Genomic DNA, 57,671 nt, shown 5'->3' with positions numbered 1-57,671 from the left:
TCTCGGGGTGGCTCAGGGATGGCCGGCAACAATGGTGGAATGGCGACCGCATCTGTGAGAGTCCCGCTTCACGCCTGGCCGGCGCTGCTGCCGTTCGGTGGCGCCGTTGTCGCCGTCGCCCTCGTCGGCGCCCGCGCGGCGAGCTCCTCGGCGGCCGTCTACGGCTCGCTCGACCTACCCGGGTTTGCCCCGCCGTCCTGGGTGTTCGGGCCGGTATGGGTCGTCCTCTACGTCGCCATCGCACTCGCAGGTTGGCTCGCCTGGCGCGCCGGTGCGGGCTTGCTCGGCGTCGCCGTGTGGTTGATCCAGCTCGCGCTCAACCTTGCCTGGACGCCACTCTTCTTCGCCGGTGGCCGCTATGGCTGGGCGCTCGTCGACATCGTCGCCCTGCTGGTCGCCATCGCCGTGACCATCGCCGTCTTCGCGCGCTTCTCACGTCCGGCCGCCTGGCTCCTGGTGCCCTATCTGGCGTGGGTCGGGTTCGCCACGGCGCTCAACGCCGCCATCGTGTTGGCCAACTGAGCGACGAGTGGGCCCTGGCGGGGGGCTCGTGCGGGAAGCCCCGGTCGGCGGTTGCGAATACGATGAGGCAGCGGGCGCGCGAGCCGCGAGAAGGGGTTCGGTCAGGCTCGTGCTACCCAGAGCCGCCGCTCCCAGCCCAGGTCACGCCCGCCCGGGGTGCTGATCAGGGAGAAGCCGGCGTCGTCGAGCAGCTGCTCGATCTGTGCCGCCGAACGTAGGCCGCCGCCAAACGCCGCCCGCAGCTGCAGGTCCAGCTCGGCATCGTGATCGTGGACGCCGTCGTCCTCGAGCACTCGCTCGACTAGCACCAAGGTGGCGCCGCTGCGCTCCAGTTGTTCGCGCATCCGACGCATCGCTGCCTCCACCGCCGGGTCGTCCAGGGTTTCCAGCCACTGCATGGCGGCGGTCGCCGCGCGTGCATCGGCGTCGGAGGCATCCGCCTCACCTACCGTGACGGGAAGGCCGGGGTGGGTGTCTCGCAGTGCGGTGGCCAGCGCGTCTGCCCCCAGGCCGCGCACGGTGACCGAAGAGTGCTCGTCCCAGGCGTGGTGGGAGAGCACCGACGAAGCCGGCCAGGCCGCGTCGAAGGTGACGAAGTCTCGCGCAGCCTGGCCGAGCGGAGAGTCCGCGGCCAGCACCTGCACCATCTGCTCCCCGGTGGCGGATGGGGCCGGCGCTCCGGTGCGCAGCGTCGTCAGGAGGCGATCCGGCGTCAGCGCCCACAGTGCGAGCGCCGGGTCGTCGTACTCGTCGTCCTCGGAGACCACGAACTCGCCGATCCCGCCCAGCCTCAGTACGCCGGCGCCGGTCACTGACGGATCGGTGGGATCGGCTGCGAGCACGTCCACGGAGACCAGATAACGACAGAGTGCTCGCAGGGTGGGCTCATCCAACCCCAGCTCCCGGGCCAAGACGGCGGGGGAGCACGGCTGACGCTCCAGGTGACCGAGGACACCGGACGCCACCGCGGTCCAGACGACCGAGGGAGCGGTCAGATCCGTGAGCTGCTCCCATCGCTGGCGCAGCGCGTCGACCGCCTCCTCGCCGGGATCGGCTAGCGGCTTGCCGTCCTCGGTGGCCGGGGCCGCCGAGTAGCGCCAGTAGCCGGTCACCTCGTAGCAGTCCGGCGGCACCTGGCGCTCGTTCTTGAGCCAGTTGCGGATGGGCTTGAGACTGATCGCCTCGCCGGCGAACCAGCAGTAGGCCTCCCCCGGCCACCACGGCGCCGCCGTGACCGCGTCGAACAAGGCGGTGCTCGCTCCCGCCGCGACGGCACCGCGATGCACCCAGGTCAACTCCACCCCGTCGGGGACCGCCAGGGGTAGTTCGTCAGCCGGACCGCCCACCTCGACGAAGAGTTGCCCACGCACGCCGGTAGGCCATTCCTCCAACAGCCGTGCCATCGCAGGGAGAGCGGTCTCGTCCCCACCCAGCAGCAGCCAGTCGACTCCGGTCGGAAGCAGTGCCGAGATCTTCGGGCCAGCGATATGCGCCAGGTCGCCCGCCTGCACCCGCTCGACCCACGAGGACGCGAACCCGGTGCCGTGTCGCACGAAGTCCAGGTCCATCTCGCCAGCCACCGGATCCCAGCGCCGCGGGGTGAAATCCTTGGCGGGCGAGGCTCCCGACCAGTCCAGGAGTCCGTCCACCTGCCGGGGCGGCACCGCCGCGGATTCGCCGTGACCGGGGACGACCAGCTTGACGTGGTCGTCGAATCCCAGACTCTGCAACTCGCCGACCTTGATCCCGTCCGAGGTGGTGAACGGTCGGAGTTGCCCACCGGTCAAGGTGATCCTCCGGAAGCCCGGAGACAGATCCTCGACTCGACTGACGGTGAGGGTGCGGATGTTGATCTCGAAGACCTTGTTCTCGCGTCGGCTGCGAGGCATGAACGCTCCTTGACTGGGAGGTGACCGGCGATCACGGTAGGGGTGCGCTGGCCCGACCTGCCACGCCCCAGGTCGGGGATGGGCGCGTGCTTCGACCGGACGCTCCCGGGCTTGGACCGAGACCCGGGTCGGGCCCCTAGGTTGAGGGCGCCATGTCGACTGCCCCTCTCTCCACCGCCGCGGCGGTGCTGGGCTGGTGCCTGCGGCAGGCTCGGCGCACGCTGGCCGCCTCGATGGCCTCCGCGCTCGTCCGACAGGTCGCCTTCCTGGCGATTCCGTGGTGCCTCGGGCGAGCGGTGCAGGCTCTGGCCGAGGGTGACGCAACGATGATGTACGGCGCATTGGGACTGCTCTCCCTCTGCGTGCTCATCGACTTCGCCGGGCTCTGCGGGTGGATGTGGTGGGCCCATCTGGCCGAGGCGCGGCTGGCGAACGACCTTCGCTGCCGGCTCCTCGAGGTGACTCTGCGGCAGGACGCCGGCCGGCTGGAGTCGATCGGGTCCAATCAGGGCGACCTGCTGTCTCGCGCGATCGACGACGTCGACGCCGTCCTGACCTGGATCCACGGACTGGCACACTGGGTGGTGATCTCGGTGACCGTGATCGTGCTCGTGCCGGCGATTGGTGCGATGGATCCACTCCTGCTCGTGGTCGCACTTGGCTGTGGGTCCCTGTTGGCGGTCACAAACATGATCGCGCCGCGGCTCTTCGGCCCCCGGATCGCCGCAGTCGCGGCCGAACAAGGCGCGCGCAGCCAGTCCGTGCAGCACCTGGTCGCCGCGGCCCCCTCCTTGCGGGGCGTCGGCGCAGAGCAGGCTCTGGTCCGGCGGCATGCCGTGCGCAGCGCGGCCGTGCGGGAACGAATCATGGCCGTCGCGCGGGTGGGCGCGGGATGGCAGGCGATCGGCACCGGTCTCCCGGGCGTCGCCGTCGGCATCGGCATCCTCGTCGGAGGCCTGGCCGCCCTCGACGCGCGGGTCGACATCGGCGACCTGACCACCTTCGCTCTCTGGATGGGCACGGTGCAGCTCGCTGCCGCGGCGATTGTGGCCCGACTCGGTGAGCGGAGTGCCGCACTGGCCAGCGCCCAGCGGATTGCCGAGGTGCTCAGCCTGGCCCCGGTCGGCAGCACGATGCCGGTGACCGTGGGCTCTGGTCGAACGGCGGCGACAGCCGGATCCCGAGCGAAGCCCGCATCGACACGTCGGAAATCGGCGTCTCGCTGCGGTTGCAGTCGCTGGCGCCCGACCTGCCGACTGCCGAGGTGATGCCGATCGACCTGGAGGTCTGGCCAGGCCAGTGGGCCCTGGTCACCGGCCCGACCGGCTCGGGCAAGTCCACGCTGTTGCGGAGCATCGCCGGAGCCGCAGCCGCCGAGGGCCGCGTCCTGGTCGGCCACCACGACGTTGCCGCCAGCGACCCGGACGACCGCGCCGACCTGCTCACTCTGGTGCCCCAGGGCCCGACTCTCTTCCACGGCACCATCCGCGACAACCTCCGGATGGCCGCACCCCACGCCGGTGATGACGCGCTGCTCGCTGCCTGCCACGCCGCGGGGTTCGACCCGGTCGTCACTCAGTTGCCGCAGGGCCTCGATACGCTGGTAGGAGAGCGCGGTGCGACCCTCTCCGGCGGCCAGCGTCAGCGGCTTGCGCTTGCTCGAGCCCTGCTTCGGCCGGTGCCGGTGCTCCTGCTCGACGACGTGACCTCAGGTCTGGATGTCGAGACCGAGCAGATCACCCTTGCTCGCCTGCGAAGAGCTACTGCGGATCGGGTCGTGGTGTGGGCCGGGCACCGCCCCGCCCTGCGCGGATGCGCGGACCTGACGGTCGAGCTCTCGGTTCGTCCGAACGGCTGCGCCGATGGCTGAGGTGCGCCGGCTCGCCGCGCATCCGGACGAGCACGCCGTCCTGCGGCGAACCGCTCCGCTGTTGCACGGACATCGTGGGTGGCTGGCCCTGGCGGTCCTGTTGAACCTGGCCGGAGCGGGCGGCGTGGTCGCCATCAGCGTGCTGTTCGGGATGGTCACCGATGCGGTGCTGGATCGTGACCGGGGTGCGGTCGTGGTCACTGCGGTGGCTGTGATCGTGGTCGCGGGCCTCGCCCTCGTGCTGGAGTGGATCGGCCACCTCGCCGTCGTACGCCTCGGCGAGAGCGTGGTGCAACAGCTTCGTGACCTCGCGGTGGCGCGGATCGCCGCGGCGCCGCTCCGGTTCATCGAGGCGCACCGGCGCGGCGACCTGGTGCGACGTACCACCGGGGAGATGACCGAGCTCTCCGGGTTCGTCGGCCGCACGCTGCCCGATCTGGTCAGCCAGTCGCTGCTCGTCGCGGTCACGGTCATCGTCCTCGCGAGCTATTCCTGGGTGCTGACCGGCGTGGTGGTCGCGATGCTCGCCGCGGCCGTCGTCGTGCTGGGTCGGCGATACCTTGCGCGCGCGGGGCCAGCGCTCGCCAACCTGGCGGATGCCGAGGCGGGGGTGAGCGCGAGCTTCGCGGAGTCGCTGTCGGCGCACGAGCAGATCGGCTTGCTCGGCGCTCGTTCGGTCCGTGGTCGACAGCTCCGAGAGGAAGGAGAGGGGTTGCTGGCTGCGCGGATCGGTTTCCTGCACAGCTATCGCTGGCTGGTGGCCCTCGGCCCGGCGGGTGGCCTCACCCTGGTCGTCCTGGTGGCCTTGTCCGCCTGGGGCCTCGACCAGGGCTGGCTCGGTGTCGGCGGCGCGGTCACGTTCATCTTCGCCGCCCGGGGCGCCTTCGGCGATGTCGAGGACCTCGTCGACGGTCTCGGTGAACTCCGGGCCGCCCGGACGGTCCTCGCACGACTGCTCGACCTCCTCGACGCCACCGAGATCGAGTTGCCGGCAGGTGCCGTGCCCCCCGCACCCGGTGACCTGGTGCTCGACTCGGTTGGCTACCGCTACGACGCGGACGGTCGGCCGGCGTTGGTGGACGTGTCGATGCGACTGGCACCGGGCGACCATGTCGCCGTGGTGGGGGAGACCGGATCGGGCAAGACCACGCTGGGCAAGGTGCTGGCCGGCTTCTACCCCGCTGACGAGGGATCGGTGTGCTGGCGTGGGGTAGCGATCGACAGCATCGCCCCGAGCGCTCTGCGACGGGCGGTGGCCTGTGTGCCGCAGGAGGTGGTCCTGGCCGAGGGCTCGATCGCGGACAACCTCGCCATGTTGCCGGGTGTGCTGGACACTCCAGCCTGGCGCGGACAGGTCCTGCGCACCGCCGCGGAGCTGGGGCTCGGAGCCTGGTTGGCTCGGCTGCCGACCGGCCTGGACACCGAGGTCGGTGAGCACGGGTCGCGGATCTCGGCGGGGGAACGACAGGTTGTCGCGCTGCTGCGGGCCGCCCTAGCCGATCCCGCGATCTTGGTGCTGGACGAGGCGACTGCCGATGTGGACGCCGAGATCGCTGCCGTGGTCGAGGGTGCCGTCGCTCGGCTGGGTCAGGGGCGGATCACGGTGGTGATCGCACATCGGCCCGACACCATCGGTCGGGCCGCCCGAGTGATCCGCCTGGCCGAGGCCAGGCGGGTTGGCTGACCACCTGGTCGGCCGCGCGGCCGAGGTCCACGGGCGGCGTACGGACGGAGCCAACGAGGCGATTAGGTTAGGCTAACCTTTGTGATAGACGATCCCTGGAAGCTTCACACCTGGGGGCACGCCCCACACGTTCACGACTTCCACCAGTTCCTGCACGTCGCCATCGGTCACGCTGCCATCGGCGTGGAGGGAATGGCGCTCCGGCTCTCGTCGTCGGTCGGGCTGATGGTGCCCGCAGGCACGTGGCACTCCGCGCGGTTCTCCGACGACTGTCTGATCACACCCTTCGCGTTCCCGGCCGACGACGTCTTGCCGTACGACGGTCCGACCCCGGTCGCGATCACCTCGGCACGCCGACGCCTGCTCTTGGCCGAGGGTCGCCGACTTCTCGATGGTGAGGGCCACGGTTCGCGGGAGCTCTTCGAGGCATTGGTCGATGATCTCGCCGAGCTCACTGTCCCCGCACCCGCCAGGGAGCCGGCGCGCACCGTCGCCGAGGCGATCCTGGCTGATCCGGCCGATCCCAGCACGGTCACGGACTGGGCGGCGCGGTCCTTCGTCAGCCCTAGCAGTCTGCGTCGGGCCTTCCGTTCCGAGACCGGTCTCTCGTTCACCGAGTGGCGCACCCGAGCTCGGATCAATGCCTCGATTCCCATGCTCGAGCGAGGCGAGATGGTTTCCCTGGTCGCCCAGCGGGTGGGCTTCGCCAGTGCCAACGGCTACATCCTTGCCTTCCGGCGCTACTTCGGGCAGACCCCTGGGGTCTTCATCAACAGCCAGCGAGAGCTCGTCTCCTAAGGGCCTGGCAAGGAATGAGGTGGCGACACGCCGAATAACTCCTCGCCAGGCCCTAACGTTTCGATCCTGCAGGAGAGGACTATCCCCGCGGGTCGAGCGCGACGACGTTCGGCGTGCCAGTGATCGGGTCGGGCACGACCAGGCAGGGCAATCCGAAGACATCGGCGACCAAGTCGGCATCGATCACCTCGCGCGGCGCTCCCGTCGCGACGACGCGCCCCTCCTTCATCACGATCAGGTCGCTGGCATACCGGAAGGCCTGGTTGAGGTCGTGCAGCACGGCGACGACCGTGCGCCCCTCGTCGTGGAGGGAGCGAAGCAGCTCCAGAAGGTCGAACTGGTGCGCGACGTCGAGGAAAGTCGTCGGCTCGTCGAGGAGCAGCACCGGGGTCTCCTGCGCCAGCAGCATCGCCAGCCAGACCCGCTGACGCTGACCGCCGGAGAGCTCGTCGACGAGGCGAGCCGCCAGCGGCGTACAACCGGTCGCCGCCAGCGCCGCGGCGACCGCCTGTTCGTCGCTCGTGCGCCACTGCTGGAAGATGCCCTGGTGCGGGTGTCGGCCGCGGGCGACCAGGTCGGCGACGGTGATGCCGTCGGGAGCGATCGCGCTCTGCGGCAGGAGCGAGATGCGTCGGGCGACCTGCTTGCTGCGCAGCGAGCGGATGTCGTGACCGTCGAGGCGAATCTCCCCGCTCTCCGGCGGCAGCACCCGCGCGAGTGCCTTGAGCAGGGTGGACTTGCCACAGGCATTCGGGCCGACGATCACCGTGAAGGTGCCAGGCCGGATCCCGACACTCAACGCCGAGGACACCTGCATGCCGGGATAGCCCAGGGTCACCTCGTCGGCCTCGAGTACGAAGCCACTCGTGGGCGGGCTGGCAGTCGGATCGACGGACGGTCCGGGAGATGGGATGGCCGTGGAATCGCGCATGATGCTCTCGCTCTCAACTCGATGCCGCGAGGGCGGCGCGCCACCGGCCCTCGTGGATCAGCAGCCAGATCAGGTAGAGGCCACCCAGCGACACAGTGACCAACCCGGTAGGAAAGCCGATGGCGTGAACGCCGAGGACCAGCGACACCAGGTCGGCCAAGGTGAGCAGCAGCGCACCGACCAGCGCGGCAGGCAGCAGCGCCACCGAGCCGGAGCGCACTAGCCGCCGCGCGAGCTGGGGGGCTGCCAGTGCGACGAAGCTGATCGGTCCGCAGGTCGCGGTGACGACCGCGACACAGGCGGTGCCAGCCAAGAGGCAGATCAGGCGCGTCCTGCCCGTGGCGACGCCGTGGGCGATCGCCACTTCGTCACCGAGCTCGAGCTCGCGGAGGCTGTGCGCCTGAGAGCCGATCAACAGCCCAGCTGCGGCGATGCCGATGGCCGCCGGCACGACCTGAGACCAGCCGATGTCGACCAGGGAGCCGGCCGCCCAGAGGCCGATCTGCAGCGCGGTGGTGTCATCGGCCCGGACCAGCAGATAGCTGTTGATCGAACCGAGCATTGCGCCGACGCCGATCCCGACGATGATCAGCCGGAATCCCTGGACGCCACGTCGGTACGCCAGCAGATAGACGACCATCGCAACCGCGATCCCGCCAATCAGGGCGCAGGCCGACCGTTGCGAGGTCCCGCTGATCTCGAGCATGAGCACACCGACCAGCACTCCGGTGAATGCTCCGGTGTCGAATCCGATGATGTCGGGTGAGCCGAGGGGGTTGCGGGTGAGGGACTGGAAGACGCCACCGGACAGACCCAGCGCGGCGCCGAAAAGGATCGCGGCGACCGCGCGCGGCAGGCGCCACTCGACCACCACCATCCGGAACAGCCCGCTGTCGTCGACCAGCAGCGCTCGGACAACGTCGACGAACGAGATGCGGATCTCGCCGACGCCGATCGCGATCGTCGCCGTGACAAGCGTGAGGAGCGCCAGCACCAGACAGACCGTGAGAAAGCGAACGCTGACTCGTCCCGAGGCGGGGCGGGTGCGAACGACGATCTCGGAGCGACCGAAGTCGACGGTGCCGATCGCGTCGATGCCGTCCAGCGACCCGGTCACAGGCCGCTCGCATTCGGTCTCCGGACCATCACGATCAGGACGGGGGCACCGACCAGCGCGACGACTACGCCCACCGCCAGCTCGTTGGGCCACACCACCACCCGCCCGCACACGTCGGCGATCAGCACGAGCGCGGGAGCGAGCAGCAGCGTGTAGCCCACGATGCGGGGTTGGCTGGGGCCGGTCAGCCAGCGAGCCACGTGCGGCACCATCAGGCCGACGAAGCCGATCCCGCCCGTGATGGCAGTGGCCGATCCCGCGAGCAGGCTGACCCCGAGCACGCCCAGAGTGCGGACCACGCCGACGCGCACGCCGAGCGACGTGGCCAGGTCGTCGCCGAGCGCGAGAGCGTCGAGCGGGCCGGTCAAGACCAGGGTGAGGAGGACGCCGGTGGCGAAGAACGGTGCCGTGGCGAGGAGTTCCGGGCCGTGGATGCCGCGCAGGGTGCCCAGCCCCCAACGCATGATGGCCTCGTAGGTCTCGGGCGAGAGCAGCACCATGGCGTCACCGATGCCACCGAGCACTGCGCTCAAGGCCACCCCGGCCAGGATGAGATGCATCGGCGAGACTTGGCCGCCAGCCACCACGCCGATGGCGTAGACGAGGGTGGTCGTGATCGCTGCTCCGAGGATCGCTAGCCACATGGTGGTGCCCAGCGAGCTCACCCCGAACAGCACGACGCCGACCGTGACCGCGAATCCGGCTCCCGCGTCGACGCCGAGCAGGCCCGGGTCGGCGAGGGGATTGCGGGTGATCGCCTGGATCAGCGCGCCGGCCAGACCGAAGCTGATGCCCGCGACGACCCCGGCCACGGTGCGGGGCAGCCGGACCTCCCACAAGATCAACTGATGCTGGAGGTCACCTTGGTGCCGCAGCGCGTCGAGCACGGCACCGGGGCCGAGCGAGTTCGCGCCGACGAAGATGCTGAGCAAGACGCTCGCCACGAAGAGGATCACCGCGCATGGCAACGCCCAGCCACGGCGTACGAAGGAAGCTGGGCCTTGCTGCTCGTGCCGGGCCGGAGCGGCAGTGGCGGTCACGTGGTCCGCGCTCGTCAGTCAGCCAGCGCCTTGGCCGCCGGCTCGGCCAGCGCATCCACCAGCCAGGGCAGGTTCAGCGCCGATGCACTGCGCAACCCCCACGGCACCCAGTTGGTGTCGTCCTCGAACGCGAAGGGGATGTACCCGCCGTCCTGGTAGACCTGTAGCGAGGTGAACAGCTTGTTGTGGGAGAGAGCCTCGGACTCCTCGCCGTTCTCCCCGGCGAACACGATGTCGGTGTCGACCAGCGGCAGCAGCTCGTCACTGATGCTGTCGGCCTTCGCCAACTTGGCCGCGTTGGGGTTGGGTTGGAAGCCGAGCTCGGAGAGCACCTTCGCGGTGTTCGAACCCGGGCCGGAGTAGAACGCGATGCCGTACTGCTTGCCGTAGTTGACGACGAAGGAGGCAGTGGCGTCGGCGAACTCGGGGTGGGCTGCGGCGGTGTCCGTGATGGTCTTCTCGACCGTGGTGACCAGCTCCGCTGCGGCCTGCTGCCGGTCGACGGCCTCGCCGATGACGGTCAGGGTGTCTTGCCACGGGATCCCATAGGTTTCCACGGTGCCGTCGTAGGCGAGCACGGGGGCGATTTGCGCCAGCCTGTCGTACACCTTCTGGTCGACCTCGTCGTTGAGCGCGTTGACCGCGACGATCAGGTCGGGGGCCGCGGCCGCGACGTCCTCGGCCTTGAGCTCGAAATCAGGTGCGGTCGCGACGGTCTTCATCGCGGCGCTCTGCTCGGAGGTCAACCAGGGGGCGGACGACATCGCGTCGTTGACGTAGACCGGGGTGATGCCGAGAGCCAGGAGGGCGTCCATGTCCTCCGACGTCAGGCTGATCGCGGCAATGCGCTCGGGTGCCTTGTCCAAGGTGGTCTCGCCCCACTTGGTCTTCAGGGTCATCGGGTAGGTGGTGACCCCCTCGGGCCCACCGCTCGCGTCGCTGGCGGGGCTGCTCGTCACCGTGACGTCGGTGCTGCTGCACGCCGTCAGGGCGGCAAGGGTCAGCAGGCAGGCAACCAGTGCTCCCCGGAAGCGACGGGCCCCCAGGACACGACGGGCGGTGGAAGGCATGCGCACTCCTCGGTGGACATCGATCAGCGGCGGAATTGGCTCGGTGATGGCTCTGCGGCGCGTCGCCTCGTCACGCGCGACGCTCGCCGACGGGAAGTTAGCCTTGCCTTACCGGGCCTCTCCAGAGCGGGCGGCGAGATTGGCCATCGGCTTGGATCATCGCGGCGCCTGGTAGGACGCGGGCACGGTGGCTACTTCTCGGCCCCCCGAGAGTGCGCCGGTGGCCTACCGCGGGAGCAGTGAGTCGGCCATCGCCTCGCCGAGCCAGCGCTCGTACTTGACCAGTGACCAGCGGCGGTTGCGAATGAGGCGGTGCGACGCGTCGGGTGCGGTGAGCACCCACAAGATGTCGGCGGCCTCACGGGTCGACAGGCCGTCGCGCAGCCCGTGCCGCTCGGCAACCAGTTGGGCAACACCGCGGGTGCCGATGGCGCGCTCGCGGTCGATGGTCGTGAGGAATTCGCGCACGGCAGGGTCGTGGCCGGCGCCCTCGCCGTAGACCGAGCCGAGCAGGGCGCCGATCCGTTCGTAGATCTCTCGTGCCATCCGCGCATAGAGCATCAAGCAGGTGTGACCGTCCGGGGCGCCCTGCATCGCGAGCCCGGTCGGCTGGTTGATCATCGGCACCGGATCGTCGTTGCCGGCGAGCATCGTGTCCCAGACCGCCTTGAGCAGGTCCGCCTTGCCCCCCACGACGTTGTAGATGCTCTGCACACTGACCCGAGCGTGGCCGGCCACGGCCTCCACGGTGGTGCCGAGGTAGCCGCGCTCCAAGAACAGTTCCTGGGCGGCAGCCAGGATGCGCCGGCGGGTGGTCCGCACCTGCTCCTCACGGGTCGTGCCGGAGCGGCGCGGGCCACCTGCCGTGGTGCTCACGTCGCGGGTGTCCCGGCAGCGTCGATGAACGCCGATGGCCGCGGTGCCTCGAGCGCGCCCACCTGCCACAGCATCGCCAGCTCGTCGCGGACGCCCCAATGCTCGGCCAGCACGCCGTCTTGTGCGCGATAGATGTGCATCGTCTCTATCGTGTAGGGCTTCCCGGTCGGTGGGAAGCCCATGTACTCCGTGTCGTGCACTCCATGAGCGGTCGCACGGATCGCGACCTTGTCACCCGCGGCGACCGTGTCGTGAACGACATACTTGATCCGCAAGGTGTCGTGCAGCCACCGCAGGGTCGCAGCATAGGTCGCCCGTCCGGGTGGCAGCCACGGCGGAGCACCGTGGTCGACGAAGTCCTCACTCACCAACTCGTCCAGCTTCTCGACGTTGCCATTGTGCAAAACGTCCAGCACTTCCTCGGCCAGCCTCGCCGCAGTGTTCATGTCGAATGCCCTCTCTGTTGGAGTCCGGTTCCGTTGGTTGGAATCAGAGTCCAGGTAAGGCGCGGCCGAGCCAAAGCTCGTTGGAGAAGAAGGAGGGGCTGTTCCATTCTCAGGGCGGGAGGTCCGCGACATGATGTGCCCGTGACCAACCAGCCCGTGCGCGTGCTGCTCGTCCTCACCGAGCGCGGCCGGATCCTGGACGAGCAGCTCGAGCTGCCGGCGGTGGGCAGCGTGCTGCCACTGGTGCACTTCCACATCGATACAGCCCTGGCCCAGCTCGCCTCTGTCTTGGTCCTGGTCGACGGTGAGTTGACGCGTCAGCCGGTCGAGGTCCGGCACCGCGTCCGCCGACCGCGACCAGGCGTTCGCGTCCACTACTCTTCTGTCCGCGCCGGGTTGGCGACGGAGTAGGCGGGTGGGTGCGATGCAGCGGTGGACCAGGTTCTGGATGCTGGCTGCCATGGTGCTCGGACTGCTGACGGTCACCGGCGCGCCGTCGCAGGCGGACACCAGCGCCGAGGCGGAACTGGCGGAGAAGTTCGCGCCGGTGATGATGCTGGTCACCCAGAAGACCGCCTGCGGGCCGGGTGAGCCCTATCGCCCGAGCAACGTCGACGTCCTCTTCGACAACCCGACGGTCGCCCTGCGGGGGCCGTGGAAGCCGCAACGCGACCTGGTCAAGGTCGGTCCGTCGATGGAGGACGTCAGCAAGGGGTTGCCGGGATACGCCCTGGACCTGCCGGGCGATCCACTCAACCCTGGATGCGAGTACGAGAAGTGGGCGCGCTCGGAATGGGGCAACTCGGCCGAGCCCACGGCATACGCCCATGTCGCCACCCAGACCGGCGTGAGCAACCGGATCGCGCTGCAGTACTACTTCTTCTATCCCTTCAACGACTACAACAACAAGCACGAGACCGACTGGGAGCGCATCCAGCTCGAGTTCGAGGCACCCGATGCTGCCACCGCGTTGAGCAACGGCCTGACCCCTGACCTGGTGGTCTACTCGCAGCACTACGGCTCGGAGCGGTCCGGGTGGGACGACGACAAGCTTCGAGATCGTCGATGACACCCACCCGGTCGTCTACGTATCGGCGGGCTCGCACGCCAACCAGTTCTCCGCGGGCGTCTTCCTCGGCAACTCCGCCGCCACCGGCTTCGGGTGCGACATCACCGCGGGCGACCACACCGAGGTGCGCCCGGTCATCGAGACCATCCCCTCGAACGCCGAAGAAGCGCGGGAGGCGTTCCCCTGGGTCTCCTACCGAGGGCACTGGGGTGAGGTGGGTCCGGTGCGGTTCTACGAGGGACCCACCGGCCCGAACCGCAAGACCGCCTGGACCAGGCCGTTCGTCTGGTCGGCCGACGCGCGGTCGTCCAGCATCGTGGTGCCGGGTTCGGCAGCCAGCAATACCGGGGTCTCGCAGTTCTACTGCAGCGCCCTCGGCAAGGGCAGCGACCTGTTCCGCAGCTACGTCGACAATGCGCCGGCCGTCTTGGCGGTGCTCGCCATCCTGATCGGCCTCCTGGTGTGGCTGCTGCGGCGCACCGACTGGGACTCCAGCCCCACCCCGTTGGCGCAGTATCGCCGAAGCGGCCAGATCGTGAACTCGTCGTGGCAGATGCTCAGGCAGCACCCCCTCACCTTCTTCTTGATCGTGCTGCCCATGGTCGTGCTCAACGTGACAGCAGCAGGCTTCCAGACGGCCGCGTTGGTCAGCAACGTGCCGCGCTGGCTGGTGGCCGGCGTCGACGCGCTGGCCGTGCTGAGCCTGCTGCTCTCCGCCGGGGCGGTGACCGTGGCGATGAGCAGACTCGGAAAGGGGCAGTCGGCCCGCGTCGGTGAGGTGTACGTCGAGGGTGCGCGACGCCTGGCCGTCGGCGCCCCGGCGATCGCGGTGGCGGTGGTCTCCCTGCTGTTGTTGACCACCTCGATCTTCCTCGCGCCGGTGGCACTGGTGTTGTTGGGCGCGTGGAGTCTGCTGGTCTCGGTCATCGTCCTCGAACGGCGAAGCGGGTTCGGCAGTCTGAGGCGGAGCCTGTCTTTGGTCTGGCGGTCCCTGGGCACGACGCTTCCGGTGCTGCTGCTGATGCTGTTGCTCATCACCGCTGCGGGAGCCCTGCTCGCGACACTGCTGTTCGTCATCACGGCGCTGCCGTTCATCGTGCTGAACATGGTGCCGCCACTGACTCTGGTCCTGGTCTGGCCGTTCACGTGCGTGATGGCGACCTACAACTATTTCTCGGCTGCAGAGGAGGTCGAAGAGCATCGGGCCGCCAAGGCAGCGGCCCAACCGGCGACCCAAGCTTGCGATTGAGCCTGGGCGACGAGGGCGTGCAGCATAATCGCCCCGTGACCATTGAGCGGCCTGAGGCCGAGCAGCGCGACCCCGGCTCGGGCCGGACCCTTCGGGTGCTGATCGGCACCGCGGCCCTGCTGATCATCGCGCTGACCGTCCGCGAGACCGCTGGGTTCTTCGGCCCGGTCGTGTTGGCGGCGACGATCGCGATGTGCGCGCACCCGCTGATCGGACGACTCCATGCCCGCGGGATGCCTCGTCCCGTCGCTCTGATCCTCACCTTGCTCGTCGTCGTCGTGGTGACCGTGGTGACGATCTATGCCTTGTTCTGGGCGCTGACGAACTTCGCCTCGATGCTGCCGCGCTATCACGTCCAGTTCGGCGAGCTGATCGTCGACATCCGCGACTGGGCGCTGGATGCCGGCTTCGGGCCTAGCCAGGTGCAGCAACTGATCAACCAGATCGACTACGGCAAGGTCGTCGGCTGGGTCGCCGGCCTCGCCTCCTCGCTCGCCGGCCTGACCTTCACCGCCTTCGTGATGGTCTTCCTGGTCGGCTTCATGATCGTCGACTCCGGGCCCTTTACCCGGGGTTTGGAGCGGGCCCGTGAGTCGCACCGCGATGTGGTGGAGGCGCTCGAGCAGGCTGCGGCCGATACCCGGGTCAACCTGATCATCACCGCGGTCTTCGGGCTCGGCCTGGCGGCGGTGGTCACCGCGGCGCTGTGGCTGCTGGACATCCCGGAGCCAGGGGTGTGGGGCGTGCTGACCTTCGTCACCAACTTCATCCCCAACATCGGCTTCGTGATCCGGCTGATCCCACCGACCCTGATCGGTCTGCTCGAGGGTGGCTTCGGACTGGCGTTCGCGGTGGCGGCGGCGATCAGTCTCGCCAACGTGCTGTCGGAGAACATCCTCCAACCCCGCATCGCCGGACGCTCGGCGGGCCTGTCGGCCTCGGTGGCGCTGCTCTCGGTGCTGTTCTGGGCATGGGTATTGGGTCCGATCGGCGCGATCCTGGCGCTCCCGCTGACCATCTTCGCCAAGGCCCTTCTCGTCGATGCCCACCCCGAATCGCGCTGGGTCGGCGCCCTACTCGGCGGCGAGCATGCCGACGAGCAACCCGTGGAGCAGAGCGAAGAGACGCCAGAAGCGGCAAGCTGAGCCGGTTCGCGGAGCGCGGCCTGCTATGGCAGGGTGAGCTGGCATGCACCGCCGAATTCTCACCGTGCTCGCCTCCGCCACCGCTGTCTCGCTGGTCGCCCTCGCGCCGTCGTACGCCGAGGAGAGCGATCCCGCAGCGTCAGCCAAGGGTGCGCGACCGGTCAAGGTCCCCGCTGCAGGCGCGGCGGTCAACACCGCCCACCCGGATCGATGGGTCGGTGACGGGACGCCCGGCAGCTGCACCTCGAAAGCCGTGGTGCGTGCGGTGAAGCGCGGTGGGATCATCCGGTTCCGCTGCGGCCCGGATCCCATCACAATCGAGATGACGCGGACCGCCAAGGTGGTCAACACCAGCAAGCGGGTCGTGATCGACGGTGGCGGACTGGTGACCCTGAGCGGGCAGGGCAAGCGGCGGATCCTCTACCAGAACACCTGCGACCCCAAGCAGATCTGGACCACCGATCACTGCAACGACCAGGCCAGCCCGCGACTGGTGGTCCAGCACCTGCGCATGGTGAAGGGCAAGAACACCAAGACCTTGGAGCACAACGGCGGCGGCGGCGCGATCTTCGCCCGGGGTGGACAGCTCAAGATCGTCGACGTCACCTTCGACAAGAACCGCTGCCGACGCACCGGGCCGGACGTCGGCGGCGCTGCCGTCCGTGCGCTCGACCAGTTCCACGACCGCCCGGTCTACGTCGTCGCGAGCACCTTCCGGCGCGGCGTGTGCAGCAACGGCTCGGGTCTGTCCAGCATCGGCGTCTCCTGGTCGGTCTACAACAGCTCGTTCGTCAACAACAGGGCCGTCGGGCACGGCGCCAACCCGCCACGCGCCGGCACACCCGGTGGCGGGTCCGGCGCCGCGATCTACAACGACGGCAACAAGATGCGGCTGCTGGTGGCGGGCACCACCATGACGGGCAACCACGCCAACGAGGGTGGCGGTGCGATCTTCTACGTCAGCAACGATCGCTCCGGCACCGTGCGGATCCGCTCCTCCACGTTGAAGAACAATCCCAGCGACGGCTTCGAGACCAAGCCAGGGATCTTCTTCCTCGGCAAGTCGATGTCGATCCGGAAGTCCATCGTGCGCTGACCTGTGTGTTTGCTGTGTGAAATCTGGGTCGCCACCACCACGTCGTACGCCGTTGACGTGCGCGGGTCGGTACGGTCAGGGTGTGGTCGACCACCAACCTCGCAGACGGGGTCGGCCGCCGAGACACAACCGGGCCGCCCTGTTGGAGATCGCCGCGAACGTCGTGGTCGATCGAGGCTATGAAGGGCTGCGCTACGCAGACGTCAGCGAAGCGTCCGGGGTCGCGGTGGCCAGCCTGCGGCACTACTTCCCCACCATCGACGGGCTGCGTCGCGAGGCGCTGCGCCACCAGGTGCGCGCCGAGCTTCGCCACCTCGAGGTCCAGGTCGGGAGGCTCGAGGGCCCGTGGGAGCAGCTGAGCGGATTCATCAGGCATGCCATCGGCATCGACGAGCACGCACGTCGGACGAGCTGGCTGGTGTGGTTGGAGTACTGGCGGATCGCCGCCCGCGACGCCGGCATGGCCGAGGACTGGGACTCTCTCGACGCCGAATGGACCACCATGATCCAACAGGTGATCGAGGCCGGCGTCTCGGACGGCCGGTTTGCCCTGGATCAGTCGTCCTACGACGCCGCCTTGGAGGTGACCGCCCTCGTCGACGGGTTCGGCCCCGCGGTGGCTATCGCTGCCGCCGACAACGCCGTGACCGAGCACCTGGTGGCGATCATCGAGCGGGCCGCCCGGCGGATGGTCGGCCTGCCTCCGGTGGGCTAGTGCGACGCCACCACCTTCTCGCGCTCGGTCAGCTGACGTCTTGGCGCACGGTCCGCCAGATGCCGAAGCCGGCGAGCACGGCGGCCCAAGCAGCGAGCGCGAGCGCACCCTGCCACCAGTCCAAGCGCACCTCGTTGGCCGAGCTCTGGACGCTGTCGACGATCGCTGTGGTCGCCTGCGACGGGAGGTACGGCGCGATGTGACCACGGCCGAAGTCCCAGAACTGCAGGCCGAAGGCGATCAGCGGCTCGACGATCCACGCGACGCCCACCCCGATCAGCAGCGCGGCCACCTGGTTGGGGATGAGGATGCCGATGCCCAGACCGATCAGCGCCCACAGGCCGAGCACGAGCAGGCTCAGTGCCAGGGTGCGGAAGACGGAGTCGGAGGGGAACGCCTCGCGGTCGCGCAGCTGCAGCACCAATGCACCCAGAGTCACCGAGCCGAGTAGGGAGACGACGCCGTAGCCCGCGCCGAGGATCAGCAGCGCGATCACCTTCGCCAGCATCACCCGGGCCCGATGGGGGATCGCCAAGAACGTGGCGGTGATGGTCTTGTGGCGATACTCCGAGCCCACCTGGATCACGCCGATGGTGAGCAGCAACAGGTAGCCCACGGAGAGCCCTGCGGTGTAGACGGAGTTGGCCAGCTGGATGGGGGTGAACTCGACCGGTTGCCCGGCGCTGGCCTGGTCGAGGAAGCCCTGGGAGGTGTAGAGGAAGCCGAACAGGGTGGAGAACGCAGCGCCGCTCAGGAGCACCGCGATGCCCATCCCCCACCACATCCGCGTGGTGAAGAACTTGCGCAGCTCCGAGCGCACCGCACGGCCCAACCCGCTGAGCAGGCTCGGCTTCGTGGCCAGGTCCACTGTGCTCATCAGGCTGCGCCTCCCTCGATCGCGCCGACCTGTGGCGCAGTGCCCAGGTTGCGGTTGGTGCCCTCGGTGAGCCGGAAGAACAGCTGCTCGAGGTCGGCTTCCTTCTCACGCAGCTCCCACACGGGGAGTCCGCTCTGCAGCGCGACCTCGCCGACCCGACGCAGGTCGTGGGTGTTGACGGCCAGGGCGCCGTCCTCGCCGGGGGAGACGGTCAACCCCGAGGCCTCCAAGGCGCGGGCCAGCGTCGCCGGATCCGAGGTGCGGACCAGGCAGCCGTCACCGCCGCCCAGCTCGGCCATGGTGCCCTGCTGCACCAACTTCCCGTTGGCGATGATGAGCACGTCGTCCACGGTCTGCTGGACCTCTTGGAGGAGGTGGCTCGAGACCAGGATCGTCTTGCCCTCGTCGCACAGGTGGCGCAGAAAGCCGCGCAGCCAGCGGATGCCCTCCGGATCGAGGCCGTTGGCAGGCTCGTCGAGGAGCAGCACCTTCGGGTCGCCGAGCAGCGCTCCCGCGAGCGCCAGGCGCTGTCGCATGCCCATCGAGTAGGCGCCGGCTCGACGTCGGGCGAAGGCCGGGATCCCGGTCAGCTCGAGCAGTTCGTCGACCCGGCGGTCCTCGATCCCCGCGGCGCTGGCCAGCACCCGCAGGTGGTCTCGCCCCGATCGGCCCGGGTGGAAGTTGGTGGCCTCGAGGGCCGCTCCGACCGTGTGAAGGGGATCCGGGAGATCGCGGTAGCGCACGCCGCCGATGGTGGCGCTCCCGGAGGTCGGCCGGATCAGGTCCAGCGCCATCCGGAGGGTGGTGGTCTTTCCCGCCCCGTTGGGGCCCAGGAAGCCGGTGATCCGCCCCGGCTCGACCGAGAAGGTCAAGTCGTCGACCGCCGTGAAGGTGCCGAACCGCTTGGTGAGGTTGCGCACCTCGATCCAGGCCCCCGATGCCGTCATGCTCGTCCCCGCGCTAGGTCCATGCTTCGATCCTGACATTTCGCCCCGCACCGTGGGGGCCTCGCCCCGCGGGCTGGTCGGCGGCGACCCGCTGCTTCCTAGGTCAGGCTCCACCCGTGCGGGCGTAGAGCGCAGCACCGACGATCCCGGCCCGGTTCCGCAGCACGGCCGGGATGATCGGGGTGTTGATGTCCAGTAGAGGCAGGAACTCCGCGGAGTGCTTGCTCACACCGCCACCGACGACGAACAGGTCGGGGGAGAAGAGCTTCTCGACGGTGCGGTAGTAGGCGGTGAGACGCTGCGCCCACTGGTGCCAGGACAGCTCTTCGCGCTCGCGGGCGCTGTTGGCCGCCCGTGACTCGGCGTCGTGCCCGTCCACCTCGAGGTGGCCGAGCTCGGAGTTCGGCACCAGCGCGCCCCGATGGACGATGGCCGAGCCGATCCCGGTGCCCAGCGTGGTCACGATCACTACGCCCTGGTGTCCCTTTGCCGCGCCGTACGTCACCTCGGCGAGCCCGGCGGCATCGGCGTCGTTGACCACGTGGACCTCCCGCCCGGTGGCTTGGGTGAAGAGCTGGTCGGCGTCGGTGCCGATCCAGGACTTGTCGATGTTGGCGGCCGACTCGACCACCCCATGGCGGACCACGCCGGGCACCGTGACGCCGACCGCACCCGTGGAGTCGGGGAATCGGGAGAGCAGTTCGGCGAACACCGCGGCGACCGCCCGGGGCGTCGATGGCTGGGGGGTCTCGATGCGGTGTCGCTCGCCGGCGAAGTCACCCGCCTGGACGTCCACGGGTGCGCCTTTGATGCCCGAGCCGCCGAAATCGATGCCGAACGGGTGCGAGGAGACCATGGTTCACCTTGGCGGGCACGACGCCGCAGCGGGAACGCGTCTCGACAGTTGGCCGGGCCAGTCGGTCCCGGCAACCGATGTGTCGGTGCGGCGGTCCAGACTGGTAGGTGGAACCGCCGGGGTCTTGGCCCGCGTCTTTACCCGGCGAGGTAACCTACGATTCCGTTGGTTAGGAGAACGGCCTACGGGCATCGACGTACCCAGGGGGAGTTCGTCATGGCATCACGCTCGCGAGATCGGATCGTCGCGGCCGCTGCCCGGTGGGCAGCAGAAGAGGACTGGTCGAGGTTGACCATGTCCGGGCTGGCGCGCAGCGCAGGCGTCAGCCGTCAGACCCTGTACAACGAGGTCGGTTCGAAGGCGGGTCTGACCGAGGTGCTCGCGCTGCACGAGCTCGAGCTCTTCCTCGAGCTCGTCGAGAAGGCCGTCGGTGATCACCCGGAGAGCGTGGTGGCGGCGGCCCGCGCTGCGGCGTACGCCGTGTTGAGTAGGGCGCCCGACGCCAGCGTCCTGCAGCAGATCCTGGCCAAGTCGCAGGTCGACGGTGCCCACGGTCGATCGGGACCGACGTCCAACGCGTTCTTGCTGGTGGAGGCTGCCACCGCGGTGGTCGCCCGTCAGTTGGCCCGCTATCCCGTCGCCCTGACCGGGGGTGAGCTGAGCGTGGCGGCCGAGACCCTAGTGCGCCTAGTGCTGTCGCAGGCGTCCCATCCGACCGCCTCCCCGATGCAGGCGGCCGATGACGTCGCCTGGGTGGCCGCGCGGCTGCTTGCCACGGTGCCGTCGCGGGCTTCCCGCGCGGCGCGCTGATCGGCCTCCCGAGCGGAGGACGGCGGGCCACTATTCTCGGCTCGTGGACGCCCCGGTGGTCGTGGAGCTGAGCGCGATGCGCAAGGCGGCCGTGCTCCAGGACGAGGGCACCGCGTTCTACTCCAGCGCCTCGTGGCACAGCCGCTCCGTCGCGACGGAGACCACCAGCCATAACGCGCACGGGGTCCGCGCGGTGGTGGAGACCTTCTTCTTCTCGACCGGCCAGACTCCGCGGGCTCTGCTGGGTGGGAAGTTCCGCCCCGGTCCCGGCGCCCGGTTGACCGCAGAGGCGGGCACCAGCCGCGATCCCTGGAACGCCCCGAAGACCTGCGCCAGCCGACTCTGGCTGCCGTTCCGGGTCGGACTCCCTGACGAGTACGTCGATGCCGTGCTCGACGGCCTCGCCGACCCGGAGCTGCCCCCCGGCACGGTCACCGTCGACCGCGCCGGACACGACGAGGCCAACTCCTCCTCCCGTGCCTTCTACGACGCCGCCCGCCTGCTCGGTCTGGTCCTGCAGACGCAGATGCGCGGTGGCGATGTGGAGGCAGGCGTCCGGGGTGCCCTCGCCGAGTGGGCCTGACCTGGTTCGGTCGGCCCCCCAGGGTTTGGTCACCGTGCTACCGCAATGGGGACCGACCTCTTCCCCCGGAGCGCCGGTAGTGGCTACGCTGTGGCCCGACGCACCAGTGCGTATCACGAAACGAGCGTGCATCATGCGCAACAAAGACGGCGACACGATCGTGCGGCTGCTGGAGCATGCCCGCTATGAGGTGCTGCCCACGCCGACCATCGAGGAGAAGCTGGTCGCCAGCGTGCCGACGGACGTCCAGGTCACTGTCACAGCCTCGCCGAACAAGGGTCTAGAGCAGACTTTCGAGCTCGCCGAGCGGCTGATCGGTCATGGGTACGACGTCGTGCCCCACCTGGCTGCCCGGATGATCAGCGGGAAGGCCGAGCTGGCCGAGATCGTCGAGCGACTGACCGGTGTGGGCGTGAGCACCGTCTTCGTCCCGGGCGGCGATGCCGATCCGGTCGGCGACTACCACGACTCGGTGGCCCTGCTGGAGGATCTGGCGGCGCTGGGCTCGCCGTTTCGACAGGTCGGCATCGCGGGCTATCCGGAATCGCACCCGGCCATCGCCGACGACGTGACGATCCAGGCCATGTGGGACAAGCGCCGCCATGCCACCCAGGTGGTCTCCAACTTGACCTTCGACCCCAAGGCCATCACCGACTGGTTGAAGAGGATGCGCACGCGCGGAATCAGCATGCCACTCCTGGTCGGCCTGCCGGGGCCCGTCGACCGCGCCAAGTTGCTCTCGATGGCCACCAAGATCGGCGTCGGCGACTCCACCCGCTTCCTGGCCAAGCACAAGGGCTTCATGGCGCGGTTGGCTGCTCCCGGTGGCTTCACCGGGGAGCGCTTCCTGGTCAAGTGCGCGCCTTCGTTCGGTGCGCCAGGCGCCCTGGTGGAGGGCCTGCACCTGTACACCTTCAACCAGGTTGCCGAGACCGAGCAGTGGCGCCAGGAGTTTCTCGATCGCCTGCGCGACTGAGCCGCTCGGGGTTCGCGGTTCGGGGTTCGCGGTCGGGCTCCGAGGCGGTCAGGCGGGCGGTGGTCCGGGTTGTCGGCCGGGTTGCTGGTCCGCTGTGGTGCTGACCGACAGGGCAACTACACGGAGAGGCGGCCGGCGGTTCGGGGCCGCTCGCCGGGTTGCTGGTCACCGGTGGTCACTCCCGTTGCTGCAACATCAAGGTATCTCGGTGGGCCTGCACTTCTCATTGCGTGTGCGCCGTGAGAGGTGACGCTTCATCCACTGACCTTGATGAAGCAGCGGCGCGTGTGACTGCTGTGACCCGGGGTGTGGATCCGGGTCGGACAGGGTCATCGATTGGGCACAAACGACACGCCAGAGGGCGTTTCCGATGTCGTTTGCGTCCCATCGGTGAGGCATTGGGCCCAGGTCGGGCGAAGACCCGTCGATTGTTCCGAAACGGCACATCGATTGGCCGCAAACTGCATCCCGCATCGTCCCGGATTGCGGTTTGGGCCCAAACGGCAACCCCTCGACCCGCCGCAGCCGTCTCCCGCGCCGTTGTGGGGCCTGGCGCCCATCTGCTGCGGTGCTGTGGTGGCCCTGACCCATCTCCCGCGGTGCTGTAGTGGGTTGGGACCCGGTATACGAGGCACTTTGCCACTACAAGACCGCAGGAGACGCAAGAACACCGCGGCAGACGCCGACCCGGGCAGGCCAGGCGACCACCAGCGACCCGGCCAGCGACCTCGGCTACCGGTCGCCTCTCCGGTCGCTGCGTCTGTCGGTCGTCACCACCGACCACCAGCAACCCGGTGAGCGACCCCGACCAAGAGCGGCGCTCATCCGTCCTCGGTGCCCTGCCGGTGGTGACCACAGACCGCTAGCGACCGACTGCTAGGTGACGAGGTCGGCCAGGGCGCGTTCGAGCCCGGCGTGGCCGGTGTCGACCACGGTGAGCGGGAGGCCGAGCCGTGCTGCTGCGGCCTCGGCGAGCGCGTGCAGTTCCTCGTCGGGTTGCTGGGCCAGCCAGACCACCCGCGTGTAGGAGCCGAAGTAGTCGTCGCGCAGCTCCGGCCACCGGTCCAGGCCGAGCTCGCGGATCACGGTCCGCTCGAACGAGCGGACCAAGAAGTCGGTGAAGACGTAGGTGCCCGGCTGCTCCCGGAAGTACGCCGCCAGCCGCTCGGCACCGCCGTACACGTCATAGCAGTGCAACCCCGGCAGCCGCTCGACTCCGAGGTCGGTGCAGACCTCGTCCAGCGCACCGTAGGTGCCGCAGTCGGCGTAGCCCACGACGACCCGCCCGTAGTCGTCCTGCAGGCGGGCGGCCAGCGCGCGCACCTCGCCCGCGATCAGCTGCGGCTGGTTGTGCAGCAGGGGCGGGAGCGGGTGCACGTCGACCGGCCAGCCACGCCGCTCCGCGATCTCCGCGGCCGGCTGGGCGACGGCACCGCAGGCCACCAAGGCGACCCGGGTGGCGTGGTCCTCAGAAGGAGAGCTGCTCGACGAAGCGGTCGTTGAAGTCGGGTCGATCAGAGAGCTCGACATAGCTCACCTCCTCCAACAGCGCTGCCGCCCCGGCCCGTTCGCGCTGGGACAACAAGACCATCTTCGCTCCCTCGCCGGCGACGTTGCCGGCCGAGACGATGCGGAGGGTGGGCAGGGTCGGCACCAGCCCGATGCGTACGGCGGCCGCGGGCGACAGATAGGACCCGAACGAGCCGGCCAGGAGCACCTGCTGGACGTCGGAGTGACCCAGGCCGAGCTCCTCGAGGAGCAGCGTCCAGCCGGTGGAGATCGCGGCCTTGGCGAACTGCAGCTCGCGCACGTCGCGCTGGGAGAGGTAGACGGTCTCGGCGACGGGGGTGTCCGGGGCGGGCCGGTGCAGCACGAACACCCGCTCCTCGCCGACCTTGGTCAGCCGGTCCGCCAGCGCGGGTGCGAGGTCGGCGGCGGCCTCGTCGGTCACGAAGCGTCCCGAGGAGTCCAGCAGTCCGACCCGAACCAGCTCGGCGACGGCATCTACCAGTCCCGAGCCGCACAGGCCTTTGGGCTCGACGTCGCCGATCACGCCCAGCTCGACCGGCTCCTGGCGAGCGAGCCGGATCACCTCGATCGCGCCGTCGGCGGCGCGCATGCCGCAGCGGATGGCTCCGCCTTCGAAGGCCGGTCCGGCGGGGGCGGCGGTGGACAGGATCCGGTCGCCGTCGGAGAGGACGATCTCGCAGTTGGTGCCGACGTCGATGAACAACCGGGTCCGCTTGTCGCGGTCCATCCCGGTGGCGAGCATGCCGGCGACGATGTCTCCGCCGACGTAGGCGCCGAGCGAGGGGAAGACGACGGCGGGGGCACGCGGATGCACCGTGAGGCCGAGGTCGCTCGCCGTGACCGAGGGGAACGACGCCGACGACATCACGAACGGCGCCACACCCAGCGGCTCCGGATCGATGCCCAGGGCGAGCGCGACCATGGTCGCGTTGCCGGCGAGGGCCACCTCGTAGACCGAGCGGGGGTCGGCGCCGGCTTCCTGGCACACCTCGGCAGCGAGCTCGGCGAGCGTGTGGGCAGCGGCCGTGCGCAACCGTTCCAGCGCCTCCGGGTCCAGCATGGTCGCACTGATCCGGCTGATCACGTCCGCCCCGAACGGCTGTTGCTTGTTGAGCATCGACGCCACCGCCATCGGCGTGCCGGTCTCGAGGTCCAACAAGGTGGCGACCACGGTGGTGGTGCCGAGGTCGAAGGCGATCGCGCGACGCACGCCGGAGGTGTCGCCGGCCTCGACGTCGATCAGCTCCTCGTCGACGACGACTGCGGTCACTTTGAAGTCGCTGCCGCGCAGCACGCCCGGTAGCCGGCGCAACACGTCCAGGCCACAACGCAGCTCGAGGTCGTCGACCGCGTCTTGGAGTCGGACCAGGTCGGTGCGCTGGTCGGCGAGGCTGGGCTCGGCGAGCTCGACGTATCGCTTCTGCACGGCAGGCCGCAGGATCACCTGACGCCCGACGCCGACGGTGGCGGCCTTCGGGCGGGTGGTCAGGGGAGGTACGGCGACCTCGAGGTCGTGCACCGCGGAGACCAGGCAGGCCAGCCGCCAACCCTGGGCCAACTGATCGGCGGAGAAGGTCCGCTCGTCGTGGCGGGTGATCGGTGGGGGCGGGCCGTCGATCTTGACCCGACACTTGTGGCAGGTGCCGTGCCCGCCGCACGTGGAGTCGATGGCGATGCCGTTCCAGGACGCGGCGTCGAAGACGCTGACGCCCGGCGGCACCCGGACCGGACGGAGCGAGGGCTCGGCGCCGGGGCTCTGCTCGACGGAGAAGAGCAGGTCGACCCGACCGGTGCCGTCGTGAGCGACCGGGGCGGGCGCGGCGGGGGCGAGAAGGCCCTCGCGGCGTACCTCGTCGAGGGTGAAGTCCGGGGGGTCCTGCTCGGGAGGGCTCACGCCGACGCTTCGGCCGCCTTCTTGGCCCGGGCGGCCCCGATCCAGGCCATCCCCCACTCGTCGTGGTCCAAGAACAGGTCGGCTGCCTTCACCGCCTGCACGATCTCCGGCGTGCGGACGTCCATGATCGCGCTGGTCAGCCCGACGGTCATCGCCATCGGCAGCCAGGTGGCGTTGAGCGCGTGCCGCTCCGGCATGCCGAAGGAGACGTTCGAGGCACCACAGGTCATGTTGAGCCCGAACTCGTCACGCACCCGCCGCATGGTCTCGAAGCCTGCCACCCCCGACGAGGTGTCGGCACCGATCGGCATGGCCAGTGGGTCGAGGACGATGTCCTCGATGGCGATGCCGTACTCCTTGGTGGCCACGTCGACGATCTTCTTGACCAGGTCGAGCCGCTTCTCCGGCTCCATCGGAATCTCGTCGACGTCGTTGGGCAGCGCGATCACGGCGGCGTCGTACTTCTTCACCAGCGGCAGCACCGCCTCCATCCGCTCGTCCTCGGCGGTGATGGAGTTGACCAGGGCGCGGCCCTGGTAGACCGACAGTCCGGCCTCGAGTGCCTCGACCACCGAGGAGTCGATGCAGATGGGCTTGTCGCTGAGCTGCTGGATCAGGGTGATCGCCTTGGCGAGCAGCTCGGCCTCGTCGGTCAGCGGCACGCCCATGTTGACGTCGAGCACGTCGGCGCCACCGGCCACCTGGGCGGCGACATCGCGCTCGATCGCGGACAGGTCGCCGGCCCGGAGCTGCTCTTGGAAGATGCGGCGACCGGTCGGGTTGATCCGCTCGCCGATCAGGCAGAAGCGGTGGCCGCGACCGATGACGACCTCCTGGGTGGCCGACCGGAGCCGGGTCTCGAACGGGGTCACTTCGGCGCTCACGGTGGTCCTCCTAGGTCTGGCGGGTCGGGTGGGACGTCATCGGCTCCGGTCGCCGGGGCGACCGATCGTTATGACGTCGACGAGGTGCGGCGGCGCGACGGTCAGGCGGGGACCATCGACCGGCGCTGGTCGAGGAGCTCCTTGGCCCGCTTGACGGTGGCCGAGGCATCGGCGGCGTATCCGTCGGCGCCGACGGCGTCGGCGTACTCCTGGGTCACCGGGGCTCCGCCGACCATGACGATCACGTCGTTGCGGATGCCGGCCTTCTCCAAGGCGTTCAGGTTGGCCTTGAACATCGGCATGGTGGTGGTGAGGAACGCCGAGAAGCCGACGATGTCGGGCCGGTGCTCCTCGATGGCCGACACGAACTTCTCCGGTGCCACCTGCACGCCGAGGTCGATCACCTCGAAGCCGGCGCCCTCGAGCATGATGTTGACGAGGTTCTTGCCGATGTCGTGGACGTCGCCCTTGACCGTGCCCATCACGAACTTGCCGATCGTCTCCACACCGGTGTCGGCCAGCAGCGGGCGGAGCACCTCCATCGACCCCGCCATCGCCTTGCCGGCGATAAGCATCTCGGGCACGAAGAAGTCCCCGCGCTCGAACCGCGCGCCGACCTCCTCGAGGGACGGGATGAGGGCCTCGAACAGCAGCGTCTGCGGCTCCATGCCCATGCCGAGCGCCTCGTTGGTCAGCTCGAGCACTCGCGGGCCGTTGCCAACCAGGGTCTCGTCGTAGAGGCCGCGCAGGATCTCTTCGGGGGTCATGCGACACCTTCCTTGGGGGAGTGGCCCAGCACGGCGGTGAGCTGGGCGGCTTGGTCGGTCAGCAGTTGGGCCAGCGCCTCGTGTCGGCCGGCCAGGCGTGGGGTGGGTCCCGAGATGCCGAGGGCGCCGACCACCTCACCGTGTCCGTTGCAGACCGGGACGGCGACGCCGGCGAGGCCGACCTCGAGCTCGTCGGCAGTCGCGGCCCAGCCCTGACGGCGTACGTCGTCCAGCGCCGCCGCGAGCTCGGCTCGATCGGTGATGGTCCGGTCGGTGAGTGCGATCAGGGAGCCCGTCATCCGGATCACTCCGGAGGCGAGCAGCACCTTGCCCAGTGCCGAGGCATGGTTGGGCACCTCCACGCCGGTCCAGTCCCGGGTGCCCAACAAGAACGTCGAGTCCACCTGGGCGACGTGGAGCACGGTGTCCCCGCGAGGGATGCCGAGGTTGACCGTCTCGCCGGTGATGTCGCCGAGCGCACGCAGCACGGGCTGGGCGACGCGGGCCAGCTCCACCGACTCGTAGCGTGAGGCGAACCGGGCGAACAACCCGCCCGCGACGTACTCCCCGCCTTCGGTGCGCTCGACCAGCTGGGTGCGCTCCAAGGCGGTGAGCAGTCGACTGACGGTGGACTTGGGCAGTCCGGATTCCTCGGCCAGCTCGGCGAAGGCCACCGGTTCGTCGGACTCGACCACGGTGGACACCAGCAGCGCGGCGCGATCGACGGCTTGGGTGCCGGTGGCGGCGGTCATGCGGGGCTCCGGTTCCATGATGTGGAATGCTGGTTCCATATCATGGGGGATGTGGACGGCTTGAGTCAACCGGTGGCGAGAGATTGGGTCGGGGGCTGGCGGGAGAGCGCTCGGGTGTGCAATCGTCGGGCGAACCGTTCCATGATGTGGAATCGCCATTCCGCATCATGGGGCTAGACTCCGCTTCACGCGCCGTACCCCTGCCGCACACCCGCCGTCCCCCGGGAGAGCCCATGTTCGTCAACAAGATGCCCCGCTACGAGATTCTGTCCGAGGACGCCGTCGCCACCTTGGACAGCGGCTGGCGCCGGTTGATCACCGAGATCGGTGTGGAGTTCATGGACCAACGGGCCCTGGACCTGTTCGCGCAGGCGGGCCAGAAGGTCGAGGACAACACGGTCTTCCTCGACCCCGACTTCGTGCTCGAACAGGTGGCGAAGGCCCCCCGAGAGTTCGACATCCAGGCCCGCAACCCCGAGCACTCGGTGCACATCGGCGGCGACTCGATGGCCTTCGGCGCCGTCTACGGTCCGCCCTTCGTCCGTGAGGGAGAGGTGCGCCGCGATGCGACGATGGCCGACTTCCGCAACTTCACCAAGCTGGCCCAGTCCTTCGACGCACTCGACTCCGCCGGGGGTGTGATCTGCGAGCCGAACGACACCCCCCTGGACTCCCGCCACCTCGACATGATCTACGCGCTGCAGACGCTGACCGACAAGATCTACATGGGCAACGTCGTCTCCGGCACCAACGCCGCCGACACCGTCAAGATGACCGAGATCCTGTTCGGCTCCCGAGAGTCCATCGAGCAGACCCCGGCCACGATCTCGCTGATCAACTGCAACAGCCCGCTGCGCTGGGACGACCGGATGCTCGAGGCGCAGTTCGAGTACTCCGCCGCCAACCAGCCCGTCGTCCTCACCCCGTTCCTGCTGATGGGCGCGATGTCGCCGGTCACCATTCCCGCCGCCCTGGTCCAGCAGATCACCGAGGCTCTCTCGGGCATCGCGCTCTCGCAGTTGATCCGGCCGGGTGCGCCGGTCGTGTTCGGCTCCTTCTTGTCCAACATCAACATGCAGTCGGGCTCACCCACCTTCGGCACCCCCGAGTCCGGCATCGGTCTGCTCTGCACCGGCCAGATCGCCCGGCACTTCGGGCTGCCGTTCCGCACCGGTGGTGGGCTGACCTCCTCGCAGGTGGCCGACGCGCAGGCCGGCTACGAGGCCCTGATGACGATGCTGCCGACCTTCCTCGCCGGCGCCAACTGGGTGATGCACTCGGCCGGCTGGCTCGAGGGCGGCCTGGTCGCCGGCTACGAGAAGTTCATCGTCGACGCCGAGATCCTGCAGATGCTCCAGCACGAGTTCACCCCGCTGGAGATCGACGAGGCTTCGATGGCCTTCGACGCCCACCAAGAGGTCGGCCACGGCGGCCACTTCCTCGGCGCCATGCACACCATGGAGCGCTTCCGCACCTGCTTCTACCGGCCCTTCTTGTCCTCTTCGGACAACTACGAGCGCTGGATGCGCAACGGCAGCGCGGACACCAACGCCCGGGCGGGGGCGATCTGGAAGCAGCGGCTGGAGGACTACGAGCAGCCACCGCTGGACGACGCCGTCCGCGCCGAGCTGGAGGAGTACGTCGTCCGTCGGCGCGCCGAGCTCGGCGACTGATCCTTCGAGGGCGCCCGACGCGGAGATTGGTTTCCGGAGCGACCGGAGCCGATGGCGTCATCCGCCCAAGGCCGGCCAACCGGCTAACGTTGCGCCATGGGCAACGCGAGCGCGGAGGGTGCAACCGTCCAGTCGGTTGACCGCGCACTGACGATCTTGGCCGCACTGGCCCGCTCGGGAGAAGCGGGGGTCACCGAACTGGCCGCAGACCTGGGAGTGCACAAGAGCACCGCCTTCCGGCTGGTTGCGACCCTCGAGAGCCACGGGCTGGTCGAACAGACGGAGGACCGCGGCAAGTATCGCCTCGGGATCGGCCTGCTCCGCCTCGCCGGGGCGACGACCGCGCGGCTTGACGTCGTACAGGAAGCGCGGCCGGTCTGCCGCAAGCTCGCTGCCGACACCGGCGAGACGGTGAACGTCGCCGTGCTCGCCGACCGGGCGGCCCTCTACTTGGACCAGGCGTCCGGGTCGAGTGCCCTGCAGATGCACAACTGGGTGGGTCAGCACATCCCGTTGCACGCAACCGCCAACGGCAAGGTTCTGCTCAGCGGCCTCGATCCCGATCGACTCGAGCAGGTGTTGGGGTCGCTGCCGGCCTTCACCGACATGACGATCACCAAGAGGGGCGAGCTCCGCGCCGAGCTCGACGGCGTGCTGGAGCAGGGCTATGCGATCGCCGTCGACGAGCTCGAGGTGGGCCTCACCGCCACAGCCGCTCCGCTCCGCAACAACCACGGCGACGTGATCGCCTCGATGAGCGTCTCGGGACCCACCTTCCGACTCGGCGAGGAGCGCATCTCCCAAGTCGTCAAGCTCCTGGTCGCCGCCGCCGACGAGGTCTCTCACCGGCTCGGTTACGGCCACTACTGATCCTGGATCCACGGCCTTTCGCCTGCGCGCCACTCCGCAGTCGTCCGAGCAGCAGGCCGGACCCGGACGGGGCGCCCGCATGGCCAGGTGAACAATGGGTGAACAGCGGCCCCCCGACTTGGCAACGGGCCCGTGAACAACCCAAGGTGTGACCCGTGACTGCAGCGCTCCTGATCTTGCTGTTCGTGATCGCGACCGCGTTGTTCTTCGACTTCACCAACGGCTTCCATGACACCGGGAACGCCGTGGCCGCCTCGATCGCCACGGGGGCGCTCAAGCCGAAGGTGGCCGTCGCTCTGTCGGCGGTGATGAACCTGGTCGGTGCGTTCTTGTCGGTGGCCGTGGCGCTGACGGTGACCAACGCGGTCGTCAGGATCCAGGGCGACGACGGCGCTCCGATGCCCGAGTTGGTCGGCAACCATGGACAGGCGCTGCTGGTGATCTTGCTGGCCGGACTGGTCGGCGGGATCTTGTGGAACATGTTCACCTGGTTGCTCGGGCTGCCGTCCAGCTCCTCGCACGCGCTCTTCGGCGGGATCATCGGCGCCACCATCGCGGCCCAGGGCTGGGACGGGGTGAAGTGGTTCGGGGACGGCACCAAGATCGACGGCGTGGTCGGCAAGATCGTGATGCCGGCGGTGCTGTCGCCGGCGATCGCCGGGGTGATCGCGCTGACCGGCACCTTCTTGGTCCATCGGCTCGCCGGCAAGGGTGACCCGGAGCGCACCGGCAACGGCTTCCGGTGGGGCCAGATCGGCGCCGCATCCCTGATGTCGCTGGCCCACGGCACCAATGACGCCCAGAAGACGATGGGTGTCATCACGCTGGCTCTGATCGCCTACGGCTCCTGGGACGACACCACCTCGATCCCGTTCTGGGTCAAGGTGATCTGCGCGTTGGCGATCGCGATGGGCACCTACCTCGGTGGTTGGCGGATCATCCGGACCCTGAGCAAGGGCCTGGTCGACATAACCCGCCCTCAGGGGATGGCCGCAGACGGCGCCTCCTCGGCGGTCATCTTGACCTCCAGCCACCTGGGCTTCGCGCTGTCCACCACGCAGGTCGCCAGCGGCTCCATCCTGGGCAGCGGAGTGGGCCGCCCCGGCGCACACGTCCGCTGGAGTGTCGCGGGCCGGATGGTGCTCGCCTGGCTGCTCACCTTGCCGTCCGCGGGAGTGGTCGGCGCGGCCATGTGGGCGGTGGGACATCAGATTCCGGGTGTGTGGGGACCCCTCGCGGTGATGGCGCTGCTGCTCGTCGGCGCCGGATCGATGTACCTCCGCTCGCGCCAGCACGTGATCAGCCACCACAACGTCGGCGAGGCCTGGGACGGCGGCCCGCAGGTCCGCAAGTCCTCGAGCCGGGTCGGCTGAGAGCCGAGGAGGAGACGAGATGGAGACACTGCGCCTGGTCTTCAGCGCCGCGTGGGAGATCTTGTGGGTCGGCCTTCTGCTGGGCGCGGGCCTGCCCGCGGTCTTCGCTGCCGGTGTGCGACTTCTAGCGGGGCCGGCTGCCCCGGTCGCCGAGGACGGCACCGAGGTGGTCCCCCGGCCCGGGCTGCCTCAGCGGGTGCTGGCCGGCGTCTGCTTCGCCGTAGTGTTGTACGGCGTCGCGGTCGGCATCTTGATCGTCGTCGGCGGCGGGATGGGCAAGGAGGTCACCTTCGACCACCTGATCCCCGCGTTGGTGCCGAAGTCATGAACCGCGAGCAGGAGATGGCAAGGGAGCGACCCGATGAATAGAGCGGCCGCCTTGAGCCGTGCGCTGGCCTGGGTCCACCAGGCCTACCCCGACGGCGTACCGGCCGAGGATCACGCCGGGCTCCTGTCCCTGCTGGACACCTATCTGTCCGGGGACCAGGTCGCCGCGGTCGCCACCCTCCTCGGCACCAAGCCAGGTCCGGCCGCCACCGAGGAGGTGGCTCGGGTCTCCAGCCGGCTGGTCGCCGGAGGATGGCCGTTGGCCAATCCGGCCGACGACGACGATGGCGGCGAGGACGGCACCGTGCTCGGCCGCGCGCTCGGCGGTGTAGTCACCTGGCTCCGCGCGGGCTATCCCGAGGGGGTGCCGGTCAACGACTACATCCCTTTGGTGGCGATCCTCGAGCGCCGACTCACCAAGCGCGAGGTCAAGGCCGTCACCAAGGAGCTCAAGGCCAACGGGTTGCTGTCCCCGGACGCCGACGACATCGGCGACGCGATCAGCAACCTGATCCACGAGGAGCCCTCGGCCGAGGACATCGCCCGGGTCACCGCTCATCTGCGCAAGAAGGGCTGGCCGGTCGAGCTGGACTGAGGACTGTCGGGACCGAGTCAAACCAGGTCCGCACGTCACTAGCCAAGTCGCCGGCCAGATCACCAGTCGGCAACGGTCCGGGCCCAAACCTTGACTCGGTGACCCAGCCCACACCATTCTTCTGAGGGCACAGTTTGTTGCGGCTTGAGCAACGTGTTGCTCATGGCGCAACAATGCACGATGCGGACGCTCTTGGGAATGATCGAGAGGACGGTGGGTGCGGGCGTGAGTGGTCGACACGAGAGCTACGACTACGTGATAGTCGGCGGTGGCTCGGCAGGATCGGCGCTGGCCAACCGACTCTCGGCCGACCCCGGCACGACGGTGCTGGTGCTCGAGGCGGGCCGCAGCGACTTCAAGATCGACCCCTTCATCCACATGCCGGCGGCGCTGCCGTTCCCCATCGGCAACCCGCTCTACGACTGGCGTTACGAGACCGAGCCCGAGCCACACATGAACGGGCGGAAGGTCTATCACGCCCGCGGCAAGGTGCTCGGCGGCAGCAGTTCGATCAACGGGATGATCTTCCAGCGCGGCAACCCGATGGACTACAACCGCTGGGCCGCCGATCCGGGCATGGAGACCTGGGACTACCTGCACTGCCTGCCCTACTTCAAGCGGATGGAGGCCCTGCTCCTCGCGGACGGCAGCAACGGCGCGAACACCTGGCGCGGCGGCTCCGGACCGCTGATCTTGGAGCGCGGCCCGGCGGTCAACCCTCTCTTCGGCGCCTTCTTCCAGGCCGCCCGGCAGGCGGGCTATCCGCTGACCGACGACGTCAACGGCTACCGGCAGGAGGGCTTCGCGCCCTTCGATCGCAACATCTCCCAGGGTCGCCGGCTCTCCGCGGCGCGCGCCTACCTCCACCCGGCGATGAAGACTCGCAAGAACCTCCGCGTGGAGACACTGGCCCACGTCACCGCCGTACGGTTCTCCGGCAAGCGCGCGGTCGGCGTGGACTACCTCCGAGCGGGTCGCGCGCACCGCTCCGTCGGCGCAGGCGAGGTGATCCTGTGTGGCGGCGCCATCAACAGCCCCCAGTTGCTCCAGCTCTCCGGTGTCGGCAACCCCGAACATCTGCAGCCGCTCGGCGTCCCCGTGGTGCACGAGCTCCCCGGCGTCGGGGAGAACCTGCAGGACCACCTCGAGGTCTACATCCAGTACGCCTCCAAGCTGCCGGTCTCGATCGCGCCCGGTCTGAAGTGGAGCAAGCGCCCCAAGATCGGCGTCGACTGGCTGTTCTTCCGCAAGGGCCTCGGTGCCACCAACCACTTCGAGGGTGGTGGCTTCGCCCGCTCGAACGACGAGGTGGCCTGGCCCAACCTGATGTTCCACTTCCTACCGATCGCGATCCGCTACGACGGCAGCGCGCCCACCGAGGGCCACGGCTACCAGGTGCACATCGGTCCGATGTACGCCGACACTCGAGGCTGGGTGCGGATCGCCAGCAAGGATCCCCGACACAAGCCCAAGATGCTGTTCAACTACCTCTCCACCCCGACCGACCGCAAGGAGTGGGTCGAGGCGATCCGGGTGGCCCGCGACATCTTGAACCAGGACGCCTTCGCGCCCTACAACGACGGTGAGCTCTCCCCGGGTCCGAGCGTGGAGACCGACGAGGAGATCTTGGACTGGGTCCGCAAGGACGCCGAGACCGCCCTACACCCGAGCTGCACGGCCAAGATGGGTGTCGGCGACGATGCGGTCACCGATCCGCTCTCACTGCGGGTGCACGGGGTCGAGGGCCTTCGCGTGGTCGACGCGAGCGTCTTCCCCTATGTCACGAACGGCAACATCTACGCCCCGGTGATGATGGTCGCCGAGAAGGCCGCCGACCTGATCTTGGGCAACACGCCACTTCCCGCCGAGGACGTGCCGTACTACCGTCACGGCACCGACATGCCGCTGTATCCGCCGGGCGATCCGCGCAACGAGGACGCCCCCACCGCCCAGGAGATGGAATGAGCGTGGCAACCCCCAGTGTGGACGGGAGGGCCGAGCTGAGCGCGGAGGCCAACACGGAGGCCGCGCTCTCGGTTCGTGACCTGTGGAAGATCTTCGGTCCCCGAGCCGATCAGATCATCGGCACCCCCGATGCCGACCTTGGCCGGGCCGAGTTGAAGGCCAAGACCGGCTGTGTGGTCGGCGTCAAGGACGTAGCCTTCGACGTCGCCCCCGGCGAGGTCTTCGTGGTGATGGGCCTGTCCGGGTCCGGCAAGTCCACCCTGGTCAGGCTCCTCACTCGGCTGATCGAGCCGACCGCCGGCACCGTGGTGATGAACGGTGAGAACATCACCGCCGCCTCGGAGAGCCAACTGCGAGACCTCCGGCGCAAGCATGTCTCGATGGTCTTCCAGCACTTCGGGCTGCTGCCGCACCGGCGGGTGGTGGACAACGTCGGCTACGGCCTGGAGATCCGCGGTGTCAACAAGCGCGAGCGGCGGGCGCGCGCCTTCCAGATGGTCGAGCTGGTCGGCTTGGCCGGCTACGAGAACTCCTACCCCGACCAGCTCTCCGGCGGAATGCAGCAGCGAGTCGGCCTGGCCCGGGCGCTGGCCAACGAGCCCGAGTTGCTGATGTTCGACGAGCCGTTCTCGGCGCTCGATCCGCTGATCCGACGGGACATGCAGAACGAGGTCATCCGGCTGCACCACGAGCTCGGCAAGACGATGGTCTTCATCACCCACGACCTGGCCGAGGCGCTCAAGTTGGGCGACCGGATCCTGATCATGCGCGACGGCGAGATCGTCCAGGTCGGCCGCCCCGATCAGGTGGTCGGCGCCCCCGCCGACGACTACGTCAAGGAGTTCGTCTCCGATGTGCCCAAGTCGCACGTGCTCACCCTGCGGTGGGTGATGCGCCCGGTCGACGGCACGGTGTCGTCCGACGCGCCGGTGCTGCAGCAGGACGTGGTGGTCCGCGAGGCTGCCCGCGCGGTGCTGGCCAACCAGGGCGCGGTGCGGGTCGCCGACGGTGACCAGATCGTCGGGATGGTCGACGACGAGGACATCCTCAAGGTCGTCGTGGCCGAGGACGAAGAGTGAGCATGGCACGGGCGAGGGGCTCGCGGTGAGTGCGGCGACCGAGGAGCGCCGGCCGGTCGAGCCTGGCGCCGCTCCACCACCGCCGGAGGAGAAGCGGAGTTTCCCGAGGTGGGCGCTCGCGCTGCTGGTGCTCGTGGTCTGGATCGTCGTGTGGAGTTTCACGCGCGGTCACAACACGCTCTACCTTGCGGGGCAAGACACCACCGACCTGCACGACAAGCTCTCGGACTTCGGCAGCCACCTCGGTGGCAGTGGCTTCACCGAAGGCCTCGCCAGCCTTTTGAACGGCATCATCGAGTTCTTCCAGCACCTCTTCTCGGTGCCGGTCCGGCCCCGCCCCGCGCCGACCGTCGGGTGGCTCGGTGTGGTGGCCCTCGCCACGTGGGTGGCCTACGCCGTGGCGAGCTGGCGCATCGCGCTGCTGGTGCTCGCGACGTTCTTGTCGTTCGGCCTCTTCGGCTACTGGCAGGACTCCATCGACCTGCTCATCGTCACCGGCGTCTCGGTGGGCTTCGCGGTGCTGATCGGCTTCCCGCTCGCGATCTGGCTCGGACTGAGTGCTCGGGCGGCCCGAGGGATCACCCTGGTCTTGGACCTGCTGCAGACGATGCCGACGTTCGTCTACCTGATCTTCGTGGTGCAACTCTTCGGCATCGGTGCTCCCGCCGCCATCATCTGCACCTTGGCCTACGCGCTCCCGCCGATCGTGCGGATCGCCGGCTTCGGCATCCGCGAGGTGTCGCCCACGGCCATCGAGGCCACCGACTCGCTCGGCCAGACCACCTGGCAGCGACTGTGGAACGTGCAGGTGCCGATGGCGCGCTCGACCATCATCCTCGGCCTGAACCAGACCACCCTGGCTGCGCTGTCGATGGCGATCATCGCGGGCTACATCAATGGTCCCGGCCTCGGCATCCCGGTCCTGCAGGGCTTGACCCAGAACGACTTCGGTCTCAGCCTGGTGCCGGGCCTGCTGATCGTGGCGATGGGCATCATGCTCGACCGCACCACCACTGCTGCCAGTGAGCGCTCCGAGCGGGTCGCCCGCGGCGGGGGAGAGAACCCGCGTGTCCGACGGCTCACCCTGGCCGGCCTGTTCGTGCCGGTCCTGGTCGCGATCTGGTACTCGCGCTACTCGCTCAACGCAGCCGTCTTCCCCGACACGGGGTGGGCGCGCCACATCGCGCTCAAGGCCGACGAATGGATGGACTCCATCACCTCGTCCATCGACGGCGTGACCGAGGCGTTCAAGAACTTCATTACGACGATCCTGCTCAATCCGATGCAGGACCTCCTGGCCAACTCACCCTGGTGGCTGACCTTCCTCGGCCTGCTCGTGTTGGCGATCGTGATCGGCGGCGTCAGGGCGTTCCTGCCTACCGTGATCTGTCTGACCGGCATCCGGTTCCTGGATCTGTGGAACGATTCCATGGTCGTGCTCAACATGACCCTGGTCGCGACGCTGATGGTGATGGTCCTGGGTCTGATCTTCGGGGTCTGGATGGCGCGCAGCCGCACGGCAGATCTGGTCATCAGACCCCTGCTGGACGCGGGTCAGACCATCCCGGCCTTCGTCTATCTGATCCCGGTGCTCGCGCTGTTCGGGCCCACCCGATTCACCGCCATCGTCGCGGCGCTGGTCTACGCAGCCCCGGCCGCGATCAAGCTGGTCGCCGACGGCATCCGAGGTGTCAACCCCGGCTCGATCGAGGCATCCCGCTCCTCCGGCGCCACCGTGTGGCAGGAGATCACCAAGGTGCAGTTGCCGATGGCGAAGTCGAGCCTGGTGATGGCCACCAACCAAGGCCTGCTCTACGTGCTGGCGATGGTGGTCATCGGCGGCCTGGTCGGTGCCGGAGCGCTGGGTTACGACGTGGTGCTCGGCATCGCGCACGCCGACAAGTGGGGCAAGGGTCTCGCGGCCGGCCTGTCGATCGTGCTGCTCGGCATCATGATCGACCGGGTCGCCCGAGCGGCAGCAGCGAGAGCCGGCGCTAGCCCCGCCGAAGGGGAGAAGTCCCGTCTGTATCGGATCGGGCTGCTCAAGAGCGTGTTCCCCTCAACTGCCGGGGGTGGGGTCTAGGTGACCGGCCCGACCTTGGCCTGCCTCGGCCTCTCGGGGTTCACGAGTTTGCACAACAGTTCGCACCAGCGACACGAAACAAGGGAGATGGACAAGTGCGGCATCTGAAGAAGCGAGGCGCAGGCCTGGCCGCGGTCGCAGTGGGGGCGGTGCTCGCACTGACGGCCTGCGGTGGTGGCAGCGTCAACGAGGAGACCGAGAAGAACGAGTCGCAGGCCGCCGCGGCTGGCGGTGAGTGCGGCGACCTCAACATCATCGTCAACCCCTGGGTCGGCTACACCGCCGACGCCTACGTCGTGGGTGCCGTTGCCGCCGACAAGCTCGGCTGCAACGTCAACTACCTCGATCTCAAGGAGGGCGGCCCGTCGTACTCCGCCCTCGAGTCGGGTCAGGGTGACGTGATCCTCGAGGAGTGGTCGCACCAGACCGAGCTGAAGAAGGGCGAGGACGCTGGCTACGCCACCGACCTCGGTTCTCCGGGCAACGTGGGCATCATCGGCTGGTATGTCCCCGGCTGGCTGGCCGAAGAGCACCCGGACGTGCTGGACTGGAAGAACCTGAACAAGTACGCCAAGGACTTCGCGACCTCGGAGTCGGGCGGTCAGGGCCAGTTCCTCGGCTCGGACCCGACGTTCACGCAGTACGACGAGGCCATCGTGAAGAACCTGAAGCTGAACTTCAAGGTCATCTTCGCCGGCGGCGAGAACGCCAGCGTCCAGGCATTCGAGAAGGCCCAGGAGAACAAGGAGTGGCTGATCGGCTACTTCTGGGAGCCGCAGTGGGTGCATGCCGAGGTGCCGATGGAGCGGGTCAAGCTCCCGCCGTACAAGGACGGCTGTGACTCCGACCCGGCCAAGGTCGCCTGCGACTACGCCGAGACCGAGTTGAAGAAGGTCGGTCGGACCGACTTCATGGACTCCGACTCCAGCGGCGCCACGTTGATCAAGAACTTCACCTGGACCAACGACGACCAGAACCTGGTGTCGAAGTACATCACCGCCGACAAGATGTCCCCCGAGGACGCCGCGGCCAAGTGGATCGCGGACAACCAGGACAAGGTCGACGCCTGGCTCAGCTAGTGGTTCCCTAGCCCGCCACCTTGCGCGAACCGGGCTGGAACCGACCCGAGTGAGCGAGGGGCCCCGCGTCACGCGGGGTCCCTCGGTGCTGTCCGGGCTCTCGACCGGGCTCTCGACCGGGCTCTCGACCGGTCACGAGGGGCCGGTCACGAGGGGGCATCAGGCGGCTCTCCAACGCGATCGCTGCGGCAGATGGGAGCATTCAGGTGCGTCCGCGCACGTAGCTGCCGAAGCCGGGGAGGGTGAAGCGGACCAGGCCGTGGCCGACCGGCTCGATGACGCCCTTCTCGATGAGGCGCTCGCGGGGGACCGAGATCGAGCGGGTGTCGACGCCGAGCCGGTGGGCGATCTGGGCACGGGTGACGTTGTCGGTGTCGGCGGCGGCCATCGCGGTCAGGAAGGCCCGCTCGCCGTCGGTGGCGGCGCCCCAGCGGGCGCGATACATCGCGCTCAGCTGCTCCTCCGCGGCGGGGACCCCGGCGGTCACGGCGGCCAGGTCGATGACGTCGCCCTCGCTGGGGCGGGCCGCCTCCCAGGTGGCCGAGCCGACCAGCTGCAGCACGTAGGGGTGCCCATGCGCCTCGCCGACCACGCGGTCCAGGGCCTCGTCGGTCCAGGCGACGCCCAGGGACTCGGCAGGGGCGGCCAGGGCGGTGCGAGCGTCGGCGTCGGAGAGCAGGTCGAGGGGCACGAAGGAGCTGCGCTCACCGAAGGTGGCGGCCCGGGTCAGGGCCTCCGGGGTGACCGGGAGACCGGCGGTGACGACGGCGAGAGGGTTCTCCTCGCGCTCGCCGTCGAGGTTCTGCAGCCCGTTGAGGAGGGTGGCCAGGTCGTCGGCCGAGGCGGCGTGCAGCTCGTCGAGGAAGACCAGCAGGCCGGCCCCACCTCGATCTCGGATGGCGACCGCCGCATCGTGCAGCAGGTCCTCCAACGCCGCGATTGGCGCCGCCCCGGCCGTTGGATCCGCGGCGGAGTCGTGCGCCGTTTGGCCGCGTCGGCCCAGGTCGGCGCGCACTTTGGCGCCGGGGACGCCGAGCTCGAGGCTGATCCGCTCCAGTCGGGCCCGCCAGCGCAGGCCGGCGTCGCCGGGCGGAATCACCTCGGCCCGGGTCAGCGCTCGCTCGACGGCCCGGACCAGCTCGGGCAGGAAGGGCCGCTCTCGGGAGCAGGCCACCCAGGCCGAGACGAAGCCGACCGCCGCCGCATCCCGTTGGGCCGTGCGCAGCAGGGAGGTCTTGCCCAGCCCGCGGGGCGCATGGAAGACCAGCAGGGGTCCGCCCAGCTCGCCGAAGGTGGCAACCCGACTGACTCGGTCGCGGATGCGGCCGAGCTCGACGCTGCGGCCGACCAGGACACGCGGGACCTGGCCGGGGGTGTAGGGATTGGGTTGCACGGCCGCCTCGGGGAGAAAGAGAGCGTTGATACGTTGTTATACCTGATCGAAGTATCACTTCCTATCACGCGCTCTTGACAGTACGCCGCTCCTCCGACGATTCTTGTCGTGTTTCAAATAGCGCACAGAGTTGCGCATCATGCAACCCATCTGTCTCGATGAAGGACTCCCCATGGCAGACGTCCCCAGCTCGGCCAAAGTCGTCGTGATCGGCGCCGGCATCGTCGGCAACAGCCTGGTCTGGCACCTCGCCCGCCTCGGCTGGCGCGACATCGTCCAGATCGACAAGGGCGCCCTGCCCAACCCGGGCGGGTCGACCGGACACGCGTCCAACTTCATCTTCCCCGTCGACCACTCCCGCGAGATGACCGACCTCACCATGGACTCGGTGCGGCAGTACCAGGAGATGGGTGTCTTCACCCAGTCCGGTGGCATCGAGGTGGCCCGCACCGAGGAGCGGATGGAGGAGCTGCGGCGTCGGATGTCCTCGTCCAAGGCCTGGGGCATCGAGTCCAGCCTGATCACGCCCGACGAGATCGCCGAGCTGGTGCCGTTCTTGGAGAAGGACGTAGTGATCGGCGGCTTCTACACCCCCACTGTGGGCGTCGTCGACTCGCTGCGCGCGGGCACGATCATGCGTGAGCGGGCGCTGGAGGCCGGCGCGCTGACCGTCGTACCCAATGCCGAGGTCGAGGGCCTCGACATCGAGGACGGTGCGATCAAGCGGGTGCGCACCACCAAGGGCGACATCGAGGCGGAGTACGTCGTCATCGCGTGCGGCGTGTGGAGCCCCAAGCTGGCCAAGATGGCCGGCGCGCGCATCCCGCTGACCCCAGCGGTGCACCAGATGATCTCCGTGGGCCCCTGCCCGCAGCTGGCCGAGAAGGAAGGCGAGATCAGCTTCCCGATCGTGCGGGACATGGACACCTTCTGCTACGAGCGGCAGCACGGTGCCGACATGGAGGTCGGCTCCTACGCGCACCGGCCGATCCTGATGGCGCCCGAGGACATCCCCAGCATCGAGCAGGCCAAGCTGTCGCCGACCGAGCTCCCCTTCACCGAGGAGGACTTCGACCCCCAGTTGGAGCAGGCCTTCGAGCTGATGCCCGACCTCCTCGGTGCCGAGGGTGCAGAGATCCGCTATGCCATCAACGGCCTCCTCTCGCTGACTCCGGACGGGTTCCCGATCCTCGGCGAGACCCCCGAGGTGCGCGGCCTGTGGTCCGCCGCCGCGGTGTGGATCAAGGAGGGCCCGGGCGTCGGCCGCGCGGTCGCCGAGCAGATGGTGATCGGCCACTCCGAGATCGACATCTCGCACTCCGACATCGCTCGGTTCTACCCCCACCAGCGCACGCGGGCGCACGTGCGGGCGCGCACGTCCGAGGCGTTCAACAAGACCTACGGCATCGTCCACCCGGGCGAGCAGTGGGCCTCCGACCGCCCGCAGCGGGTGGCGCCGATGTATGCCCAGGAGAAGGAGCAGGGCGCGGTCTTCTTCGAGGCGGCCGGCTGGGAGCGGCCGATGTGGTACGACTCCAACGCCGGTCTGGTCGAGGAGTACGGCGACCGCGTCATGCCGCGTGAGCACGAATGGGACTCCCGCTGGTGGTCGCCCATCATCAACGCCGAGCACCTGCGCATGCGCGAGACCGCCGGGATCGTCGACCTCTCCGCCTTCGTCGTCCTCGACGTGACCGGGCCGGGTGCGCTCGACGTCGTTCAGCGTGCGTGCGTCGCCCAGTGCGACGTGCCGGTCGGGCGAGTGGTCTACACCCCGGTGCTGGACCCCAAGGGCGGCTTCGTCTCCGACCTGACCGTGATGCGCCTCGGCCACGAGCACTTCCGCGTCGTCACCGGTGGCGCACACGGCATGGTCGACAAGAAGTGGTTCGCCAACATCGCCCGCGAGCTCGGCACGGCGACGGTGGCCGACCTGACGTCGGCGTACACCACCATCGGCATCTGGGGCCCCAAGGCCCGCGACGTCCTCGCCTCGCTGACCGATGACGACGTCTCCGACGAGGGGTTCCGATTCGGCACCTGCCGGCTGATCGAGATGGGCTCGCTGCTCGTGCTGGCGTCGCGGATCTCCTATGTCGGCGAGCTCGGCTGGGAGCTCTACGTCCCCATCGAGCAGGGCGCTCGGCTGTGGTCGATGCTGCACGAGGCCGGCGCCGAGCACGGGGCGATCCCGGTCGGCATCGGCGTCTACGGCACCACCGGCCGAATCGAGAAGGGCTACCGCGCGTTCGGCGCCGAACTGGACGCGGAGCGGAGCATCGTCGAAGCCGGCATGCAGCGGCCCAAGGTGAAGGCTGCGGACTTCATCGGCAAGGAGGCCTACCTCGCTCAGCGTGAGGCGGCACCGTTGACCGTGCTGTGCACGATGACCGTGGACGACCACACCTCAGCCAGCGGCATGAAGCGCTACATGCTCGGCGGCGAGCCGGTCCTCACCCGTGAAGGCGGCACGCTCACCGACGGCCACGGACACCACCCGTACGTCACTTCGGCCGGGTCGGCGCCGTCGCTCGGCAAGCACGTGCTGCTGGCCTACCTGCCGCCCGAGCACGCGGTGCTCGGCAACCAGCTCGCCGTGTCCTACATGGAGGAGCTCTACCCGGTCACCGTCGAGTCGATCGACGCGACCTCGCTGTTCGACCCCGACAACGCACGCATCCGAGGCTGAGGGTCAGACATGGTCAATGTGCTCGTCTGCATCAAGCGGGTGCCGGACTCCTCCGGCGAGGTGCTGCTCACCGACGACGCCCAGTCCGTCGACGGTCGACACGTCGGCTTCACCATCTCCGACCACGAGAACTGCGCGGTCGAGCAGGCCATCCAACTCGCCACCGCCACGGGTGGCGAAGCGACGGTGGTCACCCTCGGTCCGGCCGAGGCCGCCGAGCAGCTGCGCGGCGCGCTGGCGCTGGGCTGCACGGCTGCTACCCATGTGGTCGCCGAGTCCACCGGCTTCGGGCCGGCAGACGTGGCCCGCGAGCTGGCCGCCGTCGTTGCCGCCCATGAGGCCGAGGGGCGCACCCACGACCTGATCCTGCTCGGCAACGACGCCGCCGACAGCGGCGACTTCCAGGTCGGCATCCGGCTGTCCTATCTGCTGGATCGCCCGGTGGTGACCGGCATCGGGACCATCGAGGCCGACGGGTCGGCGATCACGGCCACCTGCGACGGCCCGACCGGCCAGGAGGTCTACGAGCTGCCGATGCCCGCCGTCGTGACCATGCTGGAGGGCGGCGTGGAGCCGCGCTATCCGACCGTCTCGGGTCGGATGAAGGCCAAGAAGATCACCATCGAGGAGCGCGAGCCGTCCGCTGCGCCGGCCGGCGCCAAGCGGATCAAGCTCAAGGTGCCGCCGCCCGTGCCGAGCCAGGTCCAGGTCCTCGGTGAGGGGCCTTCTGCTGCCGATGCCGTCGTCGACCTGTTCGTCTCGCTGGGGGTGACCCGATGATCCTGGTCCTGATCGAGACCGAGGACGGCCAGGTCGCCGAGGTCTCGCTGGAGAGCCTGACCTTCGCCCGTGGCCTGTCCGCTGCCGGCGGCGGGGTGCCGATCGACGTGGTCGCCGTGGGTGAGCTGCCGGATCCGGCGCGCGCCCAGCTGTCGTCGTACGCCGTGCGCGACGTGTACCTCGCCGAGGACGACGCCTTCTCGGCCTACTCCGGCGGTGCGTGGGCCTCGGCGGTCCAAGCCGCGCAGGCTGCGACATCGGCTGTTGTTGTCATGGCCGCCGGCACCAACCGAGGCTGTGAGGTGCTCGCGCACGTCGCCGCCCGCGCCGGTGTCGCGATGGCGGCCAACGTGATCGGCTTCCAGGGGCTGGCACCCTTTGTCGTCGAGCGGCAGGTGGTCGGCGGCCAGGTGATCGAGGAGATGGTCCTCGACGAGCGGCCCGCGGTGTTCACCGTCGCCGGCCACGCCGTCGAGGCGTCGCCCGCCGACGCTCCCGGTGCCGCCACGGTGCAGGCTTTGGCCGTCTCGCTGTCTCCTGCCGACCTGGCCACCCGCGCCGTGCGCACCGTCCCCCGCGAGGGTGGCGAGGGCTCGGGCCTGAAGTCGGCCCGTGTCGTGGTGGGCGCCGGTCGCGGCGCTGGCGGCCCCGATGGCTTCGGCCCCTGCCTAGAGCTGGCGGAGCTGCTCGGCGGCTCCCTCGGCGTCTCGCGAGTGGTCACCAGCCTCGGCTGGCGTCCGCACCACGAGCAGGTCGGCCAGACCGGGACCCGGATCTCGCCCGAGCTCTACATCCCCTGCGGCATCAGCGGCGCCATCCAGCACTGGGCCGGCTGCTCGAGCTCGAGGGTGATCGTCGCTGTCAACACCGACGCCGAGGCACCGATGGTCACCAAGGCCACCTACGCCGTCATCGGCGACATGCACGAGGTCGTCCCCGCCATCAACGAGCGCCTCAAGAGCCGCTGACCCTCGCCGGCTCGCCGGCTCGCCGGTCGCGGCCCGTCTGCCGCGGTGCTGTGGTGGGCCCGGCCCATCTGCCGCGGTGCTGTCGTTGCTTGGGACCCGGTATACAGGGCACTTTGCCACCATAGGACCGCGGCAGACGCACGAACACCGCGGCAGAGGAGCACCTCATACAGGTATGGGCGTTCGTTGTGACCCTAGAGATGCTCACACCCCGCCGGTCTCGGGTCCGGTCGGGGTGTGTGCGGGTGCTCTTGGCGCTGAGCAGTAGAGCCAGCGTAGGGCTCCGGTCTGGACCGGCGCAATGGCTTGGGCCGGTCGATTTCGGAGCGCGGGAGGTTATCCTCTCCGCTCGCCGGGGCGACCTGCCGGCGCGACCTGCCGGTGCGACCGAGCCGTATGACGTCCGCCGTCGGTCGTGATCCGCGCTGGGCCTTCGGGGAGTACGACGTCTCGCGGGGTGGCATTCTGGCCGGGCGGGGAGATGGGCGCTGGCGCAGATCGTTGCCGAGGGGTTGGCCGACAAGATCCATCCCGATGACCACGCCGGCTGCTACTACCCGCGGTTCATCGCCGGCACCACCGGCTGAGCCTGCACTCCTTCGGCATCGCCGTCGACCTCAACGTCTCCGAGAACCAGCGTGGGACTGCCGGCTCGACGGATCCCCGCGTCGTCGAGATCTTCCGGAGCCGGGGCTTCACCTGGGGCGCAGCTGGCACTACACCGATCCGATGCACTTCGAGCTGAGCGCCCTGGTTGCCCCTCCCCAACACCAGGACGGGACGTCATCCGCTGTGGTCGCCCGAACGACCGCAGAGGATGACGTCGGACGGCGTAGCATCCCCCGCATGCTGGCAGCCCAGGTGATGCGCACGACGGGACCCGACGGGGTCGAGACCCGCGAGATCGACGGACCGGTCGGCGGGCCGGGACAGGTGCTGATCGACGTGCACAGCGTCGGCGTAGCCTTCCCCGACCTGCTGCTGAGCAAGGGCCTCTACCAGTTGAAGCCCGAGCTGCCGTTCACGCTCGGCGCTGACCTCGCGGGTGTGGTCGTCGCCGATGCGGGCGAGTTCCGGGCCGGCCAGCGGGTCGCCGCGGTGATGCCGTACGGCGGGGCCGCCACGCGCGTCGCCGTACCTCTCGGGTCGGTGTTCGCTCTGCCCGACTCGATGAGCTTCGACGAGGGTGCGGCGCTGCCGATGAACTACCTGACCGCGGAGTTCGTGCTCCAGGAGAGGGCCGGGCTCCGGCCGGGCGAGACGGTGCTCGTGCATGGCGCGGCGGGGGGCGTGGGAACCGCCACGATCCAGGTCGCCAAGGCCCTGGGCGCACGGACCATCGCGGTCACCTCGACCGAGGGCAAGGGCCTGTTCGCAAAGGCGGCGGGAGCAGACGACGTGGTCTCGCTGGACGGTTTCAAGGACGCCGTCCTCGACCTCACCGGTGGGCGTGGCGTCGACGTGGTCGTCGACGTCGTGGGCGGAGACGTGTTCACCGACTCGCTGCGGGCCCTGGCCTCACAAGGCAGGTTGATGGTCGTCGGCTTCGCCTCGGGTCAAGGCATCCCGGAGGTGCGGGTCAACCGACTGTTGCTCAACAACGTCGACGTCCGAGGTGCTGGCTGGGGAGCGCATGCGATGACGCACCCCGGCTACTTCGCCGAGCAGTGGGCCCGGCTGCTGCCGATGATCGAGTCCGGAGTGGTCCGCCCGCCGATCGGCGCTACCTACGACCTGGCCGACTACGCCCGAGCACTGATCGACCTCGACGAGCGACGGGCGCTCGGCAAGCTGGTCGTGCACGTCCGATGAGCTCTCTCGGAATCGCCAGGGCGATGGCTGCGGTTCGACGCAGCGATGGAGTGGGAGCGGGTGGTCAGATGGCTTAGGGTTCCCAGGTGAGCATTCTGGATGACGCCCGCCCGGGCATGGACTTCTCGATCCGACCGCAAGACGACCTGTTCGGCCATGTGAACGGCACCTGGTTGGACACCGAGGAGATCCCGGCCGACCGGTCCAGCTGGGGCCCGTTCGTGAACCTGGCTGACGTTGCGGAAGAGCAGGTCCGCGACATTGTCGAGGAGCTGGTCGCCAAGCAGGACGCCGGCGAGGAGCTCACCGGCGAGGAGACCAAGATCGCCCGGCTCTACTCGACGTTCATGGACACCGACGCGATCGCCGCTCGGGGACTTGAGCCGGTGCAGCCGTTCCTCGCCGCGATCGAGGGACTGCGCGATGTCCGGGACCTGGCGGCGTTCCTCGGCGAGTTCGAGCGCAACGGCGGTATCGGCCTGTTCGGCTCCTACGTCGACACCGACGACAAGGACTCCGATCGCTATCTGGTCAGCCTGGTCCAAGGCGGCCTCGGGCTGCCGGACGAGTCCTACTACTCCGACGACAAGTTCGCCGAGGTGCGCGAGAAGTACGTCGCCTACCTCGCCCGGCTGCTGACCCTGGCCGGCCGCCCCGACGCGGAGTCCACGGCCGCCCGGATCCTGGAGATCGACACGCTGCTCGCCCAGGGGCACTGGGAGCGCGCCGAGACTCGCGACGTCCAGAAGACCTACAACCTGACCACCCTCGGCGAGCTCAAGGAGCTGGCGCCGTCCTTCGACTGGGACGCCTACATCACCAACATCGGTGGCACCGAGCTCACTATCGCCGAGTCGGTCGTCAAGCAGCCGTCGTACTTCGCGCATCTCTCCGAGGTGCTCACCCAGGTCCCGATCGAGGACTGGAAGGGCTGGCTGGTCTCTCGGGTGCTGCGCTCGCTGGCGCCGTACCTCACCGACGACCTCGTCGAGACCAACTTCGACTTCTACGGCCGCACGTTGAGCGGCACTCCCGAGCTGCGGGCGCGCTGGAAGCGCGGTGTCAGCTTCGTCGAGGGGGCGATCGGTGAGGCGGTCGGGAGGGTGTACGTCGCCCGGCACTTCCCGCCGTCCTCGAAGGCGATGATGGACGAGCTGGTGGAGAACCTGCTGCGTGCCTACCGCTCTTCGATCGAGAAGCTGGACTGGATGGGCGAGGAGACCAAGCAGCGTGCCTACGAGAAGCTGGAGACCTTCCGGCCCAAGATCGGCTACCCCGACAAGTTCCGCGACTACGGCTCGCTCGAGGTCGGCGACGATCTGATCGCCAACGTGCGTGCGGCCTCTCAATTCGAGACCGCGCGGCAGCTCGCCAAGATCGGTGCTCCGGTGGACCGCGACGAGTGGTTCATGCTGCCGCAGACCGTCAACGCCTACTACAACCCGGGCACCAACGAGATCTGCTTCCCCGCGGGCATCCTGCAGAAGCCGTTCTTCTCACCCGATGGCGACCCCGAGGAGAACTACGGCGGCATCGGCGCGGTGATCGGCCACGAGATCGGCCACGGTTTCGACGACCAGGGTGCGCAGTTCGACGGCGCCGGCAACCTCAACGACTGGTGGACCGCCGACGACAAGGCCGCCTTCGAGGTCAAGTCCAAGACGCTGATCGAGCAGTACGACGCCTTCGAGCCCCGCAACCTCCCCGGCGAGCACGTCAACGGAGCCCTCACCGTCGGCGAGAACATCGGCGATCTGGGCGGTCTGGCCATCGCCCACCAGGCCTACGCCATCGCGCGCGGGAGCGAGGTCCCCGCCGACGAGAGCCAGCGGCTGTTCATGAACTGGTCCTACTGCTGGCGCGCCAAGCGGCGCAAGGAGCTCGACCTGCAGTACCTCACCATCGACCCGCACTCCCCTCCGGAGTTCCGCGCCAACATCGTGCGGAACCTCGACGAGTTCCACCACGCCTTCGACACCCAGCCCGGTGACGGGCTCTGGTTGGATCCGGAGTTGCGAGTCCGGATCTGGTGAACCCGGCCCACACCCAGCAGGCCCACCGGATCCGCTTTGACTGGGGCCCCACCGGCGCGGAGGCGATCGGGTCGGGGACCGATGTCGCGGTCGTCGTCGACGTGCTGTCGTTCACGACGACGGTGACGATGGCCGTCGAGCGGGGGATGGAGGTGCTGCCCTATCGATGGCGCGATTCGTCCGTCGGATCGTACGCCGCCGCGCGAGACGCCGTCCTCGCTGTTGGGCGGCGCGAGGGCTTGACCGAGGGGCGAGTGAGCCTGTCGCCGGCGAGTCTGGTCACGGCCACCGGGATCGAACGCCTCGTGTTGCCCTCCCCAAACGGCTCAACGATCAGTGCGCTGCTCGCCGGGTGTGGCGCCACGGTCGTCGCCGCCAGCCTGCGTAACGCCACAGCGGTGGCCGCCTGGCTGGGCCCTCGGGTGATGGCCGGCGGCACGGTGGCGTTGCTCGCCGCCGGCGAGCGCTGGCCGGACGGCTCGTTGCGTCCGGCCGTAGAAGACCTTTGGGGCGCCGGGGCAGTCATCGCCGCGCTCGCCGCCCGGCTGACTGGTGCACTCGGTCCCGACTCCGAGGTTCTCGGCACCGTGAGCCCGGAAGCGGCGGCTGCTGCGGCGGCGTACGCCGCCATCCGACACGACATCGCCGCCTACCTGCGCGCGTCGGCCAGCGGCCGTGAGCTGATCGACGCCGGCTTCGGTGCCGACGTCGAGCTCGCCGCAGAGGCTGACCGCAGCCTCGCCGTGCCGGTCCTGACGGGCGAGGCATTCCGCGACTCCGCGTCGGGTCGCTGATGGCGGTGCGGCGACATCTGCCGCGGTCTTCTTGCGTCTGCCGCGGTCTTGTAGTGGCAAAGTGCCCTGTATTCCGGGCCCTCACCCACGACAGCACCGCGGCAGATGGGTCAGGGCCACCGCCGAGGGCCCCTGGGACGGCCCGGCGTGACTCGCTGCGGTAGTTTGCCCCAGTGACCGACATTGTGCTGGGCCTCATCGCGATCGTCGTGGGCCTGATCTTCTGCTTCGCGGGCAGCTCGTTGATGCGTTTCGTGATCACCCTGTGGGGTGCGTTTGCCGGGTTCGGTGTCGGCGCGGGGCTGGTCGCCCAGTTCACCGGTGACCATTTCCTGGGCACCGTGCTCGGTTGGATCGTCGGCTTCGTCTTCGCGCTGATCTTCGCGGCGTTCGCCTATCTCTACTACGCCGTGGCCGTGGTGATCGCGATGGCCGGGATCGGCTTCGCGATCGGCAGCTCGATCCTGGTGGCCCTCGGCGTGACCTGGAACTGGTTGATCGTTTTGGCCGCCGTGGCGCTGGCCGTCGTCTTCGCGCTGTTCGCGATCGCAGGCAATCTTCCGCTGGTGCTGCTGACGGTCCTCAGCGCAGTCGGCGGTGCGGCCGTCGCGGTCTGCGGCCTGATGCTCCTCTTCGGCGCCATCGACAGCGACACGTTCACCAGCGGCGGCTTCGTCGGCCTGGTCCGAGACGACTGGTGGTGGTATCTCCTCTACCTAGTGCTCGCCGTCCTGGGTGTCTTGACCCAGTCTCGCAATGCCGAGGCGGCCCGGGAGAACATGCGTCGGCAGTGGGAGTCCGGCGCCCACTGACGGCGTACGCCGTGGGTTGCGCGCCGCCCGTCAGGGCAGGTAGCCAGTCCGAACCGTCAGTGCAGGTGCGCGTGCGCAGCGGCGCTGTGCTCGGGGTCGGTGTCGACGTGGATCCGCTTGCGTGGCAAGAACGCAGCCGGGATCAGCACGCAGGCGACCAGGATGGTGGCCACCACGAAGGCTGAGCCGAACGCGTCGGCCATGTCGGAGACGGCGCGGGCGCCGTACTCCTGCAGGACCTGCGGGAGGGCCGCCGGGTCGCTGGGCATCAGCCCCGCCTGCTGCAGCAGTGCGCCGATCTTCGTGGTGTCGTCGCCGACCTCGCGTACGGCGGTCATCAAGGTGATCGCCTTGCTGTCGTTGTAGCTGTTGGTCAACAGCACCGAGAACAGCGCGGTTCCGATCGAGGCAGCCACCTGCTGGACGATGTTCATCAGCGTCGACCCGCGGGCGATGTTGTGGTCGGTCAGAGTCTGCAGTGCCGAGGTCATGATCGGCATCATGGTGGCGCCCATGCCCAGGCCCATCACGAAGAGGGCGCCGAGCAGCAGGGTGTAGGAGGTCGAGACACCAACCTGCGTGAACACCGCCATCCCGGCGGTGATCAGCACGATGCCGCCGAGCACGATCTTGCCGGGGCCGATCCGGTCGACCAGCGCGCCGGCGATCGGCATCGTGACCATCGCGCCGAAGCCCTGCGGCGCCAGCAGCCAGCCGGTCTTGAGGGTGTCCTCCCCGCGAACGGCGATGAAGTACTGCGCGAACAGGATGCTCGCCCCGAAGAACGCGATCGCGAACAGCGACATGGCGATCACCGCGACCGCCATCTGCTTGTTCTGGAGCAGGTGCAGGTCGACCAGTGGGTGCTCGACCTCGTTGTAGATCGCCCGGCCGACGAACGCGACGATCAGGACCAAGCCGATGATCGCCGGGATAAGCACCTCCTTGTCCATCACCGTGCCGGCGCTCGGGATCGAGCTGACGCCGTAGAGGAAGAGGGCCAGCCCGGGCGAGAGCAGCGTCATGCCGATCCAGTCGAAGGTCTCCGAGGGCTGCGGGTTGTCCTTCGGCAGGGCCAGGGAGGCATAGATCAGGGCGGCGATACCGATGGGCAGGTTGATCAGGAAGATCCAGTGCCAGGAGGCGATGTCGATCAGCCAGCCGCCCAGGATGGGCCCGAAGATCGGGCCGAGCAGCATCGGCACACCGAGGACGGCCATCACGCGGCCGACCCGCTCGGGGCCGGCGGCCCGGGTCAGGATGGTCATCCCGAGGGGCATCAGCATGCCACCGCCGAGTCCCTGTAGGACCCGGAAGAAGACCAGCATCTGGATCGAGTCGGCCATTGCGCACAGCACCGAGCCGAGCGTGAACAGCGTGATCGCGAGCAGGTAGAGGCGTTTGGTGCCGAACCGGTCGGCCGCCCAGCCGGTCAGCGGGATCACCGAGGCGAGCGCCAGGGTGTAGCCGGTCATCGTCCAGGCGACCTCCGCCGGGGTGGCCTCGAAGACCTCGCGGAAGTTCTCCAGCGCGATGCTGACGACGGTGATGTCGAGGATGGACATGATCGCGCCGAGCACGACCACTCCCGCGATGACAAGCACCTGGCCGTCGAGCTTGGTGCTGGCGGTCGAGGGGGAGGTTGTCGGCGAAGTCACCGGGCAAGCCTAGGCAAGCACACGCAGCGACGACGAATCGTTATCGAGACGCTTCTGACGGGTATAGAGGATTGTCGGTGTGCCGCGCTCTCCTCGTGGACGAGGTCACGCCGATGGTGCGTAGAGCGCCCATTGGGGTACGGCGTCGCGGAAGCCCGCGCGGCGATAGAGCCCGATCGCCGGGCCGGTCAGGTCAGCGACGATCACCAGCTCCCGGGCGCCGGAGGCGCAGGCGCGCGCGCCGGCGTACCGCAGCAGCGCCCCGGCGATGCCACGCCGACGGAAGTCGGGGTGGGTGATCACCTGCTGATAGCGCCACCGATCGGCGCCGGTGGCGAAGATGCCGAGGCTGGCGACGGGTCTGCCGTCGAGGGCGTACGCCGCGAACCAGCCGCCGTGGCCCGCCTCGGCCAGGGCGCGGTGCCCGGCGAACCGGCGGGTCAAGAAGTCGGCATGGCTCTCGGTCCGACCCGGTTCGTCGAGGTCCTCCAGCTCCATGCTGACCAGGGCGGCCCACTGTTCGGGGTCGGCCGGATCGAGCTCGCGCAGCGAGAACCCGTCGGGCACCGGAGCCGAGTCCAGCTGGTCGGTGACGAGCACGACGTCCTGCTCGAGAGCGACACCTGCAGAGGCCGCCTCGGCCGGGTCGATCGCCACCTCGGTGGCGTCGATGCCGAGGGCGACGTGCTCCGCCGTCGGGTGTTCGCGGCGGAACGCCTCCACCCACGAGGCGACCGACCCCGGCTGCGGAGCCCGGTCGAGGATCAGGCAGTTGCCCCAGTGGTAGGCCGGGTTGGCCGGGGTCCGCACGACGAGGTAGTCCGGTCGGCTCTCCACGGTCGCGCCTTGCCGGATCAACAGGCCCAGGTCGGTGGCATACCCCGGGGATCGCAACCGGTCGGTCGGGTGCTCAGCCGAGGACACGGTCGATCGCCTCGACGACCTGCTGGTCGTCGGGGACGGTCCGCGGGTCGAATCGGGCGATCACGGCACCGTCGGCGTCGATGAGGAACTTCTCGAAGTTCCAAGCGATGTCGCCGTCCCGGCCGGTCTGATCGGGGGTCTGCACCAGCGTGCGATAGATCGCGTGCCGGCCGTCGCCGTTGACCTCGATCTTCTCGCTCATCGGGAAGGTGACGCCGTAGGTCGCCGAGCAGAACTCCGCGATCTCGTCGGCCGTGCCGGGCTCTTGGCCCATGAACTGGTTGCATGGCAGGCCGACCACGGTGAAGCCGCGGTCGGCGTAGTCGCGCTGCAGTTGCTCGAGCGCGGCGTACTGCGGGGTGAGCCCGCACTTGCTCGCGACGTTGACCAGGAGGGCGGGTCGACCGCCGGTGAGGTCGCGCAGGGTGCCGGGCTCGCCGTCGAGGCGGGCGATTGATTCGTCGAGGATGCTCACGGCGGCCACGGTAGCCGACGAGGCAGCGTCCGAGCCCGTCCGGGAACACGGGGCAGGAACACGGGGCAGGAACTTTCGTGGAACGACTTGTCGGTCCCGGGCGTTACGGTCGGGAGTGCCCGCGGTGGAACGGCCCGATCTGCGGGTTGGTGCGGTGGGAGTCGGCATGGTTGGAGGGAGGCAGTCGTTGGGCTTCGTTCCCCTGACCGGTCCGGCTCGGCTTCAGCTGGCCGAGCCGCCGCGTGACTCGCACGTCGAGTTCAGCGACGACCGGCGCACGGTGACGCTGCCGATGCGGGCCGCGCTGCCGGTGCTCACCAGGGCCCACGTCCGTGACGACCTGCACCCGAGCGTGGCCCTGCTGTCGGGTGCCGCGCTCCTCGGCATGCGGCTGGTCGCGTCCGGCCGCTTCGAGCCGGCTCCCCATGACGAGCGGCCGCCACAGTGGCAGGTGGCCGGGCTCGACGAGGCTGACGAGGACCGGGTGCGGATGCTCGGCCAGGCCCGGGCGTACGACGACCTCGACGCGGCCGCGGCGACCGATCTGGTCCGTCAGGTGCTGACCGCTGTGGTCGACACGATGCCTCGGAGTGCGCCTCTGGTCGGGCCTCGCCGGGAGACGGGCGATCGGGCCGCACGCCTCACTCCGGAGGAGCGTGCGACCCATCGAGCAGCGCAGGCCGAGCGCCGGCAGGCCGAGTTCGCCGCCCGGTTGCAGGCACGGCTGGATCGGCACCGTGCGACGCCGGCCGAGGACCTGCCCCAACTGGTCACCCTCTCCCTCCGCGTCGAGGCGGACGAGGAGGCAGCTGGTCGCCGGCGCCGTGCGGCTGATCCTCCAGGTCCACGACGAGAACAACCCCCTGCACTTCTGCGACGCCGCGCTGCTGTGGGCCGAGACCGGCGCCGGCGCCAGCCACGGGTTCGGCGCGCGGGCGCGCACGCACGCCAGCATCGCGCTGCGTGGAGCCGCCGAGGCCTGGCCGGTGCTGGACCGGCTGCTGCAGCTGCGGGTGCCCGACGAGATCACCTTGGACAGCGACGAGCTGGTCAGCCTGCTCGACGACGGCGTGGCCGCCTTGCGTGAGCGGGGCGTCGACGTGCTCTGGCCGCGCTCCCTGGGTCGAGACCTGACCGCGCGGACCGTGCTGGACCGCCGTCCCGCACCGGGTGCCGCAGGCACGTTGCACGAGGAACCGCTGCACACCGGGCTGCTGTCGGCCGAGTCGGTGTTCGCCTTCCACTGGCAGGTCGCCTTGCACGGTGACCCGCTGACCGATGCGGAGATGGATCAGCTCGCCCAGGCCACGGTGCCGATCATCAAGCTCCGGGACAACTGGACCGTCGTCGATCCGACGGTCGCGCGCAAGGCCAAGAAGCGGCTGGTCCGCACGGTCAAGCCGGTCCAGGCGCTCGCGGCGGCGCTGACCGGCGTCGTCGAGGTCGACGAGGCCGATCAGGAAGTGGTGGTCGGCGCCAGTCTGCTGACCATGCGCGACCGACTCCAGCAGGCCGCCACCCGCGAGCCCGTCGAGGTGTCGCCGCGACTGCACGGCACGCTGCGCGACTACCAGCGGCACGGCCTGACCTGGCTGACCGAGCTCACCGGGCTCGGTCTGGGCGCCTGCCTGGCCGACGACATGGGTCTCGGCAAGACCATCACGCTGATCGCCCTGCACCTGCACCGTCACGACCTCGATCCCAGTGCCGGGCCGACCCTGGTGGTCTGCCCCGCCTCGCTGATGGGCAACTGGGAGGCCGAGATCGCGCGCTTCGCGCCGAGCGAGCCGGTCCGTCGCTTCCACGGTGCCAGCCGAGACCTGTCCGGTCTGAGCGGCGGCTTCGTGCTGACGACGTACGGCACGATGCGCTCGGACACGACCGCCCGACGCCAGGACGACGCCACGTCACCGCCCGGTCACACGCTCGCCGCCATCGAGTGGGACCTGGTTGTTGCCGACGAGGCTCAGCATGTGAAGAACCCGACGTCGGCGACCGCGCGCGGGCTGCGCACGCTTCGCAGTCGCGGCCGGGTGGCGCTCACCGGCACCCCGGTGGAGAACAACCTGACCGAGCTCTGGGCGATCCTCGACTGGGCGACGCCGGGGCTGCTCGGCAGCCGCAACGCCTTCCGCAAGGTCTGGGCCGGCCCGATCGAGTCGGGCCTCGAGCCCACCAAGGCACGCCAGTTCGCCGGCCTGATCGGGCCGTTCCTGCTGCGTCGCCGCAAGTCCGACCCCGGCATCGCCCCCGAGCTCCCCGCCAAGACCGAGACCGACCACCCGCTGGGGCTGACTCGGGAGCAGACGGTGCTCTACGAGTCGTTCGTGCGGGAGGTGATGGAGCGGATCGAGCGCGCCGACCCTGACGCCCGGCGTGGCCTCGTGCTCAAGCTGCTCACCGGGCTCAAGCAGATCTGCAACCATCCGGCCCACTTCCTCAAGCAGGCGAGCGGCCGCCTTGCCGGCCGCTCGGAGAAGCTCGACGCGCTCGATGAGCTGCTGGACACCGTGGTCGCCGAGGACGGTGCGGCCCTGGTCTTCACTCAGTACGTCGCCATGGGTCGCCTCCTGCAGACCCACCTCACCGCCCATGGCATCGCGCACGAGTTCCTGCACGGCGGGGTGCCGGTGCGCGAGCGCGAGGCGATGGTGGCCCGATTCCAGGCCGGCGAGGTCCCCGTCTTCCTGCTCAGCCTCAAGGCGGGCGGCACCGGCCTGAACCTCACCCGCGCCGACCATGTGATCCACGTCGACCGCTGGTGGAACCCGGCCGTGGAGGAGCAGGCCACCGACCGCGCCTACCGGATCGGGCAGACCAAGCCGGTCCAGGTGCACCGGCTCATCACCCAGGGCACGGTCGAGGAGAAGATCGCCGAGCTGCTCACTCGCAAGCGCGCCCTCGCCGACACCGTGCTGGCCCGGGGCGAGGCCGCGCTCACCGAGCTGAGCAACGACGAGCTGCTCGACCTGGTCACGCTGCGCCGGAGGGTCGGCCGATGACCGCGATCACCCATCCACGCCTGCCTCGCCGGCGGGCAGCGACCCGGGTCCGCAGCTGGTGGGGCAAGGCCTGGGTGCGCGCGGTCGAGGAGTCGTCGTACGCCGAGGAGGACCTGCGCGCCGGACGAGCGCTGGCTCGAGGTGGTCGGGTCGGCCCGATCACCGTGGAGGAGGGCCGCTTCTTCGCCGCCGTCGAGGACACCGAGTCGGGCGCGGTCAGCGTCACCGTCCCGCTGCTGGACCGGACCGGGTTGGACCTGTTCGTGGAGCTGGTCGCTGCCGAGTCGGGTCGGATCGCCACCTTGATGGCCGGCGACCTGTCGCACCAGCTGGTCGAGGAGGCCGAGGAGGGCGGGGTGGAGCTGTTGCCGTACGGCGGTGAGCTCGCCGCCTCCTGCACCTGCCCTGCCTGGATGGATCCCTGCCCCCATGCGCTCGCCGTGGGTCTGCAGGTCAGCTGGCTGCTCGAGGCTGACCCGTTCGTGCTGACCCATCTGCGTGGGCTGCCTCGCGACGAGCTCCTCGTCCGCCTCCACGAACGGGGCGGCCCGGCCGGCGAGACCGCCGACGACGTGGAGACCGGCCTGGAGGCGATGCTCCGTGCCGAGCGGGTGCTCGCCCTCCTCGACGACCCCGCCGCCTCGATCGACCACCTGTTCTGACGCGAGGGGCCACTCGGGTTGTGCGAGATGCCAGGTCGGGATGCGCGCGGTAGGTCCGCCGCGTCAGGAGCTCAGCGCGGCCAGTGCCATCTGGTGCAGCAGTGGGCGCATCTGGTCGTCGGGGATCAGGCCGCTGTGCGGGGTGGAGTTGATCAGCCCGAAGGTCGCGTGCGCCATTGCCCGGGCTTGGTCGAGGCCGAGAGTTCCGTCGAGCAAACGCAGCTGGGCGCCC

General features: G+C 69.2%; 54 protein-coding genes (1 of these 54 only partly in view). 33 read left to right on the top strand and 21 right to left on the bottom strand.

The window, feature by feature from the left end:
- Positions 1-39 precede the first annotated feature (39 nt).
- Positions 40-522: a TspO/MBR family protein gene (locus QM714_RS13215; protein ID WP_415101312.1), complete on the top strand. Its 483-nt coding sequence runs from the start codon at positions 40-42 to the stop codon at positions 520-522.
- Positions 523-623: 101 nt separating this feature from the next.
- Here the strand turns inward: QM714_RS13215 and QM714_RS13210 are convergent, their stop codons facing one another.
- Entirely contained in the window at positions 624-2,411 is a 1,788-nt protein-coding gene (locus QM714_RS13210) for a siderophore-interacting protein (protein WP_415101310.1), read from the bottom strand.
- Positions 2,412-2,563: 152 nt separating this feature from the next.
- Here QM714_RS13210 and QM714_RS13205 point away from each other — a divergent pair, with 152 nt between their 5' ends.
- The 4 genes from QM714_RS13205 (at position 2,564) to QM714_RS13190 (ending at position 6,763) form a co-directional block, all read left to right on the top strand.
- Entirely contained in the window at positions 2,564-3,679 is a 1,116-nt protein-coding gene (locus QM714_RS13205) for an ABC transporter transmembrane domain-containing protein (protein ID WP_415101309.1), read from the top strand.
- Positions 3,679-4,281, top strand: a complete 603-nt coding sequence (locus QM714_RS13200; RefSeq protein ID WP_415101308.1) for an ATP-binding cassette domain-containing protein — start codon at positions 3,679-3,681, stop codon at positions 4,279-4,281. Before QM714_RS13205 ends, QM714_RS13200 begins: the two co-directional genes overlap by 1 nt.
- On the top strand, positions 4,274-5,965 hold the full coding sequence (locus tag QM714_RS13195) for an ABC transporter ATP-binding protein (protein WP_415101307.1): 1,692 nt from the start codon (positions 4,274-4,276) through the stop codon (positions 5,963-5,965). Before QM714_RS13200 ends, QM714_RS13195 begins: the two co-directional genes overlap by 8 nt.
- 81 nt (positions 5,966-6,046) lie before the next feature.
- Positions 6,047-6,763, top strand: a complete 717-nt coding sequence (locus QM714_RS13190) for an AraC family transcriptional regulator (protein ID WP_415101306.1) — start codon at positions 6,047-6,049, stop codon at positions 6,761-6,763.
- Between the two features lie 79 nt (positions 6,764-6,842).
- Here QM714_RS13190 and QM714_RS13185 read toward each other — a convergent pair whose 3' ends face one another.
- The 6 genes from QM714_RS13185 to QM714_RS13160 all read right to left on the bottom strand — a co-directional run bounded on the left by QM714_RS13185 (position 6,843) and on the right by QM714_RS13160 (position 12,243).
- Positions 6,843-7,694 (bottom strand): ABC transporter ATP-binding protein, encoded by an 852-nt coding sequence (locus tag QM714_RS13185; RefSeq protein ID WP_415101305.1) that lies wholly within the window; start codon positions 7,692-7,694, stop codon positions 6,843-6,845.
- A 13-nt stretch (positions 7,695-7,707) separates the two neighbouring features.
- A complete protein-coding gene (locus QM714_RS13180) occupies positions 7,708-8,811 on the bottom strand; it encodes a FecCD family ABC transporter permease (protein WP_415101304.1) in 1,104 nt (367 codons plus the stop codon).
- Positions 8,808-9,851: a FecCD family ABC transporter permease gene (locus tag QM714_RS13175; protein ID WP_415101302.1), complete on the bottom strand. Its 1,044-nt coding sequence runs from the start codon at positions 9,849-9,851 to the stop codon at positions 8,808-8,810. The genes QM714_RS13180 and QM714_RS13175 overlap by 4 nt, the downstream gene beginning before the upstream one ends.
- 14 nt (positions 9,852-9,865) lie before the next feature.
- On the bottom strand, positions 9,866-10,921 hold the full coding sequence (locus tag QM714_RS13170; protein WP_415101300.1) for an ABC transporter substrate-binding protein: 1,056 nt from the start codon (positions 10,919-10,921) through the stop codon (positions 9,866-9,868).
- Between the two features lie 225 nt (positions 10,922-11,146).
- Positions 11,147-11,797, bottom strand: a complete 651-nt coding sequence (locus QM714_RS13165; protein ID WP_415101298.1) for a TetR/AcrR family transcriptional regulator — start codon at positions 11,795-11,797, stop codon at positions 11,147-11,149.
- Complete coding sequence (locus QM714_RS13160) at positions 11,794-12,243, bottom strand: ester cyclase (protein ID WP_415101296.1); 450 nt, start codon at positions 12,241-12,243, stop codon at positions 11,794-11,796. The genes QM714_RS13165 and QM714_RS13160 overlap by 4 nt, the downstream gene beginning before the upstream one ends.
- A 141-nt stretch (positions 12,244-12,384) precedes the next feature.
- Here QM714_RS13160 and QM714_RS13155 point away from each other — a divergent pair, with 141 nt between their 5' ends.
- The 6 genes from QM714_RS13155 (at position 12,385) to QM714_RS13130 (ending at position 17,517) form a co-directional block, all read left to right on the top strand.
- Positions 12,385-12,654 carry a hypothetical protein gene (locus QM714_RS13155; protein ID WP_415101294.1) on the top strand — a complete coding sequence of 90 codons (270 nt, stop codon included), beginning with the start codon at positions 12,385-12,387 and terminating at the stop codon, positions 12,652-12,654.
- A gap of 4 nt (positions 12,655-12,658) precedes the next feature.
- The gene (locus QM714_RS13150; RefSeq protein ID WP_415101292.1) at positions 12,659-13,312 is read left to right on the top strand and encodes a hypothetical protein; all 654 of its coding nucleotides are present in this window, start codon (positions 12,659-12,661) and stop codon (positions 13,310-13,312) included.
- 124 nt (positions 13,313-13,436) lie between these two features.
- On the top strand, positions 13,437-14,561 hold the full coding sequence (locus tag QM714_RS13145; RefSeq protein WP_415101290.1) for a hypothetical protein: 1,125 nt from the start codon (positions 13,437-13,439) through the stop codon (positions 14,559-14,561).
- Between the two features lie 35 nt (positions 14,562-14,596).
- Positions 14,597-15,706, top strand: a complete 1,110-nt coding sequence (locus QM714_RS13140; protein ID WP_415101288.1) for an AI-2E family transporter — start codon at positions 14,597-14,599, stop codon at positions 15,704-15,706.
- A gap of 43 nt (positions 15,707-15,749) precedes the next feature.
- Positions 15,750-16,802 carry a hypothetical protein gene (locus QM714_RS13135; RefSeq protein WP_415101286.1) on the top strand — a complete coding sequence of 351 codons (1,053 nt, stop codon included), beginning with the start codon at positions 15,750-15,752 and terminating at the stop codon, positions 16,800-16,802.
- An 82-nt stretch (positions 16,803-16,884) separates the two neighbouring features.
- On the top strand, positions 16,885-17,517 hold the full coding sequence (locus QM714_RS13130) for a TetR/AcrR family transcriptional regulator (RefSeq protein ID WP_415101284.1): 633 nt from the start codon (positions 16,885-16,887) through the stop codon (positions 17,515-17,517).
- Positions 17,518-17,545: 28 nt separating this feature from the next.
- On the opposite strand, the gene QM714_RS13125 is transcribed toward QM714_RS13130, so the two are convergent.
- The 3 genes from QM714_RS13125 to ppgK form a co-directional block, all read right to left on the bottom strand.
- A complete protein-coding gene (locus QM714_RS13125) occupies positions 17,546-18,394 on the bottom strand; it encodes a hypothetical protein (RefSeq protein ID WP_415101282.1) in 849 nt (282 codons plus the stop codon).
- Positions 18,394-19,341 (bottom strand): ABC transporter ATP-binding protein, encoded by a 948-nt coding sequence (locus tag QM714_RS13120; protein WP_415101280.1) that lies wholly within the window; start codon positions 19,339-19,341, stop codon positions 18,394-18,396. Before QM714_RS13120 ends, QM714_RS13125 begins: the two co-directional genes overlap by 1 nt.
- A 103-nt stretch (positions 19,342-19,444) precedes the next feature.
- The gene (gene ppgK / locus QM714_RS13115; protein ID WP_415101278.1) at positions 19,445-20,197 is read right to left on the bottom strand and encodes a polyphosphate--glucose phosphotransferase; all 753 of its coding nucleotides are present in this window, start codon (positions 20,195-20,197) and stop codon (positions 19,445-19,447) included.
- A gap of 216 nt (positions 20,198-20,413) precedes the next feature.
- Here ppgK and QM714_RS13110 point away from each other — a divergent pair, with 216 nt between their 5' ends.
- The 3 genes from QM714_RS13110 to QM714_RS13100 all read left to right on the top strand — a co-directional run bounded on the left by QM714_RS13110 (position 20,414) and on the right by QM714_RS13100 (position 22,566).
- Entirely contained in the window at positions 20,414-21,007 is a 594-nt protein-coding gene (locus QM714_RS13110) for a TetR family transcriptional regulator (RefSeq protein WP_415101276.1), read from the top strand.
- A 43-nt stretch (positions 21,008-21,050) separates the two neighbouring features.
- Positions 21,051-21,590, top strand: coding sequence for a hypothetical protein (locus QM714_RS13105; protein ID WP_415101274.1), 540 nt, complete (start codon positions 21,051-21,053; stop codon positions 21,588-21,590).
- Between the two features lie 133 nt (positions 21,591-21,723).
- A complete protein-coding gene (locus QM714_RS13100) occupies positions 21,724-22,566 on the top strand; it encodes a methylenetetrahydrofolate reductase (RefSeq protein ID WP_415101272.1) in 843 nt (280 codons plus the stop codon).
- Between the two features lie 876 nt (positions 22,567-23,442).
- Here the strand turns inward: QM714_RS13100 and QM714_RS13095 are convergent.
- The 5 genes from QM714_RS13095 to QM714_RS13075 all read right to left on the bottom strand — a co-directional run bounded on the left by QM714_RS13095 (position 23,443) and on the right by QM714_RS13075 (position 28,393).
- Entirely contained in the window at positions 23,443-24,096 is a 654-nt protein-coding gene (locus QM714_RS13095) for a DUF1638 domain-containing protein (protein WP_415101270.1), read from the bottom strand.
- The gene (locus QM714_RS13090; RefSeq protein WP_415101268.1) at positions 24,035-25,990 is read right to left on the bottom strand and encodes an ASKHA domain-containing protein; all 1,956 of its coding nucleotides are present in this window, start codon (positions 25,988-25,990) and stop codon (positions 24,035-24,037) included. Before QM714_RS13090 ends, QM714_RS13095 begins: the two co-directional genes overlap by 62 nt.
- Positions 25,987-26,874, bottom strand: coding sequence for a dihydropteroate synthase (locus tag QM714_RS13085; protein ID WP_415101266.1), 888 nt, complete (start codon positions 26,872-26,874; stop codon positions 25,987-25,989). The genes QM714_RS13090 and QM714_RS13085 overlap by 4 nt, the downstream gene beginning before the upstream one ends.
- A 101-nt stretch (positions 26,875-26,975) precedes the next feature.
- The gene (locus tag QM714_RS13080) at positions 26,976-27,641 is read right to left on the bottom strand and encodes a corrinoid protein (protein ID WP_415101264.1); all 666 of its coding nucleotides are present in this window, start codon (positions 27,639-27,641) and stop codon (positions 26,976-26,978) included.
- Positions 27,638-28,393: an IclR family transcriptional regulator gene (locus QM714_RS13075; protein WP_415101262.1), complete on the bottom strand. Its 756-nt coding sequence runs from the start codon at positions 28,391-28,393 to the stop codon at positions 27,638-27,640. Before QM714_RS13075 ends, QM714_RS13080 begins: the two co-directional genes overlap by 4 nt.
- Before the next feature lie 233 nt (positions 28,394-28,626).
- On the opposite strand from QM714_RS13075, the gene QM714_RS13070 reads away from it, so the two are divergent.
- The 9 genes from QM714_RS13070 (at position 28,627) to QM714_RS13030 (ending at position 39,437) form a co-directional block, all read left to right on the top strand.
- On the top strand, positions 28,627-30,066 hold the full coding sequence (locus QM714_RS13070; RefSeq protein WP_415101260.1) for a trimethylamine methyltransferase family protein: 1,440 nt from the start codon (positions 28,627-28,629) through the stop codon (positions 30,064-30,066).
- 96 nt (positions 30,067-30,162) lie between these two features.
- The gene (locus QM714_RS13065) at positions 30,163-30,936 is read left to right on the top strand and encodes an IclR family transcriptional regulator (RefSeq protein ID WP_415101258.1); all 774 of its coding nucleotides are present in this window, start codon (positions 30,163-30,165) and stop codon (positions 30,934-30,936) included.
- Positions 30,937-31,091: 155 nt separating this feature from the next.
- Positions 31,092-32,309, top strand: coding sequence for an inorganic phosphate transporter (locus tag QM714_RS13060; protein ID WP_415101256.1), 1,218 nt, complete (start codon positions 31,092-31,094; stop codon positions 32,307-32,309).
- A 19-nt stretch (positions 32,310-32,328) separates the two neighbouring features.
- Complete coding sequence (locus QM714_RS13055) at positions 32,329-32,637, top strand: hypothetical protein (protein ID WP_415101254.1); 309 nt, start codon at positions 32,329-32,331, stop codon at positions 32,635-32,637.
- Between the two features lie 33 nt (positions 32,638-32,670).
- The gene (locus tag QM714_RS13050; RefSeq protein ID WP_415101252.1) at positions 32,671-33,231 is read left to right on the top strand and encodes a DUF3349 domain-containing protein; all 561 of its coding nucleotides are present in this window, start codon (positions 32,671-32,673) and stop codon (positions 33,229-33,231) included.
- Positions 33,232-33,429: 198 nt separating this feature from the next.
- Positions 33,430-35,196, top strand: a complete 1,767-nt coding sequence (gene betA, locus QM714_RS13045) for a choline dehydrogenase (protein WP_415101250.1) — start codon at positions 33,430-33,432, stop codon at positions 35,194-35,196.
- Entirely contained in the window at positions 35,193-36,275 is a 1,083-nt protein-coding gene (locus tag QM714_RS13040) for a quaternary amine ABC transporter ATP-binding protein (RefSeq protein WP_415101248.1), read from the top strand. The genes betA and QM714_RS13040 overlap by 4 nt, the downstream gene beginning before the upstream one ends.
- A gap of 25 nt (positions 36,276-36,300) precedes the next feature.
- The gene (locus QM714_RS13035) at positions 36,301-38,358 is read left to right on the top strand and encodes an ABC transporter permease (RefSeq protein ID WP_415101246.1); all 2,058 of its coding nucleotides are present in this window, start codon (positions 36,301-36,303) and stop codon (positions 38,356-38,358) included.
- 95 nt (positions 38,359-38,453) lie between these two features.
- Complete coding sequence (locus QM714_RS13030; protein ID WP_415101244.1) at positions 38,454-39,437, top strand: ABC transporter substrate-binding protein; 984 nt, start codon at positions 38,454-38,456, stop codon at positions 39,435-39,437.
- A 202-nt stretch (positions 39,438-39,639) separates the two neighbouring features.
- Here QM714_RS13030 and QM714_RS13025 read toward each other — a convergent pair whose 3' ends face one another.
- Positions 39,640-40,830 (bottom strand): ATP-binding protein, encoded by a 1,191-nt coding sequence (locus tag QM714_RS13025; RefSeq protein WP_415101242.1) that lies wholly within the window; start codon positions 40,828-40,830, stop codon positions 39,640-39,642.
- Positions 40,831-41,002: 172 nt separating this feature from the next.
- Here QM714_RS13025 and QM714_RS13020 point away from each other — a divergent pair, with 172 nt between their 5' ends.
- From QM714_RS13020 to QM714_RS12985, 8 genes are all read left to right on the top strand, one after another.
- A complete protein-coding gene (locus QM714_RS13020; protein WP_415101240.1) occupies positions 41,003-43,519 on the top strand; it encodes a GcvT family protein in 2,517 nt (838 codons plus the stop codon).
- A 9-nt stretch (positions 43,520-43,528) separates the two neighbouring features.
- Positions 43,529-44,299, top strand: coding sequence for an electron transfer flavoprotein subunit beta/FixA family protein (locus tag QM714_RS13015; protein ID WP_415101238.1), 771 nt, complete (start codon positions 43,529-43,531; stop codon positions 44,297-44,299).
- Positions 44,296-45,267, top strand: a complete 972-nt coding sequence (locus QM714_RS13010; protein ID WP_415101236.1) for an electron transfer flavoprotein subunit alpha/FixB family protein — start codon at positions 44,296-44,298, stop codon at positions 45,265-45,267. The genes QM714_RS13015 and QM714_RS13010 overlap by 4 nt, the downstream gene beginning before the upstream one ends.
- 547 nt (positions 45,268-45,814) lie before the next feature.
- A complete protein-coding gene (locus QM714_RS13005) occupies positions 45,815-46,012 on the top strand; it encodes a M15 family metallopeptidase (RefSeq protein ID WP_415103023.1) in 198 nt (65 codons plus the stop codon).
- A 101-nt stretch (positions 46,013-46,113) separates the two neighbouring features.
- A complete protein-coding gene (locus QM714_RS13000) occupies positions 46,114-47,079 on the top strand; it encodes an NADPH:quinone oxidoreductase family protein (RefSeq protein ID WP_415101234.1) in 966 nt (321 codons plus the stop codon).
- An 86-nt stretch (positions 47,080-47,165) separates the two neighbouring features.
- Complete coding sequence (locus QM714_RS12995; protein ID WP_415101232.1) at positions 47,166-49,112, top strand: M13 family metallopeptidase; 1,947 nt, start codon at positions 47,166-47,168, stop codon at positions 49,110-49,112.
- Positions 49,109-49,906, top strand: coding sequence for a 2-phosphosulfolactate phosphatase (locus QM714_RS12990; RefSeq protein WP_415101230.1), 798 nt, complete (start codon positions 49,109-49,111; stop codon positions 49,904-49,906). The genes QM714_RS12995 and QM714_RS12990 overlap by 4 nt, the downstream gene beginning before the upstream one ends.
- 173 nt (positions 49,907-50,079) lie before the next feature.
- Complete coding sequence (locus QM714_RS12985) at positions 50,080-50,718, top strand: DUF4203 domain-containing protein (RefSeq protein WP_415101228.1); 639 nt, start codon at positions 50,080-50,082, stop codon at positions 50,716-50,718.
- 56 nt (positions 50,719-50,774) lie between these two features.
- On the opposite strand, the gene QM714_RS12980 is transcribed toward QM714_RS12985, so the two are convergent.
- The 4 genes from QM714_RS12980 to QM714_RS12965 all read right to left on the bottom strand — a co-directional run bounded on the left by QM714_RS12980 (position 50,775) and on the right by QM714_RS12965 (position 54,541).
- Positions 50,775-52,376 carry a DHA2 family efflux MFS transporter permease subunit gene (locus tag QM714_RS12980; protein WP_415101226.1) on the bottom strand — a complete coding sequence of 534 codons (1,602 nt, stop codon included), beginning with the start codon at positions 52,374-52,376 and terminating at the stop codon, positions 50,775-50,777.
- A 105-nt stretch (positions 52,377-52,481) separates the two neighbouring features.
- Positions 52,482-53,300 carry a GNAT family N-acetyltransferase gene (locus QM714_RS12975; RefSeq protein WP_415101224.1) on the bottom strand — a complete coding sequence of 273 codons (819 nt, stop codon included), beginning with the start codon at positions 53,298-53,300 and terminating at the stop codon, positions 52,482-52,484.
- A complete protein-coding gene (locus QM714_RS12970) occupies positions 53,287-53,775 on the bottom strand; it encodes a glutathione peroxidase (protein WP_415101222.1) in 489 nt (162 codons plus the stop codon). Before QM714_RS12970 ends, QM714_RS12975 begins: the two co-directional genes overlap by 14 nt.
- 103 nt (positions 53,776-53,878) lie before the next feature.
- Positions 53,879-54,541 (bottom strand): hypothetical protein, encoded by a 663-nt coding sequence (locus QM714_RS12965; RefSeq protein ID WP_415101220.1) that lies wholly within the window; start codon positions 54,539-54,541, stop codon positions 53,879-53,881.
- A 58-nt stretch (positions 54,542-54,599) separates the two neighbouring features.
- Between QM714_RS12965 and QM714_RS12960 the strand changes: the two genes are divergently transcribed.
- Together QM714_RS12960 and QM714_RS12955 are read left to right on the top strand one after the other, a co-directional pair.
- Positions 54,600-56,777, top strand: coding sequence for a DEAD/DEAH box helicase (locus tag QM714_RS12960; RefSeq protein ID WP_415101218.1), 2,178 nt, complete (start codon positions 54,600-54,602; stop codon positions 56,775-56,777).
- Positions 56,774-57,439, top strand: a complete 666-nt coding sequence (locus QM714_RS12955; RefSeq protein ID WP_415101216.1) for an SWIM zinc finger family protein — start codon at positions 56,774-56,776, stop codon at positions 57,437-57,439. The genes QM714_RS12960 and QM714_RS12955 overlap by 4 nt, the downstream gene beginning before the upstream one ends.
- Before the next feature lie 63 nt (positions 57,440-57,502).
- Here QM714_RS12955 and QM714_RS12950 read toward each other — a convergent pair whose 3' ends face one another.
- Positions 57,503-57,671, bottom strand: partial view of a TetR/AcrR family transcriptional regulator gene (locus QM714_RS12950; protein ID WP_415101214.1) — the 3' portion only. Its footprint extends 377 nt past the window's final position; only the last 169 of its 546 coding nucleotides appear in the window; the start codon falls outside the window, past its right edge — the gene reads right to left on this strand; it ends in the stop codon at positions 57,503-57,505.

The organism is Nocardioides sp. (assembly GCF_047602075.1).
Lineage (GTDB): Bacteria > Actinomycetota > Actinomycetes > Propionibacteriales > Nocardioidaceae > Nocardioides.
This window is presented reverse-complemented; position numbering and strand designations above follow the sequence as displayed.

Coding starts and splice junctions, on each gene's coding strand:
- betA (WP_415101250.1), top strand. CDS start 33,430: ATGATCGAGAGGACGGTGGGTGCGGGCGTGAGTGGTCGACACGAGAGC.
- QM714_RS13215 (WP_415101312.1), top strand. CDS start 40: ATGGCGACCGCATCTGTGAGAGTCCCGCTTCACGCCTGGCCGGCGCTG.
- QM714_RS13160 (WP_415101296.1), bottom strand. CDS start 12,243: ATGAACACTGCGGCGAGGCTGGCCGAGGAAGTGCTGGACGTTTTGCAC.
- QM714_RS13080 (WP_415101264.1), bottom strand. CDS start 27,641: ATGACCCCCGAAGAGATCCTGCGCGGCCTCTACGACGAGACCCTGGTT.
- QM714_RS13210 (WP_415101310.1), bottom strand. CDS start 2,411: ATGCCTCGCAGCCGACGCGAGAACAAGGTCTTCGAGATCAACATCCGC.
- QM714_RS13110 (WP_415101276.1), top strand. CDS start 20,414: ATGGCATCACGCTCGCGAGATCGGATCGTCGCGGCCGCTGCCCGGTGG.
- QM714_RS13020 (WP_415101240.1), top strand. CDS start 41,003: ATGGCAGACGTCCCCAGCTCGGCCAAAGTCGTCGTGATCGGCGCCGGC.
- QM714_RS13070 (WP_415101260.1), top strand. CDS start 28,627: ATGTTCGTCAACAAGATGCCCCGCTACGAGATTCTGTCCGAGGACGCC.
- ppgK (WP_415101278.1), bottom strand. CDS start 20,197: ATGGTCTCCTCGCACCCGTTCGGCATCGATTTCGGCGGCTCGGGCATC.
- QM714_RS13075 (WP_415101262.1), bottom strand. CDS start 28,393: ATGACCGCCGCCACCGGCACCCAAGCCGTCGATCGCGCCGCGCTGCTG.
- QM714_RS13065 (WP_415101258.1), top strand. CDS start 30,163: ATGGGCAACGCGAGCGCGGAGGGTGCAACCGTCCAGTCGGTTGACCGC.
- QM714_RS13125 (WP_415101282.1), bottom strand. CDS start 18,394: ATGAGCACAGTGGACCTGGCCACGAAGCCGAGCCTGCTCAGCGGGTTG.
- QM714_RS13000 (WP_415101234.1), top strand. CDS start 46,114: ATGCTGGCAGCCCAGGTGATGCGCACGACGGGACCCGACGGGGTCGAG.
- QM714_RS13050 (WP_415101252.1), top strand. CDS start 32,671: ATGAATAGAGCGGCCGCCTTGAGCCGTGCGCTGGCCTGGGTCCACCAG.
- QM714_RS13205 (WP_415101309.1), top strand. CDS start 2,564: ATGTCGACTGCCCCTCTCTCCACCGCCGCGGCGGTGCTGGGCTGGTGC.
- QM714_RS13195 (WP_415101307.1), top strand. CDS start 4,274: ATGGCTGAGGTGCGCCGGCTCGCCGCGCATCCGGACGAGCACGCCGTC.
- QM714_RS13095 (WP_415101270.1), bottom strand. CDS start 24,096: ATGTCGAGCTCTCTGATCGACCCGACTTCAACGACCGCTTCGTCGAGC.
- QM714_RS13170 (WP_415101300.1), bottom strand. CDS start 10,921: ATGCCTTCCACCGCCCGTCGTGTCCTGGGGGCCCGTCGCTTCCGGGGA.
- QM714_RS13200 (WP_415101308.1), top strand. CDS start 3,679: ATGCCGATCGACCTGGAGGTCTGGCCAGGCCAGTGGGCCCTGGTCACC.
- QM714_RS13120 (WP_415101280.1), bottom strand. CDS start 19,341: ATGACGGCATCGGGGGCCTGGATCGAGGTGCGCAACCTCACCAAGCGG.
- QM714_RS13015 (WP_415101238.1), top strand. CDS start 43,529: ATGGTCAATGTGCTCGTCTGCATCAAGCGGGTGCCGGACTCCTCCGGC.
- QM714_RS13040 (WP_415101248.1), top strand. CDS start 35,193: ATGAGCGTGGCAACCCCCAGTGTGGACGGGAGGGCCGAGCTGAGCGCG.
- QM714_RS13135 (WP_415101286.1), top strand. CDS start 15,750: ATGCACCGCCGAATTCTCACCGTGCTCGCCTCCGCCACCGCTGTCTCG.
- QM714_RS13010 (WP_415101236.1), top strand. CDS start 44,296: ATGATCCTGGTCCTGATCGAGACCGAGGACGGCCAGGTCGCCGAGGTC.
- QM714_RS13055 (WP_415101254.1), top strand. CDS start 32,329: ATGGAGACACTGCGCCTGGTCTTCAGCGCCGCGTGGGAGATCTTGTGG.
- QM714_RS13100 (WP_415101272.1), top strand. CDS start 21,724: ATGCGCAACAAAGACGGCGACACGATCGTGCGGCTGCTGGAGCATGCC.
- QM714_RS13185 (WP_415101305.1), bottom strand. CDS start 7,694: ATGCGCGATTCCACGGCCATCCCATCTCCCGGACCGTCCGTCGATCCG.
- QM714_RS12955 (WP_415101216.1), top strand. CDS start 56,774: ATGACCGCGATCACCCATCCACGCCTGCCTCGCCGGCGGGCAGCGACC.